At 37.3% G+C, this 40,448-nt stretch carries 37 protein-coding genes, 1 tRNA gene, 2 rRNA genes, 1 pseudogene and 2 riboswitches; of the genes and pseudogenes, 4 read left to right on the top strand and 37 right to left on the bottom strand.

Annotated features, from left to right (window positions below; genetic code table 11):
* Window positions 1–24 precede the first annotated feature (24 nt).
* The 11 genes and pseudogenes from KHA87_RS21720 to KHA87_RS21670 all read right to left on the bottom strand — a co-directional run bounded on the left by KHA87_RS21720 (window position 25) and on the right by KHA87_RS21670 (window position 13,516).
* Window positions 25–1,577 (bottom strand): 16S ribosomal RNA (locus KHA87_RS21720).
* A 382-nt stretch (window positions 1,578–1,959) separates the two neighbouring features.
* On the bottom strand, window positions 1,960–3,288 hold the full coding sequence (locus KHA87_RS21715; RefSeq protein WP_213096190.1) for an NCS2 family permease: 1,329 nt from the start codon (window positions 3,286–3,288) through the stop codon (window positions 1,960–1,962).
* Between the two features lie 100 nt (window positions 3,289–3,388).
* Window positions 3,389–3,490: riboswitch (purine riboswitch) on the bottom strand.
* Between the two features lie 109 nt (window positions 3,491–3,599).
* Window positions 3,600–5,135 (bottom strand): glutamine-hydrolyzing GMP synthase, encoded by a 1,536-nt coding sequence (guaA, locus tag KHA87_RS21710; RefSeq protein WP_213096193.1) that lies wholly within the window; start codon window positions 5,133–5,135, stop codon window positions 3,600–3,602.
* Between the two features lie 163 nt (window positions 5,136–5,298).
* Window positions 5,299–5,398: riboswitch (purine riboswitch) on the bottom strand.
* Window positions 5,399–5,425: 27 nt separating this feature from the next.
* Window positions 5,426–7,633: a DUF4129 domain-containing transglutaminase family protein gene (locus tag KHA87_RS21705; RefSeq protein ID WP_213096189.1), complete on the bottom strand. Its 2,208-nt coding sequence runs from the start codon at window positions 7,631–7,633 to the stop codon at window positions 5,426–5,428.
* Window positions 7,630–8,826, bottom strand: a complete 1,197-nt coding sequence (locus KHA87_RS21700) for a DUF58 domain-containing protein (protein WP_213096188.1) — start codon at window positions 8,824–8,826, stop codon at window positions 7,630–7,632. The genes KHA87_RS21705 and KHA87_RS21700 overlap by 4 nt, the downstream gene beginning before the upstream one ends.
* Complete coding sequence (locus KHA87_RS21695; RefSeq protein WP_213096187.1) at window positions 8,827–9,783, bottom strand: AAA family ATPase; 957 nt, start codon at window positions 9,781–9,783, stop codon at window positions 8,827–8,829. It abuts the gene before it with no gap.
* Between the two features lie 200 nt (window positions 9,784–9,983).
* Window positions 9,984–10,811 carry an ammonia-dependent NAD(+) synthetase gene (nadE, locus tag KHA87_RS21690; protein ID WP_213096186.1) on the bottom strand — a complete coding sequence of 276 codons (828 nt, stop codon included), beginning with the start codon at window positions 10,809–10,811 and terminating at the stop codon, window positions 9,984–9,986.
* Window positions 10,812–10,829: 18 nt separating this feature from the next.
* The gene (locus KHA87_RS21685; RefSeq protein ID WP_213096185.1) at window positions 10,830–12,308 is read right to left on the bottom strand and encodes a nicotinate phosphoribosyltransferase; all 1,479 of its coding nucleotides are present in this window, start codon (window positions 12,306–12,308) and stop codon (window positions 10,830–10,832) included.
* 48 nt (window positions 12,309–12,356) lie between these two features.
* Window positions 12,357–12,880, bottom strand: a pseudogene (locus KHA87_RS21680) (cysteine hydrolase family protein).
* A gap of 116 nt (window positions 12,881–12,996) precedes the next feature.
* Entirely contained in the window at window positions 12,997–13,227 is a 231-nt protein-coding gene (locus KHA87_RS21675; RefSeq protein ID WP_213096184.1) for a hypothetical protein, read from the bottom strand.
* A gap of 112 nt (window positions 13,228–13,339) precedes the next feature.
* Complete coding sequence (locus KHA87_RS21670) at window positions 13,340–13,516, bottom strand: hypothetical protein (protein ID WP_213096183.1); 177 nt, start codon at window positions 13,514–13,516, stop codon at window positions 13,340–13,342.
* 441 nt (window positions 13,517–13,957) lie between these two features.
* Between KHA87_RS21670 and KHA87_RS21665 the strand changes: the two genes are divergently transcribed.
* Complete coding sequence (locus tag KHA87_RS21665; RefSeq protein WP_213096192.1) at window positions 13,958–15,346, top strand: amino acid permease; 1,389 nt, start codon at window positions 13,958–13,960, stop codon at window positions 15,344–15,346.
* 707 nt (window positions 15,347–16,053) lie between these two features.
* Here the strand turns inward: KHA87_RS21665 and KHA87_RS21660 are convergent.
* From KHA87_RS21660 to groES, 16 genes are all read right to left on the bottom strand, one after another.
* On the bottom strand, window positions 16,054–16,908 hold the full coding sequence (locus KHA87_RS21660; RefSeq protein ID WP_213096182.1) for a hypothetical protein: 855 nt from the start codon (window positions 16,906–16,908) through the stop codon (window positions 16,054–16,056).
* A gap of 517 nt (window positions 16,909–17,425) precedes the next feature.
* The gene (locus tag KHA87_RS21655) at window positions 17,426–17,650 is read right to left on the bottom strand and encodes a hypothetical protein (RefSeq protein ID WP_213096181.1); all 225 of its coding nucleotides are present in this window, start codon (window positions 17,648–17,650) and stop codon (window positions 17,426–17,428) included.
* A 3-nt stretch (window positions 17,651–17,653) separates the two neighbouring features.
* Window positions 17,654–18,382, bottom strand: coding sequence for a pilus assembly protein TadG-related protein (locus tag KHA87_RS21650; RefSeq protein ID WP_213096180.1), 729 nt, complete (start codon window positions 18,380–18,382; stop codon window positions 17,654–17,656).
* Window positions 18,383–18,811 carry a TadE family protein gene (locus tag KHA87_RS21645; protein WP_213096179.1) on the bottom strand — a complete coding sequence of 143 codons (429 nt, stop codon included), beginning with the start codon at window positions 18,809–18,811 and terminating at the stop codon, window positions 18,383–18,385. It abuts the gene before it with no gap.
* A gap of 32 nt (window positions 18,812–18,843) precedes the next feature.
* Window positions 18,844–20,232, bottom strand: coding sequence for a VWA domain-containing protein (locus KHA87_RS21640; protein ID WP_213096178.1), 1,389 nt, complete (start codon window positions 20,230–20,232; stop codon window positions 18,844–18,846).
* 74 nt (window positions 20,233–20,306) lie between these two features.
* Window positions 20,307–20,981: a hypothetical protein gene (locus tag KHA87_RS21635; protein WP_213096177.1), complete on the bottom strand. Its 675-nt coding sequence runs from the start codon at window positions 20,979–20,981 to the stop codon at window positions 20,307–20,309.
* 10 nt (window positions 20,982–20,991) lie between these two features.
* On the bottom strand, window positions 20,992–21,780 hold the full coding sequence (locus KHA87_RS21630; protein ID WP_213096176.1) for a hypothetical protein: 789 nt from the start codon (window positions 21,778–21,780) through the stop codon (window positions 20,992–20,994).
* 13 nt (window positions 21,781–21,793) lie between these two features.
* Window positions 21,794–23,101 carry a hypothetical protein gene (locus KHA87_RS21625; protein WP_213096175.1) on the bottom strand — a complete coding sequence of 436 codons (1,308 nt, stop codon included), beginning with the start codon at window positions 23,099–23,101 and terminating at the stop codon, window positions 21,794–21,796.
* A gap of 32 nt (window positions 23,102–23,133) precedes the next feature.
* On the bottom strand, window positions 23,134–23,388 hold the full coding sequence (locus KHA87_RS21620; protein ID WP_213096174.1) for a hypothetical protein: 255 nt from the start codon (window positions 23,386–23,388) through the stop codon (window positions 23,134–23,136).
* Window positions 23,389–23,423: 35 nt separating this feature from the next.
* Entirely contained in the window at window positions 23,424–24,362 is a 939-nt protein-coding gene (locus tag KHA87_RS21615) for a type II secretion system F family protein (RefSeq protein ID WP_213096173.1), read from the bottom strand.
* 2 nt (window positions 24,363–24,364) lie between these two features.
* The gene (locus KHA87_RS21610; RefSeq protein WP_213096172.1) at window positions 24,365–25,294 is read right to left on the bottom strand and encodes a type II secretion system F family protein; all 930 of its coding nucleotides are present in this window, start codon (window positions 25,292–25,294) and stop codon (window positions 24,365–24,367) included.
* On the bottom strand, window positions 25,266–26,642 hold the full coding sequence (locus KHA87_RS21605; protein WP_213096171.1) for a TadA family conjugal transfer-associated ATPase: 1,377 nt from the start codon (window positions 26,640–26,642) through the stop codon (window positions 25,266–25,268). The genes KHA87_RS21610 and KHA87_RS21605 overlap by 29 nt, the downstream gene beginning before the upstream one ends.
* A gap of 31 nt (window positions 26,643–26,673) precedes the next feature.
* Entirely contained in the window at window positions 26,674–27,819 is a 1,146-nt protein-coding gene (locus tag KHA87_RS21600; RefSeq protein ID WP_213096170.1) for a CpaE/TadZ family protein, read from the bottom strand.
* A 21-nt stretch (window positions 27,820–27,840) separates the two neighbouring features.
* Window positions 27,841–28,614: a flagella basal body P-ring formation protein FlgA gene (locus KHA87_RS21595; protein WP_213096169.1), complete on the bottom strand. Its 774-nt coding sequence runs from the start codon at window positions 28,612–28,614 to the stop codon at window positions 27,841–27,843.
* 469 nt (window positions 28,615–29,083) lie between these two features.
* Window positions 29,084–30,712 (bottom strand): chaperonin GroEL, encoded by a 1,629-nt coding sequence (gene groL, locus KHA87_RS21590; protein WP_213096168.1) that lies wholly within the window; start codon window positions 30,710–30,712, stop codon window positions 29,084–29,086.
* 66 nt (window positions 30,713–30,778) lie between these two features.
* Window positions 30,779–31,063, bottom strand: a complete 285-nt coding sequence (gene groES, locus KHA87_RS21585; protein ID WP_213096191.1) for a co-chaperone GroES — start codon at window positions 31,061–31,063, stop codon at window positions 30,779–30,781.
* A gap of 355 nt (window positions 31,064–31,418) precedes the next feature.
* Here groES and KHA87_RS21580 point away from each other — a divergent pair, with 355 nt between their 5' ends.
* Window positions 31,419–32,162 carry a CPBP family intramembrane glutamic endopeptidase gene (locus KHA87_RS21580; RefSeq protein ID WP_213096167.1) on the top strand — a complete coding sequence of 248 codons (744 nt, stop codon included), beginning with the start codon at window positions 31,419–31,421 and terminating at the stop codon, window positions 32,160–32,162.
* Complete coding sequence (locus KHA87_RS21575) at window positions 32,159–32,353, top strand: YdiK family protein (protein ID WP_213096166.1); 195 nt, start codon at window positions 32,159–32,161, stop codon at window positions 32,351–32,353. The genes KHA87_RS21580 and KHA87_RS21575 overlap by 4 nt, the downstream gene beginning before the upstream one ends.
* Before the next feature lie 23 nt (window positions 32,354–32,376).
* On the opposite strand, the gene tatC is transcribed toward KHA87_RS21575, so the two are convergent.
* The 4 genes from tatC to moaC all read right to left on the bottom strand — a co-directional run bounded on the left by tatC (window position 32,377) and on the right by moaC (window position 34,699).
* Window positions 32,377–33,138 carry a twin-arginine translocase subunit TatC gene (tatC, locus tag KHA87_RS21570; protein WP_213096165.1) on the bottom strand — a complete coding sequence of 254 codons (762 nt, stop codon included), beginning with the start codon at window positions 33,136–33,138 and terminating at the stop codon, window positions 32,377–32,379.
* A gap of 95 nt (window positions 33,139–33,233) precedes the next feature.
* Window positions 33,234–33,452, bottom strand: coding sequence for a twin-arginine translocase TatA/TatE family subunit (locus KHA87_RS21565; RefSeq protein WP_213096164.1), 219 nt, complete (start codon window positions 33,450–33,452; stop codon window positions 33,234–33,236).
* A gap of 52 nt (window positions 33,453–33,504) precedes the next feature.
* On the bottom strand, window positions 33,505–34,176 hold the full coding sequence (locus KHA87_RS21560) for a redox-sensing transcriptional repressor Rex (RefSeq protein WP_213096163.1): 672 nt from the start codon (window positions 34,174–34,176) through the stop codon (window positions 33,505–33,507).
* A 31-nt stretch (window positions 34,177–34,207) separates the two neighbouring features.
* On the bottom strand, window positions 34,208–34,699 hold the full coding sequence (moaC, locus tag KHA87_RS21555) for a cyclic pyranopterin monophosphate synthase MoaC (RefSeq protein ID WP_213096162.1): 492 nt from the start codon (window positions 34,697–34,699) through the stop codon (window positions 34,208–34,210).
* Window positions 34,700–34,858: 159 nt separating this feature from the next.
* On the opposite strand from moaC, the gene KHA87_RS21550 reads away from it, so the two are divergent.
* Window positions 34,859–36,790 carry an ABC-F family ATP-binding cassette domain-containing protein gene (locus KHA87_RS21550; RefSeq protein ID WP_213096161.1) on the top strand — a complete coding sequence of 644 codons (1,932 nt, stop codon included), beginning with the start codon at window positions 34,859–34,861 and terminating at the stop codon, window positions 36,788–36,790.
* A 337-nt stretch (window positions 36,791–37,127) separates the two neighbouring features.
* On the opposite strand, the gene tsaD is transcribed toward KHA87_RS21550, so the two are convergent.
* From tsaD to rrf, 6 genes are all read right to left on the bottom strand, one after another.
* Entirely contained in the window at window positions 37,128–38,147 is a 1,020-nt protein-coding gene (gene tsaD, locus KHA87_RS21545) for a tRNA (adenosine(37)-N6)-threonylcarbamoyltransferase complex transferase subunit TsaD (protein WP_213096160.1), read from the bottom strand.
* Window positions 38,147–38,593: a ribosomal protein S18-alanine N-acetyltransferase gene (gene rimI, locus KHA87_RS21540; protein ID WP_213096159.1), complete on the bottom strand. Its 447-nt coding sequence runs from the start codon at window positions 38,591–38,593 to the stop codon at window positions 38,147–38,149. Before rimI ends, tsaD begins: the two co-directional genes overlap by 1 nt.
* A gap of 7 nt (window positions 38,594–38,600) precedes the next feature.
* A complete protein-coding gene (tsaB, locus tag KHA87_RS21535) occupies window positions 38,601–39,308 on the bottom strand; it encodes a tRNA (adenosine(37)-N6)-threonylcarbamoyltransferase complex dimerization subunit type 1 TsaB (protein WP_213096158.1) in 708 nt (235 codons plus the stop codon).
* Window positions 39,305–39,760 (bottom strand): tRNA (adenosine(37)-N6)-threonylcarbamoyltransferase complex ATPase subunit type 1 TsaE, encoded by a 456-nt coding sequence (tsaE, locus tag KHA87_RS21530; RefSeq protein ID WP_213096157.1) that lies wholly within the window; start codon window positions 39,758–39,760, stop codon window positions 39,305–39,307. The genes tsaB and tsaE overlap by 4 nt, the downstream gene beginning before the upstream one ends.
* Window positions 39,761–40,075: 315 nt before the next feature.
* A tRNA-Met gene (locus KHA87_RS21525) sits at window positions 40,076–40,149 on the bottom strand.
* Between the two features lie 162 nt (window positions 40,150–40,311).
* A 5S ribosomal RNA gene (gene rrf, locus KHA87_RS21520) occupies window positions 40,312–40,428 on the bottom strand.
* Between the last annotated feature and the right edge of the window lie 20 nt (window positions 40,429–40,448).

The following is a 40,448-nucleotide window of genomic DNA, read 5'->3' as shown; positions in this document are numbered from 1 at the left end:
TAAGTGGTCTTCCATTATCCTTAGAAAGGAGGTGATCCAGCCGCACCTTCCGATACGGCTACCTTGTTACGACTTCACCCCAATCATCTGTCCCACCTTCGGCGGCTGGCTCCAAAAGGTTACCTCACCGACTTCGGGTGTTACAAACTCTCGTGGTGTGACGGGCGGTGTGTACAAGGCCCGGGAACGTATTCACCGCGGCATGCTGATCCGCGATTACTAGCGATTCCGGCTTCATGCAGGCGAGTTGCAGCCTGCAATCCGAACTGAGAATGGTTTTATGGGATTGGCTAAACCTCGCGGTCTCGCAGCCCTTTGTACCATCCATTGTAGCACGTGTGTAGCCCAGGTCATAAGGGGCATGATGATTTGACGTCATCCCCACCTTCCTCCGGTTTGTCACCGGCAGTCACCTTAGAGTGCCCAACTGAATGCTGGCAACTAAGGTCAAGGGTTGCGCTCGTTGCGGGACTTAACCCAACATCTCACGACACGAGCTGACGACAACCATGCACCACCTGTCACTCTGTCCCCCGAAGGGGAACGCCCTATCTCTAGGGTTGTCAGAGGATGTCAAGACCTGGTAAGGTTCTTCGCGTTGCTTCGAATTAAACCACATGCTCCACCGCTTGTGCGGGCCCCCGTCAATTCCTTTGAGTTTCAGCCTTGCGGCCGTACTCCCCAGGCGGAGTGCTTAATGCGTTAGCTGCAGCACTAAAGGGCGGAAACCCTCTAACACTTAGCACTCATCGTTTACGGCGTGGACTACCAGGGTATCTAATCCTGTTCGCTCCCCACGCTTTCGCGCCTCAGCGTCAGTTACAGACCAGAGAGTCGCCTTCGCCACTGGTGTTCCTCCACATCTCTACGCATTTCACCGCTACACGTGGAATTCCACTCTCCTCTTCTGCACTCAAGTCTCCCAGTTTCCAATGACCCTCCACGGTTGAGCCGTGGGCTTTCACATCAGACTTAAGAAACCGCCTGCGCGCGCTTTACGCCCAATAATTCCGGACAACGCTTGCCACCTACGTATTACCGCGGCTGCTGGCACGTAGTTAGCCGTGGCTTTCTGGTTAGGTACCGTCAAGGTACCGCCCTATTCGAACGATACTTGTTCTTCCCTAACAACAGAGTTTTACGATCCGAAAACCTTCATCACTCACGCGGCGTTGCTCCGTCAGACTTTCGTCCATTGCGGAAGATTCCCTACTGCTGCCTCCCGTAGGAGTCTGGGCCGTGTCTCAGTCCCAGTGTGGCCGATCACCCTCTCAGGTCGGCTACGCATCGTCGCCTTGGTGAGCCGTTACCTCACCAACTAGCTAATGCGCCGCGGGTCCATCTGTAAGTGATAGCCGAAGCCATCTTTCAATCTTCTCTCATGCGAGAAAAGAAGTTATCCGGTATTAGCTCCGGTTTCCCGAAGTTATCCCAGTCTTACAGGCAGGTTACCCACGTGTTACTCACCCGTCCGCCGCTAATCATCAGGGAGCAAGCTCCCATCTGATTCGCTCGACTTGCATGTATTAGGCACGCCGCCAGCGTTCGTCCTGAGCCAGGATCAAACTCTCCAAAAAAGTGTTTGATTAGCTCATAAAAAATTTAAAACATTGACGTTTTGTTCTGTTTAGTTTTCAAAGATCAATCTCGTTGCTTTTTCAGGAGCAACTTTCATATTATATCATTTTCAATCTTTCGTTGTCAACAACTTTTTTTAGAAGCGACATTTAATATCATATCACCCTAAGTTATTATTGTCAACATTTATTTATCTTTTATCCCGACCTCATTGCTGCCGGTTTTTATATAATAGCACCCATTTCATAGCAGGTCAACAGAATATACAAGGTAATTTATTCCATTCAGTTGAACTGATATTTATCTTCCCAAAAGGAAAATTATTAGTCCTCTTTTTATATAAATAAAAAAGAGCCCTATGAAGCATAGGACTCTGCAAAATTATGTTAAGAAAATAAAGTAGAGCAGGAAGACGATAAAGAAGAAATACATAATAGGATGAATTTCTTTGATTCTTCCTTTTACAATCATCGTAATTGGATAAAAGATAAAGCCAATCGCAATTCCTGTAGCAATACTATAGGATAATGGCATTGCAATCATCGTTAAGAAAGCAGGTACGGCAATTTCGAATTTATCCCACTCAATATGTCTTAAGGAAGATACCATCAAAACCCCGACGATGATAAGTGCAGGTGCTGTTACTGGCGCTGTTATAACAGATAACAACGGAAAGAAGAATAAAGCAAGTATAAAGAATGCCGCAGTAACTAATGATGCAAAACCAGTTCGTGCACCGGCAGCTACACCAGAAGTTGACTCAACAAAAGATGTTGTAGTAGAAGTTCCTAGAACTGCCCCAGCCATTGTTGCTATAGAATCAGATACTAAAGCTTTTCCAGCATTCGGAAGCTTATTATCCTTCATTAAACCAGCTTGATTTGCAACTGCCACAAGTGTTCCTGCATTATCAAAGAAATCAACAAATAAGAATGTAAGAATAACACCAATCATGGTTGTTGACCAAAATGAACTATCTCCAAAAGAGGAGAACACCGCTCCAAACGTAGGGCTGATACTTGGAACCTTATCTACTACTTTATGTGGTACATCGATTAATCCAAAAATCATTCCTACAATCGCAGTAATAATCATTCCATAAAAAACTGCACCCTTTATATTTCTTGTCATAAGAATTACTGTAATAAAAATTCCGAAGATCGCCAGTAATGTGTCACCATTGGTAAGATCCCCTAAGCCAACAAGAGTTGCATCATTATTTACGATAATTTTTGCATTTTGTAATCCTAAGAATGTGATAAACAAACCAATCCCCGCGCCGACCGCATGCTTTAATTGAACAGGAATTGCATTAATAATTTTTTCACGTAACCCTGTAAGAGTTAATAGGAAAAAGAAAACTCCAGAAAGAAGAACTGCACCAAGCGCATGTTGCCAAGGAATATGACTCCCCAACACAACGCTATATGCAAAAAATGCATTTAACCCCATTCCCGGCGCTAAAGCTAGTGGATATTTCGCTAATAGCCCCATTATAATAGAACCTACTGCAGATGCGATGGCAGTTGCCACGAATACGGAACCTTGATCCATTCGCATAGCATCCGGTAAACCTTTTACACTTGCAAGAGATAAGGTAAGTGGATTAATAACCAGAATATATGCCATTGCTAAAAAGGTTGTCAAACCGCCTAAAAACTCCTGACGATAGCTCGTCCCCAGTTCCCTAAACTGAAAATACTTTTGCATGTATACTTCCCCCTATAGTTTTAAATATGAACAAAAAAACGCTCCGGTATCCACCGAAGCGACGACTATTAGGCATATGTATAGCACAGAGAAAATCCTTCCTCTACAACAATCGCCTCGTAGTCAAGCCATTTACGGTAGCTCGGTAGAAACTCTTGGGCCATATCCCCAACATTATACGAAACACAATAATATTTAATTAGTACATTTGTATCATAGCAACGCATATTCATTCTGTCAATAAAAAATACGAACGTTTTTATAAAAAATTATAAATACGTTCGTATTCACTGAGGCATCTCTTTATTTCATTATTCCCACTCAATCGTTGCAGGTGGCTTACTTGTAATATCATACACAACGCGGTTTACATGTGGCACTTCATTTACAATACGAGTCGAAATCACTTCTAGTACATCCCACGGAATCCTTGCCCAGTCAGAAGTCATCCCATCTATGGAGGTTACCGCACGGATACCAATTGTGTAATCATACGTCCGAGCATCTCCCATAACACCGACACTTCTAATGTCCGGAAGCACGGTGAAATATTGCCAGATTTCACGATCGAGCCCGGCTTTTTTAATTTCTTCGCGTAAAATATAGTCTGATTCACGAACAATCTCTAATTTTTCTTCAGAAATCGCACCAAGAACTCGTATCCCTAATCCAGGACCTGGGAATGGCTGTCTCCATACTATTTCATCCGGAATACCAAGTTCCGTTCCTAACGCTCTTACTTCATCTTTAAATAACGTATTCAACGGCTCAATTAAAGTAAATTGCATATCTTCCGGTAAGCCACCGACATTATGATGTGATTTAATCGTCTGAGCAGTAGCTGTACCACTCTCAATAATATCTGTATACAGGGTACCTTGAGCTAGAAAATTAATGCCCGCTAGTTTTTTAGACTCATCATCAAAAACATAAATAAATTCATTTCCGATGATTTTCCGTTTTTTCTCTGGATCAGAAACGCCCTCCAGCTTATTTAAGAATCGTTCTTTAGCATCTACTTTAATAACATTCATATGGAATCCATCTGCGAATGTCTTCATAACACTTTCCGCTTCTCCTTTTCGAAGCAAACCGTGATCTACAAAGATACATGTGAGTTGATCGCCAATTGCTTTATGGATCAACACTGCGACAACTGATGAATCAACACCACCGCTTAAAGCACACAGAACTTTTTTATCCCCTACAGTTTGACGAATTTTTTCGATTTCGACTTCAATGAAATTCTCCATCGACCAGTTCGCTTCACAATCACAAACATGGAACACGAAGTTTTTTAACATTTCATTGCCATATACGGAATGCTGGACTTCCGGGTGAAATTGCACTGCATAAAGGTTTCTGGATGCATCACTCATAGATGCAATTGGACAAGATGGACTTGTTGCGTTTACAGAAAATCCTTGTGGTGTTTCCGTTACTAAATCACCATGGCTCATCCAAACAATTTGCTCATTCGGAAGATTCTCAAAAAGCTTGGAAGAGGATGTTACCTCAATCTTTGCTTTACCATATTCGCGATGCTTTGCAGGCTCCACTTTCCCACCAAAATGCTTCGTCATTAACTGCATACCATAACAAATTCCCAGTACAGGAATGCCCAATTCAAAAATGGAATCGTCACAGTGAAAGGCATTTTTATCATATACACTATTTGGTCCGCCAGAAAAAATAATTCCTTTAGGGTTCATAGCTTTAATCTGTTCTGCTGTCAGCGTATGAGGATGGAGTTCACTATATACCCCGAATTCACGAATCCTTCTTGTGATCAGCTGATTATATTGGCTTCCGAAATCTAACACTACAATCATTTCTTGATTTTGCATGCTCGCATTTTCTGTCATTGGACTTCCTCCATTATTTAGAAAATAAAAAAAACTAGAATTCCCGCCTTAAAGTAAGAAAGAAGGCAGAATTCTAGTTTTTGCTCATTACAAATAAACACTAAGACAGAATGCAGGGTTTGCATTCTTTCCTAATACAAAAACGGTAGAATAAAACTGCCTTCATAGTAAATCATTTACGGTGATTTGTAGAAACTTTCGAACCATATTATCAAAATTATATGAAGTGCAACCTATATTTTGTACCATTGTATACTTGTTTACAAATTGGGTCAACCGCTTGTCTTTTTAATTAAATTTTCCCATAATTCACGCGTCTCATTCCACTTGCCGCTTGGTTCTTGACCCCTATATATGATTTTTTCATAATGCTCAGTCAGCTCTCTCATTACGTTTGTTTCAAAGAAGCTATCTACATATTTAGCAAATTCTCTTAATGTTTGATCCTTTTGTTTTTGAATACCATATCTCTCTAATTGTTTGAGCAGCGACAAATACGCTTTTGAAAAAGTATCTGGATCCTTCTTTTTCCTATAATGATGAACCAAATAAAACGGAAGCCATTTACTTCGTTTCCAATAGATATACCAAATACCTAAAACAATAAGTAGAAGAATGATAATAAAGCGAAGCCAATGCAATTTTATATAATTAATTGCCTTATTCCATTCAGCTTTAAATGAAAACTTTTCTGCTTGTGTTGTTGTGCCTCGATCAAAATCCTGTTGTTTTTGCTTATTTTGAGTTTGCTTCTTTTGCATCTCTTCATCTGATGACGTAGAAGCTGCTGGATTATTTTTTTCATCGTCCTGAAAAATCGCATTATTAGAAAATCCAATTGTTGGTTCGAACGGTACCCATCCTACGTTTGGAAACAATACTTCCACCCATGAATGTGCATTATTGTTCGTCACATTATATATTTTGTATGTTTCATCCACTGTATCCACATAATCTCCGCCGGAATACCCTTTCACCCAACGAGATGGGATTCCGACTGATCGGAGCAAGACAACCATGGATGTTGAAAAGTTATCACAATAGCCTCTCTTCGTATTAAATAAAAACTGATCCACGTAATCTTGAGCCTGGCCAGGGACTGCGACATTTCTTTGGTCATACACAAAGCCATTCGTTTGAAAATACGCTTCGATTGCCTTAGCCTTGTCATATTCATTATCCTTGCCTTTAGTAATTTTTTCCGCCAAATCATGAACACGCTTCGGCAGTAATTTCGGAAGCTTTAAATATTCAGGCGGCGGAATAAATTCTTGCTCAGGACGTGCTTTTAACTCTTTCATGCTATATAACGGCACATTGTATATCACACTATAATCAGATAAAGCCTTATTTGGCTCTACACTAGATAGAGTTATTTTATCTGTTGAACCATTGATAGTGAATTTTTCCATATCGCTCTTTAAGACAATTGATAGCAATCCATATGGGTAAACGGCTGTTTGACTGTTAATCCTCATTGATATATCTGCTTTAGCTCTCTTCGACTTTTCTACTAGATAATCTCCTAGAGAAGTAGAGAATTGGGAGCCAGAAAAGACAGACTCGGAAGGTATATTTCTAGTGGTAATCCAGCCTTTCCCTGTATATGTATCCCTAGTTTCTACTCTCCAATATTGTCTTGATGGCGCTTTTACTTTAAAAACAACCGTGTTATCCCCGCGGAATGGTCCACCCAAACGTGAATCATCCGAACGGTATCCGATTGTATTTATTCCGAAGCCTCTTCCATTTTGCTTATCCTTTCCTACATGTGCCTTGATATAAGGCACGGGATCCGGCCAAATAGCATCAGCCTTTGGAGCAACCAACGCGAATAAATTACATAAAGATATCATAATCGCGAGTGGAATAATCCACTTAAACCAATTGTTTTTCGAGTTTGCAACTCGGTTTTGCTCAGATAGTCTTTTAAAATAAAGGACACCAAGAAGAGTAAATCCAATGACCATGGTTCTGACAATTGGCCATTCTCCATGGTAGGGGGTGAATGTATCCAGGACCGTAATATACATAACTGTCATTATAAAGAAAATAAAAATGTTTCTTCTTACAGTAAGCCAATATTTTAGCAGGTAGGTAATGAGCCACAGAAGAATAAAAAATAATAGACTCCGAAACTCACCTGATAAAAGGTCCCAATTACCGGCAAATAATCTTTTTAAGTTATGGAATAGATTAGAAATGAAAGATTCCACCCAGCTTAAGTGCAATAAGCTTTGATGGAAATATAGATGATGGATCGAAAATAAAATAAAGAAAATCTTAAGTATGATATCGATACCTCTTCTATTATTAAAAATATATAAAGCAAGTGACATGAAAATAAATAGAACAAATAAATAAACATTTCCTGTATCTGTAATTGTTTCTAACGGTCTAATCCACTCCCATAAGAGAAAGAAACTAAAAAGATACAAAAGGATGATAAAACCTTTGCTTTCCCGCCTATATTCTCTCATCTTTGCTTCACCCCCATTAAAGCAGAGCGAAAACTTTCTTCATATAAAAACCGGACATATATTCCATGTTTTAAAGCCTGCTCATATAAAACATTTTCTTCTGTTGAAATTTTGTCTCCTGTCTCTTTAATAACAAACATGACAACAGAACCCATTTTCCTAGTAAATAATTGCACACTATCGATTAATGGTTGGGTAAGTTTGGAGGTAATGATCATGATGGATGCTGTTTGCTGATAAAATACTTTCTCCCCCGTAAGGATAGTATGAACCGGGACTTCGCTATCCGCTTTCACTTTTGCAAGATGGTAAAAAAGCTGGTGCTGATGTTCTTCTCCACCCCTAATTGGAAATATGGAATGATCCTTCCCGATTGAATAAAGACCAATCTGTCCGCCATGTCTAATGATCGTTCTAATGAGTGATGCCGAAAACTTAACCATTGCTTCGAATACTTGGGAAGGTGTGCGGTCTAAAATAATGGAAATATCATGAGATTGACGTTCTTCAAATTCCTTTGTTTGCATTTCATTCTTTCTGGCAGTTGCCTTCCAATCAATCCATGTAAAGCGGTCCCCTGGCTGATATTGGCGTATGCCTGTTACCAATGTGGAATCATTTTGAAGTCTTATCTGGGATGCAGTAGCACCTTGTTCGTAACGACTTTCGATAGATCTGTAGATTATATCTATATAGGAAGGGTATACAAGGATGGTTTTTGGATCAGATATAACCTGGCTTTTTAAAATAAGACCAAGAAAATCCCCACACTTCATGGTAATATCTCCAAAAAAATGCTCACCCCTTTGTAAATCCGTGACAGTATACAATACTTTCATTCTTCTTCTAAACCAAGGATACAGAATCAATTCCTCCCCCTGGTCATCAAAACTAGTTTCATTTCGAATGATAAGGAAAAACAGCGGAAATGGTAACTTTCTTTCCAATTCAATGGTTACCTTTAATTCATCGCCAACACTATAGCTGTCTCCATTAAAGGTTCTCGCAACCTTAAAATCTCCCATTGGGTAGAATGCAATGAGCAGCGCATATAAAGCAAATGGGGTAAAACTATAGAATAAAAACCAGCTTACAAAGCCTCCTTGAAACATAGCGTAGGAAAAGACAATACCTAACGTTATGAAAAGAAGAACTATTTTCATCCATGTTTTTATTTTCCACTTCTTTTTCATCTACTTCACTACCTTTTGCACGGGCACACGGATATATCTGATAACTTCGTATACAATATCCTCTGGTGATTGACCTCCATATTTCACTTCAGATTTCAAGATAATTCGGTGGGAGAATACATATGGAGCTAAGTATTGAACATCGTCAGGAATGACGAAATCTCTTCCATGTAAAAAAGCATAGGCTTGTGCCGCTTTCATCAATGCAATAGAACCGCGTGGACTTACCCCAAGATATACATTCCCGTGAATTCTCGTTTGATGTGCAATACTCACAATATATTGCTTAATACTATGGTCTACATACACTTGCTTTACCTCATTTTGCAATTCTCTTAATTCATGAAGAGAAATAACTGCCTCCAAGCTATCAATCGGCGCTTGCTTTTCAGCTCTATCTAATATTTCAATCTCCTCACTGACCTCAGGATAACCCATTTTCATTTTTAGGAGAAAGCGATCAAGTTGAGCTTCCGGTAGTGGATATGTACCCTCATACTCAATTGGATTTTGCGTAGCCATAACAAAGAAAGGTTTGTCAAGGAGACGAGTAACGCCATCTACTGTAACACTGCTTTCTTCCATCCCTTCTAGAAGGGCAGACTGTGTTTTTGGAGAGGTTCGATTAATTTCATCCGCAAGAATAATATTGCCCATAATTGGTCCAGGTCTAAATTGAAATTCCAAATCTTTTGGATTAAAAATCGAAACACCAATCACATCGGAAGGTAATAAATCAGGTGTAAATTGAATCCTCTTAAAGGACGCATTCACTGATTTTGCAAGAGCACGAACCATCATCGTCTTTCCTACCCCAGGAACATCTTCGAGAAGAACATGACCTTCTGCAAGTAGAGCAACAAGGCTAAGCTCCGCTACGCTCGTTTTACCGATCATTACTTTTTCAATATTATTTAACACTTGCTTTAACTTTGGATGCATAGGATTTACTGTCATTATATACCTCCAGGTCTTAGAAATGTGAAATGCTTTGGAAAATTCCTAATATTTAGGACTCAATTATAGCATACTATGAAATGCCTAGGAGAAAAAGCAGAAAATATAAGGTTCCTTATTTTATAGTAAGTTTGGGGGAAGTTGTATTTTAAAAAACCTAAATAAATAAAAAGAAGGAAGCCGCTTATGCTTCCTTCTCTCTACTTCCAAAAATCATCAAATACCGTTACAGGCAAATGTCGTTTATGTGCTGACTTTTTATAAAGTGCCTCTATTGTTTCTTCCGCTTGTTTAGAAACTTCTTTTCCTTCCAGAAAATCATCTATTTCATCATAAGAAATGCCAAGGGCACTTTCATCCGGCAATTGCGGACGTTCATCTTCAAGATCGGCAGTTGGAGTTTTCAAATATAAGTGTTCCGGACAATCCAGTTCTTTTAACAGCATTTTTCCTTGTCGCTTATTAAGGCGGAAAATAGGAACAAGATCTGCACCACCGTCACCATATTTAGTATAAAAACCGGTGATTGCTTCCGCAGAATGATCGGTTCCAAGAACAACGCAGTTTTCCATGGCGGCAATGCTGTATTGTACAACCATACGCTCTCTTGCTTTCACATTGCCTTTTTCAAAATCAGATAGCCTAATTCCTGCTTCTCTCAAAGAAGATTCTATTGCATCTACCGCAGGTTTAATATTCACCGTAACATCCTTGTCCGGTTGAATGAATTGGATGGCGTCCTCCACATCGCTCGCATCCTTTTGAACCCCATATGGAAGACGAACCGCAATAAATTTATATTCTTGCGAGCCGGTTTCTTCCTTTAACTCGTTGATAGCAAGCTGTGCAAGCTTCCCAACCAAAGTGGAATCCTGTCCCCCTGATTGTCCTAACACAAATCCTTTAAAAAAGGTATATTTCTTTAAGTATGCCTTCAAAAAATCGACACTGATGCGGATTTCCTCATTTGGGTTAATAAATGGTTTTACTTTCATGTCCTCTACAATTTGTTTTTGTAAGTTTCCCATCTTGATTTAAATCCTCCTTCAGCTTCGAAGCTTTTCGAATGATCTTTGTACGTGTTGTTTCACTTCTTCAATATTTTTAATTTTATTATCCCAGCATTTTCGACTTAAATCCACCGGGTATTCATGAGGATTGAGGGAGCGCTTATATTCCTCCCAAAGCAATGCCAGGCTTTCCTTTGAATAGCCTTGAATTTCCTGAAGAGTTGGCAATTTGTAGATAAATTCTCCCTCCACAAAAATATCATGAAGTAAATTTCTCGCCTCAAAATTTTTGACTACTTTGCTAATATACGTATGAACAGGATGGAACATTTTCAGTTCCTTTTGGTCCGCAACATCCTCGTCACGTAAGGCAATATAATCGCCTTCAGACTTATAGCTTTCTGTATTAATGATCCTGTATACATTTTTAAGTCCAGGAGTCGTTACTTTTTGAGCGTTGCTGGAAATCTTAATCGTATCCTGCATTACTCCATTACTGTCCTCGATGGAAACCATTTTATATACAGCACCTAGCGCAGGCTGGTCATACGCAGTTATTAATTTCGTGCCAACACCCCAAACATCAATTTTCGCACCTTGAGATTTCAAATGCAGAATCGTATATTCATCCAGATCACTGGAAGCAACGATTTTTGCATTTGGGAATCCAGCTTTATCGAGCATTTTACGAGCAGCTTTTGATAAAAACGCCATGTCGCCGCTATCCAAGCGAATTCCGATAAAATTGATCTTATTTCCCATTTCTTTTGCCACTTTGATTGCACTTGGCACTCCGGATTTTAATGTATCATACGTATCTACCAGGAATACGCAGTCCCGGTGGCTTTCAGCATATTTTCGAAATGCTGTATAATCATCCCGATATGCTTGGACCATCGCATGCGCATGGGTGCCAGACACCGGAATTCCAAAACGTTTCCCTGCTCTTACATTGCTCGTTGCATCAAAGCCACCAATAAATGCTGCCCTTGTTCCCCAAATAGCTGCATCTAGCTCATGAGCACGCCTGGAGCCAAATTCCATTACCGTCTCATTCCCAACGACATTTTTGATTCGGGACGCTTTCGTTGCAATCAATGTTTGGAAATTCACAATGTTAAGCAGAGCTGTTTCAATAATCTGCGCCTGGGCAAGAGGTGCCTCCACTTGAATCATAGGTTCGTTTCCAAATACCAGTTCTCCTTCACGCATGGAACGAACAGTGCCAGTGAAACGAAGCTCACTCAGGTATTGCAGAAATTCCTCCTCATACCCTACCTCATTACGCAAATATTCAATATCCGCTTCCGTAAATCGAAAATCGTTTAAATATTCCACTATTCTCTCTAATCCTGCAAAAATGGCATAGCCATTATCAAATGGAAGCTTTCGAAAAAACAATTCAAACACAGCTTTTTTCTCATGGATTCCATCCTGCCAGTATGTTTTAGCCATATTAATCTGATATAAATCTGTATGAAGGGTTAAGCCATCATCATTATAAAGCCGAACCATCAAACCCCACTCCTTGTATTGCTAATGCACCTTTGTATTCAACCTTTATTAAAGGACTTTAGCTCCTAATGTATTTTTAAAATGCTCCAGCGTCCATTTGTGACCATCCTGATTAAAACTTTCAACCGCATCGGAATGGATCACCATTTGAAACCCTTTATTTTGCATGAAGAACGCAAATATCAGTACATTCACCACATAAATGGAGTTTTTCTATGCAGCGTTCTCTTATTTTTATTTCTAAATCCGTCCCGGCAAAAGCACTATATCGTGTTTTATCCATATAGTGCGCATTATTGTTCTTTTTATGTTGATTATATAAAGATTGCAGGGAACCAAGGAAATTACAGCCAAACATTGCTTCTATAATATGCGACGGGAATAGTTTTGTCTCTGGTTGCCATGTATCGCCTTTTAAATACGACGTACTCGTTATTTTGAATAAATTGATTCGTCAATGCAACTATTTCTTCTTCTATTTCCTGACCTGGCTTTCCACATGTAAGTTTTCCAGCATTTACAACAAAATCGTATGTATTATCAATATTAATCCCACATTTTAACCCAAGGATATGTGCCTTTTGGAAAAACAAACTCTCTTTCTTCGGATGGCTTAATCGTTGACCTATCACAAGTTGTTCCATGAATTTCTGTTGCATTGTTTATACTTGCTCATGTTATCATCTCATTATTTATTCTTGTCTACTTCACTTTGCAGCTTTTCAATTTCATTTTGCAGACTTTTCTTTTTATCTTCTAATTTGCTAATTTCTTTTTTTAATTGTTTAAGTTTGACTGTTTTACCATCAATGTCTGTGGTGGTCGCTCCAACTCCAAAGCCTAGCATTAACGATAATGTGACTGACACCCCTATAACTGTGTTAAATAAGGTTCTGCTTACCGTTTTCTTCTCTGCCATGCTCTTCCCCTCCATTTATGTATTTATCTTCTTCGCCCACACAATCAAATGTCCAAAGACAGTTTCTCCATCATCCCAACCGTAATCAACATATCCATAATCATACTTCCATTTATTTTCTCACTTCCATTACTATTCCTTTTTCATCGTTCTTATAAGTTCCAGTAATTTCCGCACCATTCAAATCATATGTTCTACTGCCAAAGAATCCATTATAGAAAAAGTTTTGAATTGTTTCTCTGAAAATGCCTTTTTCAACATATACTACCAGCCCCCAATTAAATAGCAAGAACTCGCAACTTCATTTTACACTAATTTTTGCAATTTGGTAAAAAACCTTTCTCCAAGTGGTAAGTAAATTACAAAATAGCATTATCTAATACAAAATAGGAAAAGTTATAATAAAAATGTAAGTATTTTCCCCTCTTTTCATTATTTTTTATTCATGATATAAAATTATTACGTTTTTAATTTTTTGAATCTGTTACACAATACTGTTGAATTTCAGCCAAATACGCATAAATTTATTAAGTCATCCATTCAAACTATACTTTTCACATGAACAAGGCATTGATCAACAGTATATTTCTAAAAGTTATACTTGGATGGATACGTCACTTTGCTTCAAACAACTTAGGGGGTGTGGATTGTGAGTAATCATTCCATCTATCAAAATGAAAGCGCTAACCAAAATGAATTAAAGAGAGGTTTAAAAGCAAGACATTTAACAATGATATCACTTGGTGGTTCCATTGGTACCGGGCTTTTTCTAGGAAGTGGAGCTGCTATTCATTCAGCAGGTCCAGGAGGTGCATTGCTTGCTTATCTCATTATTGGGGTAATGGTTTATTTTATCATGACTGGTTTGGCGGAGTTGGCTGCATTTATGCCAACAAGTGGAGCATTTAGTACATATGCTACCAGATTTATTGATCCAGCATTAGGATTTGCATTAGGCTGGAATTACTGGTATAGCTGGGCCATAACACTTGCGGCAGAGCTTTCAGCATCAACACTTGTTATGAAGTTTTGGTTTCCGGACAGTCCATCGTGGGTGTGGAGTGGAATCTTTATTGTTCTAATTTTTGGTCTTAATATTTTATCTGTTAAAGGGTACGGAGAAGGTGAATATTGGTTCTCCTTTATTAAAGTAGCAACTATCATTATCTTTATTGTAGTTGGACTATTAATGATTTTTGGGATTATGAATGGTGGACACTCTATCGGATTCAAGAATTTTACGATAAAAGATGCTCCTTTTCACGGTGGGATTATAGCAGTTTTAGGTGTTTTTCTAACAGCCGGCTTCTCTTTTCAGGGAACTGAAATTATCGGGGTTGCGGCTGGAGAAAGTGAAAATCCTAGAGTAAGTGTTCCAAAGGCGACTCGCAGCATTTTTTGGCGTATCCTATTGTTTTATGTTTTAGCTATCTTAGTTATTGGACTTATAATTCCGTATACAACAGAAAGCTTAAAAAGCGATAGTATTATGGTGAGTCCTTTTACGTTAGTATTCAAAAAAGCTGGTCTTGCTTTTGCAGCATCTTTCATGAATGCGGTTATTTTAACTGCAGTATTATCTGCAGGAAATTCAAGCTTATATGCTTCGACTCGTATTCTATATGCAATGGCTAAAGAGGGACAAGCACCACGCTTCTTTGGTAATTTAAACAAACGCGGAATTCCAGTAGCTGCACTTATTGCTACAACTATTGTAGGAATGCTTGCCTTTCTTGCTTCTGTATTCGGTGACGGTGCAATCTATATGTGGTTACTAAATGCAGCTGGTATCACAGGTTTTATTTTCTGGCTAGGGATTGCAGTAAGCCATTATCGTTTCCGAAAAGCATATGTGGCCCAGGGCTACTCACTTGATAAACTACCATACCGCGCCAAACTATATCCATTTGGACCGATTCTGGCATTTGTGGTTTGTTTGGTCGTCATTCTAGCCCAAGATTATCAAGCATTTATAAGCGACAAGATTGATTGGATGAGCATCATTGCAGCTTATCTCGGCATCCCGCTCTTCTTAGTAATGTGGTTTGGCTATAAGTTCATCAAGAAAACAAAGGTTATTCCATTAGAAGAATGTGTTATTGATGAAGTGGAAAAATAAAATTGCGAAAGAGGAGAGCACTATAGGGTGTTCTCCTTTTTTCAGGTTGGAAGATATTTTTGTACAAGCCCTACGAATAATTTGAATGCCAATTTCAAAAGTTTGTACGTCGATCAACAGGCGTTTTCACTTTTCCTATTTTTGAACATTTTGTTTCTCATGAAATTATCATTTTTCTTTCATGAAAATTTAGTGTTTGGATATTATGATGTATATAGTCTTAACAGACAAGCAGCAGCAAAAATACGACTAGACTCTTCCCCCCATAAAGATGTCTAGTACCTCCTTTATTGTGCCGGCCGTGAGCCGGTTTTTTCTGTTTGGATAAATATTCCATTTAGTCTTTGTCTATATCGGAATGTTCCTTTTTCATGATGGAATTAATCATTCCAAAGTTTGGAGGCCCACAGTTCCGTTATCTGTGACAAAACAGGCTAATTCTTGATTTTCGAGGACACTGGTTCCGTTACATAGTTAAAATGCAGTGATTTCCTATGTTTTTTTGTAAATAACGTACCCTGTGTCCGCTAAACCCTTGTTTTATATCCATTTATTGAAAATACCGGAACCGAGGTCCACTTATTATATGAATCTTACATTCAAGTGGGAAATTCTATGGAACTATAGAAGATATTTTGAAATAAGTTTGCATAATAATGGAGTAGTTTAAAACTTTCTAAAGTATTCTTAAGATGCAAATAGAAATGTTAGTTCCTTAAAAGCGGCAAAATATCGTGCTGGAAACAGTATTCCGTTTCCTTTTGATCCAATTCCTTGAAAGCCTCAATCCCTGCTTCCCCCTTCGGTAGATCAAAAACGCTGCCAACTCTTTTATCAATATAATTATCCAGAGACATTTGTAACCTTTTTATATTTCTAGGGTGGATATAATTAAGTAATTGTTTTCTTAAACTTTTATACTCTTTTTTATTCGAATTACTTTCATTTTCTTCTATAAACTTAAGTACCTTTTTAATGGAGTCAATCGTTTCCCATTGAGTAACCCCCTGCTTATGGATAACTAATGAATATTCCGAAAGAACTTGTTCAGCCTCTTTTACATGTTCCTCTGTTAGAATATGATTTGTAAGACGGACATCTTTATCAGATTTTACCAAGAAATCATTAATTTCTAGTAATTGTTTCTGCCCATTTATAAACGTATCTGCCGAATAATAAATTTGATCAATATCTGGCTTTATTGGATCGATATCGTAATTAACATCATTAAAATAAAGCTCTAACCATCTTTTTGTATGGTACATCACTTCAGTAGGTCGATTTAGTTCGACATATAATTTCCGTGATGCTGATACAATTAAATTATTATAGTTATTGATCATCCGACATATTTTTATTGCCTCGTTTCTTTCTGCTATTGTTCCATCCTTAGTAACGATTAGAATTCCCTTTACACTTTTTTTAGAAGTATAATATGCTACATAATGATAATCATTATTTTTATATCGGAAAATATAGTTAAAACACTGATATTTCTCAAACATTCTTTTGTGCCTTTTTATTTGTGGTTTTACTATTTGAGATAGTATTGTTGTTTGCATTTTTTATCCCCACGAAAAGAAATTTTTTGCTTATATCTTAACTTTTCAATTGCAAATTCATTTTGACCATCATAATATTAAAAATTCCGCAAATTAATAGTTGTCTTTAATTCCTTAATAAATTGTGCAGCTTATAGGAATTTAATTTTACATTTAGTTCTTCCAATCCTTTTTTTCCTGGAGAAAACGTTGTTGGGTTCCCGTTTTCGTCTTTTTCAAAGCCTGCTAGCAATTTATGTAAGACTTTTATGTTATTAGATATCAAAAAACTATTTAATAAATGGATTAATTTTTGGGCAGTACCATCTCTCTCCCCATCAATTTGCCTTCAAGGCTCTGTACAATAATCAACATAATTGTTAATAGCTATTAAGCAGTCTCCTGATTCTCATAGTTGATCAAATACAATACTATTTCGTTCTGCCAACAGTGAATCCCTAGCATCACCTGCTCAACTGTTGCATACTTTCTTATATCATGCACTTGAGTATCTAATTCCTGCATTTCTTTAAGTAATTTATGATTGTGTAAAGTGATTTTCCTTTTCTCTTATCGATTTGATGTGATTTTTGCGCAACATCGGTAATCCGAAACTCACAACAATTGCAGTTAAAGGAAATCTTTCGTCACCAATAAGCCATTCTAGTACGGAAACAGGAACGAATACAGCGTAGATAAATATCAACAGAATTAGGTAGAATCTTCTCCATCTTTTCTCGCGCTTTGACATGGTCATCTCCATACTTTACTCCCATTCCACATCAGTGGTATCTTTTTGATCATCATCTTTTTCTCGCAATAATATTTTCGTGTTATTCCAAATCGACAATTCCCCTAGAAAATCAATTTCAGGGCCAGATGATTCTTGGAATAACTTACGGTGCATCCCTTCAAGCAATTTATCGTAATTTGTTGCTTTATACTCATTTGAAGCTTTTATGTAGATGCGATTATCTTTAAACCGCATTTCCGCATCCTCTAAATTTCCATGGTTCTCTTTTATTACCTCTCTTGCCACACTAATCATACTTGGAACTAAACCTGTTAGATTACTTTCCAAAATCCCTTTCAAAAAAAGTGGATCATAACCTTCACTTAGCTCAGATTTTATGGCAAGATCGATTGCCTCCATATTAATTTCATTTGCACTATAGTCACGATATTTAAAATTATGAGCTAAACTAGACTTATACTCAGATACCTTCATAGAAAGCAGTATCGGCGGTGGTTCTAAAGGCAAGCTCAATAAATGTAGATCATAAAGGTCTATAGCCGTATTAATATGATCATAGATGACTGATGTTGCGGCTAAACTAGCTTGCTGAGCAGTAGTGTTTGCCTGTTCTTTAACTGCGAGGGCCTTTGATAAGTTCAAAATAAACACAAATAGAACGAGCATCCCTCCCATAATTGCAATCATGAGGAGGGATATATTTCCCTTTTCATTGTTTACCATTTTTCTTAGTTTGCGCATTTAATCCATCGTCCTTCCAGAAGCAGAGGAAGTGAAAGAAAATGAGGGTGTGTTCCCATCCTTAAATAATTTTTTTGGAAGAAAAATATATTGGATATTTACTTTGACGGTTGCTTTAAACTTCTTGAGTTTAATATCCTTGGCATTATGATGGTCATCATCTTCTATCTTCGTTTCCTCCATTGACAAATAGTTTTTGCTGGTATCAATAATCTTTTTGGCTGAATCCTCGGCATCATAGGGATCAGTTGTCAATGAGTATACCTTTGCCGCTTCGTTGGCAGCAGACTGAGCAAGTACAGCAGAATGTACTGCAACAATTAACTGCCATGCAACCATAACTATAATGAATACTAAAGGGATCATCCCTATAAACTCTAATGTCGCGGAGCCATCCTCGTTTCCAATATACTTTTTTCGAATTTTCATCTTTTAAGTACCTCTTTAACTATTTATGAAGGTTACTTTGTGTTATCGTTGTATTTTTGTTCGATTTCTTGTTTTACTTTTTCGAGGTTTTCTAAACTAATTTGTTTAAGGTCTGTTTCTAATTCTTGTTTAGCTCTCATTAAGCTATCTTCCATTTGATTACTTCTAGCTTGTAAGTCGTCTTTCTGGAAGACGCTAATAATCTTTTCATCCTGCATAACTTGAAACACATGATTTATGTCTACACTTTGTTGAGTTGTAAGTCGTGACCATTCATTTGTAAACCCTAATATGTCAAAATTATTCCTTACTCTTTGCCAATCTATCTCTTTTAGTGATTTTTGCTTCCATTCCTTCCATCTATTCAATACATCTTCCGCTCTTGCAAACTCATTACTTAGTTCTCGTTCGTTGGAGACGGTTGTATAAACTCCATTAGCCTCTTTTGCCACTTCTTTTAATTGCTTTTGAGCTTCTTTGTCCGCACCAAAGCCTATGACATTGATAATAGGAGAAACATTTGTGTCACTAAAACTCTTTGCAACCTTCACAGGGTCCCCACCACATGTTTCAATTCCATCGCTGACCACATAAATTAAGTTCGTGTTTTTTTTGGCATCATATTTTTCAAAGGCCTTCTTGGATTCTAGTAGTGAATTAGCTAATGGGGTCCAGCCACTCGGTTGGAACTTTTCCAAAGCGCGATTAAATTTTGATTCATTGTACTTGTCAAATCCATAGACTTGTTCAATAGCTGAGCATGATTTGACTTTATCGCTTTCCTTGCTTGTACCTTTATGTCCATAAACTCTCAAAGAAACATTCGCTTCTTGTGGAACTCGGCTAAGAAAGTTTTTAATGGCATCCTTTGCCATTTGCATTCTTGTTTTGGAGCCAACGGCATTTGCCATACTGCCGCTTGAATCGAGAATAATCTCTATATTATAGTTGTTTTTAAATTGATATCTTTTGTCCGGCATATCTGGGCTTCCGAAATTCGCAAATTCCCACTTTTTAATGATGTCTTCTGGATCCGGAAAATCCGCAGAAATTAATTGATAAGCATAATTGTAATAAGCATCTAATTCTTCGCTTGTCGGATTTTCTTTTAAAGGTGGAAGTTTCCTTATTTCAGCTTTTATTTTATCGTTATCATAAAAGTTATTTTCTCCGGCAAATTCTCCAACCTCTTGTTGAATAAAGCCTTTTGAATCTGTTGGAGCTGCGGGAACATTTTTCAAAATATCTGACTCTAAAGGATCTTGACTATTTTCATTTCCAGTATTTTCATTAACCTTTCCCTGTTGAACGACTTTTGTCTCTTTTTCTTTATCATTATGTTTATTGGTTATTTCTTTTGAACCGCATCCGCTTAATAGAACTAACGCACTAATCACTAGTATAATAAGCCTTTTATTCAACTTTTTGCCCTACCCTTCATGGGAAAATAAACTCCCCCATATTACGACTTATTTCCTCTTTTTACAAAGCATTTTTACTTTTCTAACCAAGATAGATAAAACTTAGATAGCCACATGGCAAGAACAGGGAAAATTATCATGTTAATAATCATTTGTACCAACATTTGTGCTGCAGCTAAATCAGTAACTTTATAGACTAGAAACTGTGAAATAAAGTCTATTATTATTTCAAACCCACTTACTAATAAAATCATAACAAGCAATTTAAAAAAGTTTTGCTTTCCAAATATATATGAGGTACGCAACGATTTCCAAATATTCTTATCTTGTATCAATGCTGTAAAAGGTATTCCTATCATTAAGATACAAGCCACAATACCTGGAATAACAAAGAAGAAAACTCCAAAAGCTACAATAATTGAAAATATGATTGAAAATATAAACAGCTGAAAAGCTCGAATAAAAAAGTCAACATAGATTTTTTTGAATCTAATTTCCCCATTATAGTAATCTTCTTTTAACAGAAGAATAAAGGGGGATAAAGAAAAAATAAATGTTTGGAATGAAACAAGAGAGTAGTAGAAATCACCTGCAATTTCCGTAGCACGGTCAACAACTAACAAATAAATAGTATTAACAACAAATGAATGGCAAAGTAAAATCGGTAATAAGATCGTTACCGCCATTAATAATACTGCTTCAAATCGACCTAGATAAAACTTAGTTACAGATTTTAAGTCAGCAAACATAATATTTCTCCTACTTTACGGCTGGATTTCTTACAACACTTTTAAAATGTTTTTCATTGAAAAAATTCTTTACGAAATCGATATTTTTATTTTCCGCAAATTTGACCAAGGAGTCTTCATCCATTTGTTTAAACTTATCGTAATTTATCGTTTTATTAATAGTTCTTTTTATTTCAATTTCTGTTTGGGGTTTTATTACTTCTTTATACATTTCCTGCATTAGTTTACTTTTACTCTGCATATCTAAATTTGCTTTTTTAGATAAATAATGTACCTGCAATTGTTTCTCTTGTTGATAAAGCATGTTTATTTTTGATTTGCCACTTAAGACACTATAATGATAAAGAATAGAATCATCAAAGTACCCTTTCTTTACAATTTCTCTATCATATTTTTCTTTTTCTTGGCCCGCTTGTTTTATATTTCCCATATATTTTTCCCAATCATTTATTGCTGTTATAATTTCAGAAATTAATTCGTAATCAAATTCTTTTAATAATTGGTTTCGATACATCACATAAGCATTTTCTCCAGTTGCAAAATTCAAATAAACTTTATCTACACTAAATAAGACGTTTAAATAATCATCCATTAACATTGTTTTTTGAAACACATCAAATAAAACTTTATATTCTAAATTGTACGGAAAAAAAAGGAAGCCCCAGTTTGATTCAGTCTTGAGTATTTTATATTGAATCATCTCGATTTCTTGGTCACCATTCCTATATTTCAATGGAAATGGTTTTGGGGTTTCAAAAAATTTTTTGTGTTTTTTAATTAGACTTTCTCTATTATCCAATTTTCACTTCTCCTTAATGGCCAAACACCCCTTTAAGTTTCCCCCAAGTTTTTGAAAAGGTATCTTTTACGGTTTTAATAGGGTGTGTAATTGCTTTAATAATCGTTTTTCGGTGTTTAACTAATTTTCCTCCGATCCATAATACTGCTCCTGCTGCTACTACAGCTCCCGCTACAACTTGCCCCCCTGGGATAACGGCTGCTACTGTTCCTGCATCCATTAAAAAACTACCTAGATTTGAAGCAATATCTGCTCCCGCAGAAACTTTATCCTTTGATCCTCCAAAATCTTTGATACTTTTGTAAGTATCATAGCCGGCAAAAACAGCACCGACACCAGCAGTTACTACATTAGCCTTGGATAAAGCACTCATACCTTTGAAGTTTCTATATCCATCAGCAATAGCACTACCTATGTTTGAGTAGTTTGAGGGATTAATGATACCTCTTAGACTAGCAGGGTTTCTTTTAAGCTGATTAAGAAAATGGATACTATCTGTTGAAACTTGTTTCAAGTGCCCATAATTATCCTTAAAATTCTTTATTGCTTCTGGTGCATCCATTCCGTCGTATACTGTTCCATATAAGTCAATATCTTCAGTATACATCTTAAATGTCCCAGTGAGAATTTGTCTCCCTAACTTACCTCTAAAATCTTTAAAGTTAGTATTTTTCCAATCTGAGAACATGGACGGATCAATTTCACCTTTTGCCCATTTCTTATAAATATCGGTGCCAACATCCTTAATTCCTAACTTTGCCCAGTCATAGATACCTGGGTAGCTAAACTCTGATTCCTCACCTTGTGTGCCTTTACCTTTAGTGGTATTGCTTGATGTTCCATTTCCATCTGTTCCTGCACCTTGTGTGGTATCCCCTTGAGTTCCATTACCTTGTGTATTTTCTCCTTGGGCCCCACTTCCATTTGTTCCGTTACCTTTTGTATTATCCCCTTGGGTTCCACTTCCATTTGTTCCGTTTCCCTGTGTGGTATCCCCTTGGGTTCCACTTCTATTTGTTCCATTACCCTGTGTGGTATCCCCTTGAGTTCCATTTCCTTGGGTAGTATTTCCTTTGGTTCCTTGACCTTCCCAGGACTGACCCTCCCAAGAGTTCCCCTTCCAAGGATCACCTTCCCACGTTTTACCTTCCCAATCATTTCCGCTCCAGGAGTTCCCACTCCAACTATTTCCTGACCAACTATTTCCTGACCATGGTTCTACTGTCGATGCTGCTGCGATATACGGGAAAAATGATTGGAAAAGAACAATGAGTATGGATATACTTACCAATATTCTTTTTATTCCTTTACCTGGCCTCATCGTCCTTCCCCTTTTATTATAAATTTAATAGATTAATTACCTGTAGGAGTAGCTCCACCTCCTGAATTACCGCCTCCACCGCCAATCTTATTTAAAAAGTCACTAATCTTTTTTACTACATCTGATCCAAAAGTAGACCCACTAAACGCAGTCGACACCAACCCAACCACAATAATAATTACCGCTGCAATCCCAATCCATTCTAGAGTTTGTGAACCTCTTTCATTATTTATTAGTCGATTAATAGAATGCACCGCTTTGAAATAGTGATAAGTAATTTTTTTCATTAAAAATACCCTCCGATTTTTCAAATTTATATTTTTTAATTAAATAAGCTGAACAATGAATTATTGCCATAAATTAAGTTCAAGATCATAAGTCCTGCCAGCATCAAGATTGATACTGGGGCTACGATGAAGGTTGTCACGAGCGTTACTTTTGGTGAAGCCTTAGCTGCCAATTCCTTCACTTTTTCTTCTCTAATCTGTCTCATATTTTCTGCTTGAACCTTAAAGGTTGTTGCAATCGGTACACCCAGCTTTTCTCCCTGAATCAATGATTTTATTAAACTTTGAAACTCCTGGTTATCATTTCTTTCAAGTAGATTGCGATATGCCGTTTCACGACGAACTCCTAAATCAATTTCATGATTGAAGCGGGAAAACTCTTCTCGCAACGGACCATCAAAGAAACGTATCACCTCCCTAAGTGCTTGATCTAAACTAACACCCGCCTGTAGGCTTGTGCTAATAGTATCCAAAAAGTCTGGCAGGTCTAACCGAAGTTTTTCCTGTCTCTTTTTACCCATCCTTTTTACAGTAAGAATAGGTAAAAAGTATCCAAGGGCTGGAAAAAGTATAAGTGCATATTGTGAAAAGGGAAGACCTATTACTAGAACTAGTGCTCCCGCGAAGAAGCCAACTAGGAGCAAGAAAATCTTCAGTCCTTGAAATCGTTCAATGGTTAATTGATAAGGATTACCAGACTTTTTTAGCCAGTTTGCCACATCATGATTATCACTAAAGAAGTTAATGCGCTTACCGAGATCAGCAAATTCATCTGCGTATTTCGTCATTTTTTGAATAAGAGCTGCACGTCTGTTTCTTTTCTTTTCCTTTTTTTCAAATGCATCGATGAAAGTCACATCAGAAATATGCTGGAGCAACTTACGCTTCTCATTCAAATAAACTGAATAGTGACGAATTGTTAACAGAAACATTAACAGAAAAAATATAACGAATATGATTATTAGTGCATCCATAATTACACCCTTATATTTGTAATTTTTCGGATAAGGACAAAGGACAAAATGATACCCAGGATAAAAATAACCAATATCACCATGCCAGGAACGGTCCAAAGCGATTTCGTAAAGCCCTCGACAATGTTATTCATAACAAGCAAAATGAATACCGGGAGTACAGGAACAATCAGTGAGATATACCTTTGCTCAGAAGTCATTGTCTTAATGGTCTGGTTTAAAACCTTGCGATCTTCCAATGTATTTGCCATTGACTCTAAAGTGGCCGCTAAATTTCCGCCAGTTCTGGTTTGGATAAGAATAGTGGCTATAAATAATTGCAGCTCACGTGATTTATTTCGCTTTTGAACGGATTTTAAGGCGGTTTCCAATGAAACACCCAGTTTCAGCTCATTATTGAGTCTTTTAAACTCTTTCCCAGCAGGTGCTGGTACTTCTCTCGCCACCATATCAATTCCTTGGATGACGGTTAATCCGGACCTGGCGGCATTCCCCAATAATCTGCAAATATCGGATAGTTGTTCATTGAGTCTTTCTTCATATTTGTTCTTTCGCATGTAAAACAGCAAAAAATGAGACGCTACTAAAATAATCACGGAAATGATTAAGGTAAAAAAAGCCGGAATGTGAAAAAAATTATATAGAAAGACGAAGAAGACCAAGAAACCAAGTCCATGAATACCTATATATTCCGATGGAAGAAGAGGAATGTTAGCGTTTTGCAGTTTATTTGCTAAAGGTTCAGCCCTCGTTGAGTTATCAAAGCGGTCACCTAAAACACTTATAAAGCTTTTCCTTTTCTCTTCGGGATACCATTGACTTAGCTTTTGCCGCCATTCACGCTTTTTCGATCGATATCCTAAAAATAAATATGAACCGATTAAAAGCGAGAAGACAGCCAAACTATACAGTATAGACACGGCTATAGTCATGATTAACTTCAATCCTTTTTTCAAAAATGTGAGAACCTAAATCAATTCCAAACAGCTTCATTCGATCTAGACATTTTGGCGTGATTCCTGTTGGAGTGAAGACACCCTCAATTTTTCCGTTAGATTGAATAGAAGTTCTTTGGAATTTAAATATTTCTTGGACCTGAATTTTATTTTGGGCATTTACAAAGACCTCAGAAATATTCATTATCCGCCTTGTTCCATCACTTAAGCGCTCTGCTTGAATAATATAATCAAGTGCACCGACAATATATTCCCGTATGATATGTGACGGCAAATCCATTCCGGCCATGACAACCATCCCTTCAATTCTGCTGATGGCATCGGACGGGGAGTTGGCATGCACAGTCGTTAAGGACCCTTCATGCCCTGTATTCATCGCCTGTAGCATATCAAATGCCTCTGCACCGCGCACCTCACCAACGATAATGCGGTCGGGCCTCATCCTCAGGGCATTCTTCACCAATTGGCGAATGGTAACTTCACCCTTCCCCTCTACATTAGGCGGTCGGGCTTCTAGTCCTACAACACTTGCCCGGTTTAACCGCAATTCAGCTGAATCTTCAATCGTAATAACACGTTCATATGAGGGAATTGATTTCGCCACTGCATTCAGAAGCGTAGTCTTTCCACTTCCAGTACCGCCAGAAATTAGAATATTCATTTTCATTTGAACTAGAGCTTGTAAAAAAGAAGCCATATCGTCTGTAAGAGAGTCATTCTTAATCAAGTCATCTATTTCAAAAGGAACCTTTCGAAATTTCCGTATTGAAACAAGCGTTCCATTTAAACTCACAGGGGGGATTACAGCATTCACACGGCTTCCATCTGGTAGGCGTGCATCTACCATCGGTGAGCTCTCGTCAATACGACGTCCTAAAGGAGCAACAACTCGGTCAACGATGTGTCGGACATGTGTTTCATCTCTAAATGATATATTTGTGCGTTCTAGTCTTCCGTTTTTTTCAATAAACACTTCATTTGGACCGTTTACCAATATTTCTGTTATAGAGTCATCATTTAATAACGGTTCTAATGGGCCGAAACCGACACTTTCATCGATTAACCTTATTAGCAGTAATTCTTTGTCATATCGAGGGATGACGACTTTTTCCTCAATCATGAATTGGTTAATCAGTCGCTCTATGGACAGTCGCTTTTCTCCATCTGATAAACTTGTCAAATGATCTAGATTTGATTCTGTTAATAATCTTGTTTTGTAGTGTTCAACAAGCTCATCAATATATGGGTTCTGTACGCGATTTGATGAATCAAGTATTGTTTCATTCTTCTCAGTGCGCTCCATTTTCCGTTGAAATAATGGCATTAAGAAAACCTCCCTTCACTGCAACCATTTACTATTTCAACATCGTTAAAACCCATTTATGTATATCTTTCGCCGCTGGAATTTGCTTCTTTTCTTTTGTTTCTTTCCTAATTGGATTACCTTGATTGATTGCCGAAAGGACTCCTTTTAAATCCCTTCTGATCTCCACCGCAATCGGATGCTTCACGAATCTTTCAAGATCTTTCTTCGATAATTCGTTATCACGCCCTGCCAAATTTACGATCAGCTGTAAACGATCTTCTGTAGATACCCCTAATCGCGTAAATAATTCTTCTACACTTTTTAAGACTCTTATGGATGGGGTATCAAGTGTCATAACATAGTAGATTTGATCTGTTTCATTTAAAACGGAATACCCAATTTCGTCCATTTCTGTAGGAATATCTACAATAATAAAGTCATAGCTTCTTCTGCACGCTCTTAATAGCCTCGTAATAAATTCACTATTAATATTTTCAGCCAGCTCCGCATCTCTAGGACTTAATAAAACCTCTAGCTTGGAATGCGTTTCTTTTTCCGTAACATTTTTGATATGGTGTTCATTTAATTCATTGATTACTGGTTTCAAATCATATAATGATCGGTTGCTTTCTATGCCTAGAAACGTTTCAGAGCCTCCGAATTGCAGATTTAAGTCAATGTAAAGTACTTGTGCTGTAGATTCTAGTTTCATCGTTTGGGCAAAAGTAGTACTAAGAAATGTCTTTCCGCTTCCACCTTTTCCACTGTAAAACGTAAAGATTCGTCCACCACCTCTTTTATACGTGCCTGAACCAGCTGCTAATTCTACATTGGCGTCTGCTTTTTCCAACAATGATTCAATTTTATTGGTTAGTACCTCCATTTCATCCGGCATCACGATATAGTCCAGAGCACCAACTCTGATTATTTCTCTTAATAACTCAAAATCCGGTTGTTCATCAATGTAGATGACACATAATTCCGGCCTTTCTCTAATGAGCATTTGTATTAGATCAACTGCTGATTCTTTCTTATTTTTGATGACTAAAGCAAGCCTGGAGCTATGACTTTTTAATTCAGCCCTAATATGATGAGGCTCCATCAAAATCAGATGATAGGCATCAGAGATATTATTATTGATCATTTCAAATAGTCCGTTTTGTTCTCCAACAACTAAAATCTGTCGGTTACTCATGTTTTATCCCCCATTTACTTCTTATCTGTTAGAATCTTTCTTGGAATTTCCTTTATCCTTTTCAATCTTGGAAACCTTATTGGATTCCTTCTGTTCATTTTCTTTTACATTACTTTTTTCATCCTGATTGGAATCGATTGGGGAATTCACTACCTCGGACGCTGCTGCTTCCGTACTATTATGTTCCTTTCCTACATTGGCTTTAACAATGCGAATACTATCAGCGTAATTTTGATAATGAATTAATTTAGGCACTTGAGTAATTGGTATTTCTAACTGAACACCCTTAAAGCTATTTTTTTCTTTTGCAACCCTTACTACTTTTACATCAGACATAAAAATATAGGTTTGCTTTTTACCGGAAAATTGATCTGAAACAACTATATCCACTCGATCCTGAGCCTCTAATGGTTCGTCAAAGTAAACTTTATCCGACTGCATCAAAGTTAATAAGCGATCATTTTCATTCAGGACCGCTGTTGCCTGTTTCAATATATTTTTTGTGATGATATCACCAGCAGATAATGGCACAACTGACACTTTATTTACTAGATCTTCTGTATTCGTAATATGGTAATCACGAAGATATTTTTTGGGGATTTCATCTGTTCGTACATCACTAGGCTTGATGAGGGTTCTTGATGGAATATTTGTATTGGCAACGTACACTTTCACAAGCGTCCCCAAGTTAGCATTAATATCCTGAACCTTTTTCAATACTAAGAAACCTGCTATGGCTGCTAACAATAATGACAGGATAAGAAATATCATCGCTCTTCTTTTCGACTCTAACATTCTATTACTACCTCTTTTCCACGACTAAGACTAAAGTGACAATTATATTTATATACTCAAAATCCCAGTTTATGAAATTCATGACCTAAATTTATAGAAAAAAATACCTATATCGAATAATTACCATCTGTTAACAATTTGGTCAATATTGTGTAAAAACTGTCGAATTATGTCTGGTAATATTGTCCTGGAATTATTTCGAAACTGAGATTTTTTTATGGGAGAATAGTAGGATGGCGGGGATTTTTTATTAGTAGAAACAAGGGTGGATTTTGTCGTATTTTGCAAAACATTAAGTTGTGTATTACAATTATTACATTTTATAGGACTTTTGATTCGTTTTTATTAGACCTATGCTTTCATGACATAGATGGATATCATTCGACATGATCACGGACTAGAATTTTGTCGACAAAAAAATCCTCTTAGACTTTTCGTCTAAGAGGATTTTCGATCCGTATGCTCGGAATTACATCATACCCATGCCGCCCATGCCACTCATATCTGGCATTCCGGCACCTTTATTTTCTTCCGGCTTGTCAGCAACAACCGCTTCTGTAGTTAATAGCATAGCGGCAACGCTTGCTGCATTTTGAAGAGCGGAACGTGTAACTTTAGTAGGGTCAACGATTCCAGCTTCAAACATATTCACCCATTCGCCTGTAGCTGCATTGAAGCCAATGCCGATTTGTTCTTTCTTTAAGCGATCTACTACAACGGATCCTTCAAGACCAGCATTGTGAGCAATTTGGCGTACTGGCTCTTCTAGAGCACGAAGAACGATGTTAATACCTGTAGCTACATCTCCTTCAGCAGAGATTCCAGCTACTTTATTGTATACATTAACAAGTGCTGTACCACCACCGGATACAAGACCTTCTTCTACAGCTGCACGAGTAGAGTTCAATGCGTCTTCAATACGAAGCTTGCGTTCTTTTAATTCAGTTTCTGTAGCCGCACCAACTTTGATAACAGCAACTCCGCCTGCAAGCTTAGCAAGACGCTCTTGTAATTTTTCACGGTCGAATTCAGAAGTTGTTTCTTCCAATTGAACACGGATTTGATTTACACGAGCTGCGATAGTAGCAGCGTCTCCAGCGCCTTCTACAATTGTTGTATTTTCTTTTGTTACAACAACTTTAGCAGCACGGCCTAAATGTTCAATAGAAGCAGATTTCAAATCAAGACCAAGATCTTCTGTTATTACTTGGCCTCCAGTTAAAGCTGCGATATCTTCTAACATTGCTTTACGACGGTCACCGAAGCCAGGAGCCTTAACTGCAACTGCATTGAATGTTCCACGAAGTTTATTTAATACTAATGTTGGAAGAACTTCCCCTTCAACATCTTCAGAAATTAATAATAATGGCTTGCCTTGTTGTACCACTTGCTCAAGAACAGGTAAGATTTCTTGAATACTAGAAACTTTCTTATCTGTAATTAAGATGTATGGATTATCAAGAACTGCTTCCATTTTATCTGAATCAGTTACCATGTAAGGAGATGCATATCCACGATCAAATTGCATACCTTCTACTACGTCTAATTCAGTAGAGAAACCTTTTGATTCTTCAATTGTGATAACACCATCGTTACCAACACGTTCCATTGCTTCTGCAATCAACTTACCCACTTCTTCATCAGCAGATGAAATAGCGGCAACTTGTGCAATGGATTCTTTTCCTTCAATTGGCTTAGAAATTGCATTAAGCTCTTCAATTGCAACTTGAACTGCTTTTTCCATTCCTTTGCGGATACCAACAGGGTTTGCACCAGCTGTTACGTTTTTCAAGCCTTCGCGAATCATCGCTTGAGCAAGGACAGTAGCAGTTGTAGTACCGTCACCGGCAACATCGTTTGTTTTGCTAGCAACTTCAGATACTAGTTTTGCACCCATGTTTTCGAAAGCATCTTCTAATTCGATTTCTTTCGCAATGGTCACACCATCATTTGTAATAAGTGGAGAACCAAATTTCTTTTCAAGAACTACGTTACGGCCTTTAGGTCCTAATGTAACTTTAACAGCATCTGCTAATTTATCTACACCGCGAAGCATTGCACGGCGTGCTTCTTCACTGAATTTAATTTCTTTTGCCATCCTTAATAACCTCCTCGTTATTCTTAAGATTGATGTTAATGGTATACGTAGAAACAGTTTAAAAGATTAACCAATAACTGCTAAAATATCACTTTCACGAAGGATTAAATATTCTTTACCTTGGTATTTCACTTCTGTACCAGCATATTTTGAGAAGATGATACGATCGCCTTCAGATACCTCAAGTGCAACTCGCTCACCGTTATCTAAAACACGTCCAGTACCTACAGCGACAATCTTGCCTTCTTGTGGCTTTTCTTTTGCAGAGTCAGGTAATACAATCCCGCTTGCAGTTTTTTCTTCTGTTTCGACTAGCTCAATTACGACGCGATCACCTAGTGGTTTTAACAAGTGAAACAACCTCCTTGAATTAAATATGTAAATTTTTTTATTTATTAGCACTCGACTCACTTGAGTGCTAACACAATTATTATAATAAATAATTCAATTTCATTTTGCAAGCAATATACATAAATTTTTTCTATAAGTTGAACGCCATGAACCGAACATGCTTTTTTACACACTGTAATAATTATTACCAACCCTGTTCATTGTATTCATATTTCCATAGCTTATACACATAAAATGAATATAATAGGATAAAAAGTTATGCTTAGAAGTTTGATGCAAGGTTCTTTGTTGAATACAAAACACATCAATAGTAGAATGAACATATGTTATTATCAGGCAGGAAGGATCATTTACCTTGAAAAAAGAATATATTTATATTTTAATCACATACATAGTGATGCAACTTTCGGGAATAATAGGGTATCCACTCGTCCTAATCATTGGCGTGAAAGCCTTTCACATATCCCAGAAGCAAATGGAAGGTTTGGCAAACTCCATTTGGATTGTAGTCAGCTTTATTATTGCTTTGATTATTGTGCTATCTATACTTAAAAAATCAGAAAATAATCGAAGTAACGACCGAAATATTCCGCTTCCTATTGGAAAGTCAATAGCTTGGGCTGTCGGGGGAATTTTCCTTGCCTTTTTTGCTCAATATATTGCAGTTATCATTGAGTTGTTACTTGGAGTAAAAGTGGGATCGGAGAATACGCAAAGAATCATTCAATTAATAGAAGACTTTCCTTTAGTAGTAGTGGTTAGTTCGATAGTAGGACCTATCTTGGAGGAAATTGTCTTTAGAAAGATTATTTTCGGAACGCTGAATAAACGTTTTTCCTTTTTCTTCTCAGCAGTAATTAGTTCCGTTATTTTTGGATTAGCTCATCTTGAGCCTGTCCATCTCTTATTGTATTGCGCTATGGGATTCACATTTGCGTTTCTTTATTATAAAACAAAAAGAATCATGGTCTCCATAACTGCTCATGTAATCATGAATACAATTGTTGTTGTTGGACAAATATTAAATCGCGAAGACATTCAACGGATTATGGAAAATTATGAAAAAGTACATAGCTTTATTGGAGGATTTTTTGGATGAGAGCTTTTTTTTCCGGCATTATTTATTGCCTATTAGGAGTAATATTTACATACATGGCAACACAAAGAGTAGCAACTAACGGTTGGGGACCCTTTACTTATATTCTCATCCTTTTAGCTACCTTGGATTTTGGGGCCGGCATTCGTTTAATCCTGCTTTATTTTAAAATTAATAATGGTAAAAATAAGTAAACCTTCCACTTGGGAAGGTTTTTTTATTCTATTCGGTTTTGATTTTCGATTTCAAGCAACGCCTCAGCAGCTTGTACTTTTCGATATCCTATTTTTGCTATCCAAATGCTAATCTCATATAAGATAATAAGAGGAATTCCTACTGCAATTTGAGACATGACATCCGGCGGAGTGATAAATGCCGAAACAATCGTAATCACGAAATAAGCATATTTTCGTATCTTCCCTAAGAACATTGGAGTAATAATGCCTAATCTCGTTAGGAAGAGTACGACTACCGGCAATTCAAATAGAAAACCAAAAGGAAGCGTGATCTGAAATAGAAACTGAAAATATTCATTAATACCAATTACCGCATGGATATCCATTTGGTTTGATAACTTCAGCATAAAATTGATGATAAGTGGGAACAGGACGAAATAAGAAAATGCTAATCCACCAATAAACAATAATAGTGTAATGGGTATATAGCTTAAAGTAACTTTGCGCTCTTTTTCATATAACCCTGGACTAACAAATGCCCATAGCTGGTATAAAATAACGGGGAGAATCATAATTAAGGCTAAGTAAACAGTAACCTCCCAATATACCTTAAAAGGATCCGTCAGACGAAAAGCATTCATCGTTAAATCCTTTGCTATTTCTGCATTTTGCAAATACCTAATAATCGGCTGCGAAATAAACATACTCACAATACAAGCCAGGATAAAGAAAACGACTATCACAAACAGCCGTTTTCTGAGCTCGGATATATGTTCCACTATCGTCATATCTTTTTGACTCATTTAATTTCATCCTAACATCTGCATATATAAAACTTATAAGGCATGTAGAATTATTTCTTAAGAAATCATGGATTCACAAATATTAAGAAAAAATCCTATTGTAAATCCTCTTTTTTAACCTCTTCTTTTTTTATATCAACTTTTGTATCCTTTGCAGTTTCATCTTCCTCGTCATCAGCCAATCCTTTTGTGGCATTCTTAAATTCTCGTAAAGTACTGCCAGCGGCTTTTCCTAATTGAGGCAACTTTTTCGGACCAAAAACTAATAAAGCAACGATGACAATAATGATAAGGCTACCAATACCTGGTCTCATCAGTGCCCACCTCCTTATAATGATATCATAGCAGAAAACACCTATTCTTTAATTATGAATTTGTTTCTGCCTGTGAATTTTCCGTGTCATTTGGATAATGTTTTAAAAAATATACAAGTGATTGCAGCTCGACAGCTAAATCTATATGATGCACCCTTATAGAAGCCGGTACATTTAGTCTAGCCGGAGTAAAATTTAATATACCCTTTACATTTGTCTCTACGATACTGTCTGTAATAGATTGAGCCGCTTCTGCAGGAACCGTTAAAATAGCAATGGAAATATCCTCCTCCATTAATCGCTCCTGCAATTCTTTTAAATCAAATACACGTACTTGTCCAATTTTCTTACCTATCTTATTTTTATCAATATCAAAAGCTATTTCAATCTTTGTGTTATTATTTTTCAAAAAATTATAATTTAGAAAAGCAGTACCTAAATTTCCAACACCAATTAAAGCAACCTTCGTTAATTCGTCCTGATCCAGTGTTTTCCGGAAAAAGCTCAAAAGATAGTTAACATTGTAGCCGTATCCTTTTTTTCCTAGAGCACCAAAATAAGAAAAATCTCTTCGAATAGTTGCAGAGTCTACCTTTACCGCTTCGCTAAGTTCTGCAGATGAAACTCTCTGCTTGCCAGAATTATATAGGTTTTTTAAAAAACGATAGTAAAGTGGTAATCTTTTTGCCGTTGCCTGAGGTATTTTTAGTGTCTCTTCATTCATAGGCTATCCCCCAAATTTCTTGCGCACATATTTACTGCCCATTTCTTTTATAATCCTTGCTCGAAACGCCGCCTATCTTTTCTACCAAATACGTTGGGCCAATAACCATTCCTTTATCAACAGCTTTACACATATCGTACACCGTCAATGCTGTTACAGAAGCTGCCGTCAACGCTTCCATTTCAACTCCGGTATTTCCTTTTGTTTTTACCGTAGTTCGAATACGTAAGATAAAGTCATCGTCATTCTTTTTCCAATCAAATTCAATGTTAATTCCATTTAAAGGAATTGGATGGCACATAGGAATAATATCCCATGTTTTTTTCGCGGCCATAATCCCTGCGACCTGCGCAACTGCAAGGACATCACCTTTTTTTATTTTATGCTCACTGATATATTCATACACCAGTGCATTTAATTTAATACTAGATTCAGCAATGGCCATACGAATAGTGTCTGGTTTAGCACTTACATCTACCATCCTTGCTCTTCCTTGTTCATTAAAATGAGTGAAACCTGACAATGTATCCACCTCTTTTTTCCATCATACACTTTTTTATTGTTCATGTCATCGACTTCGAATAGAAAGAAATAATTTGGTAAATGGTATGACAACCTCACGAATATTGCCGAAATATGCATCTTTACGTTACACTAACAGTAATAACCTGAGGTGATAGAAATGATATTATTGCAAGTTCAACAATTATCGAAATATTTTGGTGCTGAACTTATTTTATCGAATATAAAATTAGAAATTCAAACTAGAAACAGAATTGCCCTTGTTGGTCGCAACGGAGCTGGAAAATCTACTTTATTAAAAATTATATCTGGTCAAATGTCCCATGATTCGGGAGAAATTTTCAAACCAAAGGATGTTACTATTGGTTATTTGGCTCAAAATACTGGACTGGAATCTGAGCTATCCATCTGGGATGAAATGTTGACTGTATTTCAGCATTTAAAGGAAATGGAAAAAAGACTGCGGGTACTGGAGCAGCAAATGTCTGATCCAGTAATATATGAACAGGCCAGTCATTATGAGAAACTTCTAAAAGAATACGATGTACTACAGATACGGTTTAAAGATTCTGGGGGCTATCAGTATGAAGCCGATATTCGTTCCGTCCTTCATGGACTGCGATTTAGTGATTTTGATTACAGCACCCTTATCAAAACATTAAGCGGCGGTCAAAAAACAAGACTTGCACTTGCAAAGCTCTTACTCACCCGCCCTGATATTTTAATTTTAGACGAGCCTACCAACCATTTAGATATTGAGACTTTATCTTGGCTCGAACAATATTTACAAGGCTATGAGGGCGCTATTCTGATTGTTTCCCATGATCGATATTTTCTAGATAAGGTGGTTAATCAGGTCTATGAAATTTCGCGGAACAAAATCCAAAGATATGTCGGAAACTATAGCTCCTATTTAGACAAAAAAGCCGAGCAATATGAGCTTGATATGAAACAATATGAAAAGCAGCAAGAGGAAGTGGCGAAGCTCCAGGATTTTATACAGCGCAATTTGGCTAGGGCATCCACTACAAAAAGAGCACAAAGCCGTAGAAAGAAGCTTGAGAAAATGACCTTAATGGATAGGCCAAATGGGGATGAAAAATCGGCTAACTTTTCCTTTGAAATCGAGCGGCAAAGCGGCAATGATGTGATGAATATAAGAGATGCCGCTATTGGTTATGGTGAGGAAATAATATCCAATTCCATTGATATATCTATCAAAAAGGGAGAAAGTATTGCACTTGTCGGTCCTAACGGAATAGGAAAATCTACTTTGTTAAAAACAATTATAAAAAATCTTCCATTATATAATGGAACGATTGAATATGGTTCCAATGTAACAATCGGATACTACGACCAAGAACAGGCAGAACTATCTTCTAATAAAACAGTATTACAAGAATTATGGGATGACTATCCTTTAAAAAGTGAAAAGGAGATTCGTACAGTTCTCGGTAATTTTCTATTTTCCGGTGATGATGTGTTGAAAATTGTATCAACGCTAAGCGGCGGCGAAAAAGCCAGACTCGCCCTTTCAAAGCTCATGCTACAAAAAGCAAATTTCCTAATTCTCGACGAACCTACCAATCACTTAGATATTGATAGTAAGGAAGTACTCGAAAATGCTTTAATTGATTATCCTGGCACTATATTATTTGTTTCCCATGACCGCTATTTTATCAACAGAATTGCAACGAAGGTCGTGGAGCTTTCAGAACGGGGGACAAAGGAGTTCCTTGGTGATTATGACTACTATGTGGATAAGCAGCAGGAGCTAATAGAATTGCAAAAATTAGAGGAACAAAAAAATACCACTAACCCTATTCCTGATGCAAATTCAAAACAATCATATCAAATAGATAAAGAAGCTAAGAAGCTAGAGCGCCAACGAAAAAGGCGCATTCAAGAAATTGAAGAAACAGTAGAAACGCTCGAAAAAGAGGTCCAAGAGAGAGAATCATTATTAAGTAACCCTGAAATTTTCCAGGATCATGTACGATTGACTCAGTTACACGAAGAGATTGAGGAGAAAAAGGCTTTAATAGATGAATTAATGGAAGAATGGGCAGAAATTGCAGAACAGCTATCATAGTCAGGGATGAATTCCCTGACTTTTTTACAACTTATTTTCCCACAAACTTATCAACAATTAGATTGCTTTTATTTTGAGCTCCTTTTCAGTTTTCCACATTATACACAATTATCAACAAAGTTATCCACTTCATCCACAGAATTTCAATGTGTATCACACGTATTTATTCACATTTTATTAAAGTTATCAACATTTTATCCACATTATGTGCACAACAACATTTGTTCGATTTCCTAATTTATTCTCTTTCAGAATATATGTGGACTATTTTTTTAAGTAAAACAGTTATCCACAGATGAAAAAAGCATTCGGTCATTATACACCGAATGCTTCCATATTAGAAGTTTTCAATATCTAAACCAGGATTTGCATTTAGAGCTAAGCTGCTTCTTTTTCCCTTTTCAAACAACACACTGCCTGCAGCAGCAATCATAGCAGCATTATCTGTACATAAGTTTAGTGGAGGAATGACAAGCTCAACAGATGGCAAATGTTCAAAAGCATCTTCTAGTGCTTTTCGCAGTCCTCTATTTGCTGCAACTCCACCCGATAATAGTACTTGTTTTACTTTATACTCCTTTGCAGCTCGAATTGTTTTCGTAACAAGGACATCAATTACACTTTCCTGAAAACTTGCTGCTAAATCTTTAGGATCTATCGTCATGCCTTTTTGGTCAGCGTTATGAAGAGTGTTAATAACTGCAGACTTTAATCCGCTGAAACTAAAATCATAGGAGTCCTCTTCTAACCATGCGCGCGGCAAATCAATAGACGGATTTCCCTCATGGGCAAGACGATCAATATGAGGACCACCAGGATAAGGTAAATTCAGTGTTCTTGCCACTTTGTCATATGCTTCACCTGCTGCATCATCTCTAGTTTCGCCAATTACTTTAAAGTCCCCATGCTCCTTCATATACACTAATTCTGTATGCCCTCCAGAAACTACTAATGATAATAGCGGAAAGGACATTTCTTTCATAAGTCTATTGGCATATATATGTCCAGAAATATGGTGAACATTCACTAATGGAATATTATTTGCGAAAGCAATTGCTTTTGCCGCATTTACTCCTACTAATAATGCCCCAACCAAACCAGGTCCTTCTGTTACTGCAATTGCATCTAAGTCTTGTAGGGTAACCTCCGCTTGCTTTAATGCCTCTTCGATTACAATGGTAATTTGCTCGACATGATGCCTTGATGCCAGTTCCGGCACAACACCGCCAAAGCGCTTATGACTCTCTATTTGTGAAGCCACTACATTTGATAAAATACTAGTGCCATTTTTAATAACCGCTGCAGCTGTTTCATCACAGCTTGTTTCTATTCCAAGTACAATCAAATCTTTTTCCATTATAATTTCACCCACATTACTAACGCATCTTCATAATTATCCGTATAGTATCCCTTCCGAATTCCTCCATTTTGGAAGCCGAGCTTTCTGTATAAGGATTGTGCTACATAATTGCTTACACGAACCTCTAAAGTCATGGAATGAGCACGATGCAGCCTTGCAAACTCCATGATCTTTTTCATTAAAGTTGTTCCTAACTTTAAACCGCGATATTTCGGTGAAATAGCAATATTCGTGATATGCGCTTCATCTATTACTATCCAAACGCCACAATATCCAATAATACTTTCATTATGTTCTAAAACAAAATAATGAGCAAATTGATTATTTACAAACTCATTATAAAAGGCTTCGCGTGACCATGGCAGTGTAAAGGAATCTAATTCGACCTTTATAATACCGTCTAAATCATCCAGGGTTGCTTTGCGAAATGTTATATCTGACATATTTATCTCAATTCCTAACATTATCGTTTTTCCTTGCCTCTAACCATTTTGCTTCAGCTTCCACAAGTCTAATATAATTTGGCACGAAGGAATGAATATCTTCACCAGGAAGATCCATTCCAAGCAGAGCTAATTCACTAGGGCGGGGGTTGTTTTCTGTTATTTTCGCAAAAACTGCCTGTTCTCCTAATATTTCTTGCAATGTTGCTTTATGGATACTAGTATCATTTCCAATAAACAATATTTTCTTTTTGTATTCCTTTAAGGACTCCGCCCAATCCACCGCTAAAATATTGGTATCATTTTTTACCGTTTCCAATTTTTCATTTTGATAGCGATATAGTCCTGTATAAAGCTGGCCACGTCTAGCGTCAAATAATGGAGATAAGTATCCATCAAAATATCGCCCGACTAACGCCATGAGAGCTAAACTGGAAACCCCAACAAGTGGTATCTGTAAACTCCAAGCCATTGATTTGGCAATTGTTACACCGATCCTTACCCCAGTGTAAGAACCTGGCCCTTTCGCCACTACAATTTTCCCTAGGTCGCTCGGAACAGTATCACATTCATGTAACAATTGTTGTATTGCTGGCATTACTCTAATACTATGATTTTTTTTCAAATTTGTTATATATTCTCCAATAACCTTACCCTCTTCCAAAAGGGCAATACCAAGTACTTCATTCGATGTATCAATTGCTAATACCTTCATTCAAATAGCTCCTTACATAAGGATTCATATCTATAACCTTTAGGTCTGAATTCAAATTTCCTTTGTTGATCTCCTTGATGTCGAATGGTAATTTCCAAATATTCAGGTGGCAATTGTTCCTGAATTAATTTTGACCATTCCACAATTGTTACTCCACCGCCCTCAAAATATTCATCAAAACCAAGATCCTCATAAGAATCTTGTATCCGATAAACATCCATATGATACAAAGGCAGCCTTCCATGGTATTCTTTAATTATCGTGAAAGTAGGGCTGCTGACCGTTCTTCGTATACCAAGACCTGCTGCAATTCCTTTCGTAAACGTCGTTTTTCCTGCTCCCAAATCGCCTTCTAACAATATTAAATCATTCTCATGAAGTAACGTTGCTAGCCTTTCGGCAAATGTTATAGTTTCATGTGGTGCATTAGAAGTCCATTCATAAACGTGCATACTAATCTCCTCTATAGATAATCACATTGACATTAATGATTTAAAAAACCTTAGGATGATATCCTAAGGGAGTTATGTATAATGTTAGTTTACCTCATTATGAATTAATGAGTAAAGTCGACGAAGGATATTTGAAAATTGGGGTTTGGATTCATTCTATTCCAATAGAGGACCCTATGAGGTATTTTGGGGATCGGGGCCCTTATTTTTATCTCATAACTCGGTTCTTTAAGAGATAATGCAAATTAGAATTATCCTTTTTATGAGCATAAAAAAACAAAAAGCGAAACTAAAGTTTCGCTTTTCAACAATTGATTGCGGGGGCAGGATTTGAACCTGCGACCTTCGGGTTATGAGCCCGACGAGCTACCGGACTGCTCCACCCCGCGACGGTAATAATAACTTCATTTACTTATGCACTATTTTTGTATTCGCCGTCCCAATCTCAGAAAGCTTATTCAAGTAGCAGCTCGATTGGTACGCTGGATGCTATGCTTCGAAGATTACTCATCGTGCTCCACCCCGCGACGATAATAAATATAAAATAAACGGCCTGGCAACGTCCTACTCTTGCAGGGGGAGAGCCCCCAACTACCATCGGCGCTGAGAAGCTTAACTTCCGTGTTCGGGATGGGAACGGGTGTGACCTTCTCGCCATTATTACCAGACCTCAGTTTTTTGCTGAACG

The organism is Bacillus sp. FJAT-49736, assembly GCF_018343615.1.
Taxonomy (GTDB): domain Bacteria; phylum Bacillota; class Bacilli; order Bacillales; family Bacillaceae_C; genus Margalitia.
This window is presented reverse-complemented; position numbering and strand designations above follow the sequence as displayed.

What these genes read in the sequence shown, in the direction of transcription:
- KHA87_RS21715 (WP_213096190.1), bottom strand. Translation starts at nt 3,288, where the DNA reads ATGCAAAAGTATTTTCAGTTTAGGGAACTGGGGACGAGCTATCGTCAG.
- guaA (WP_213096193.1), bottom strand. Translation starts at nt 5,135, where the DNA reads ATGCAAAATCAAGAAATGATTGTAGTGTTAGATTTCGGAAGCCAATAT.
- KHA87_RS21705 (WP_213096189.1), bottom strand. Translation starts at nt 7,633, where the DNA reads ATGAGAGAATATAGGCGGGAAAGCAAAGGTTTTATCATCCTTTTGTAT.
- KHA87_RS21700 (WP_213096188.1), bottom strand. Translation starts at nt 8,826, where the DNA reads ATGAAAAAGAAGTGGAAAATAAAAACATGGATGAAAATAGTTCTTCTT.
- KHA87_RS21695 (WP_213096187.1), bottom strand. Translation starts at nt 9,783, where the DNA reads ATGACAGTAAATCCTATGCATCCAAAGTTAAAGCAAGTGTTAAATAAT.
- nadE (WP_213096186.1), bottom strand. Translation starts at nt 10,811, where the DNA reads ATGGGAAACTTACAAAAACAAATTGTAGAGGACATGAAAGTAAAACCA.
- KHA87_RS21685 (WP_213096185.1), bottom strand. Translation starts at nt 12,308, where the DNA reads ATGGTTCGGCTTTATAATGATGATGGCTTAACCCTTCATACAGATTTA.
- KHA87_RS21675 (WP_213096184.1), bottom strand. Translation starts at nt 13,227, where the DNA reads ATGGCAGAGAAGAAAACGGTAAGCAGAACCTTATTTAACACAGTTATA.
- KHA87_RS21665 (WP_213096192.1), top strand. Translation starts at nt 13,958, where the DNA reads ATGATATCACTTGGTGGTTCCATTGGTACCGGGCTTTTTCTAGGAAGT.
- KHA87_RS21660 (WP_213096182.1), bottom strand. Translation starts at nt 16,908, where the DNA reads ATGCAAACAACAATACTATCTCAAATAGTAAAACCACAAATAAAAAGG.
- KHA87_RS21655 (WP_213096181.1), bottom strand. Translation starts at nt 17,650, where the DNA reads ATGGAGATGACCATGTCAAAGCGCGAGAAAAGATGGAGAAGATTCTAC.
- KHA87_RS21650 (WP_213096180.1), bottom strand. Translation starts at nt 18,382, where the DNA reads ATGCGCAAACTAAGAAAAATGGTAAACAATGAAAAGGGAAATATATCC.
- KHA87_RS21645 (WP_213096179.1), bottom strand. Translation starts at nt 18,811, where the DNA reads ATGAAAATTCGAAAAAAGTATATTGGAAACGAGGATGGCTCCGCGACA.
- KHA87_RS21635 (WP_213096177.1), bottom strand. Translation starts at nt 20,981, where the DNA reads ATGTTTGCTGACTTAAAATCTGTAACTAAGTTTTATCTAGGTCGATTT.
- KHA87_RS21625 (WP_213096175.1), bottom strand. Translation starts at nt 23,101, where the DNA reads ATGAGGCCAGGTAAAGGAATAAAAAGAATATTGGTAAGTATATCCATA.
- KHA87_RS21620 (WP_213096174.1), bottom strand. Translation starts at nt 23,388, where the DNA reads ATGAAAAAAATTACTTATCACTATTTCAAAGCGGTGCATTCTATTAAT.
- KHA87_RS21615 (WP_213096173.1), bottom strand. Translation starts at nt 24,362, where the DNA reads ATGGATGCACTAATAATCATATTCGTTATATTTTTTCTGTTAATGTTT.
- KHA87_RS21610 (WP_213096172.1), bottom strand. Translation starts at nt 25,294, where the DNA reads ATGACTATAGCCGTGTCTATACTGTATAGTTTGGCTGTCTTCTCGCTT.
- KHA87_RS21605 (WP_213096171.1), bottom strand. Translation starts at nt 26,642, where the DNA reads ATGCCATTATTTCAACGGAAAATGGAGCGCACTGAGAAGAATGAAACA.
- KHA87_RS21600 (WP_213096170.1), bottom strand. Translation starts at nt 27,819, where the DNA reads ATGAGTAACCGACAGATTTTAGTTGTTGGAGAACAAAACGGACTATTT.
- KHA87_RS21595 (WP_213096169.1), bottom strand. Translation starts at nt 28,614, where the DNA reads ATGTTAGAGTCGAAAAGAAGAGCGATGATATTTCTTATCCTGTCATTA.
- groL (WP_213096168.1), bottom strand. Translation starts at nt 30,712, where the DNA reads ATGGCAAAAGAAATTAAATTCAGTGAAGAAGCACGCCGTGCAATGCTT.
- KHA87_RS21575 (WP_213096166.1), top strand. Translation starts at nt 32,159, where the DNA reads ATGAGAGCTTTTTTTTCCGGCATTATTTATTGCCTATTAGGAGTAATA.
- tatC (WP_213096165.1), bottom strand. Translation starts at nt 33,138, where the DNA reads ATGAGTCAAAAAGATATGACGATAGTGGAACATATATCCGAGCTCAGA.
- KHA87_RS21565 (WP_213096164.1), bottom strand. Translation starts at nt 33,452, where the DNA reads ATGAGACCAGGTATTGGTAGCCTTATCATTATTGTCATCGTTGCTTTA.
- KHA87_RS21560 (WP_213096163.1), bottom strand. Translation starts at nt 34,176, where the DNA reads ATGAATGAAGAGACACTAAAAATACCTCAGGCAACGGCAAAAAGATTA.
- KHA87_RS21550 (WP_213096161.1), top strand. Translation starts at nt 34,859, where the DNA reads ATGATATTATTGCAAGTTCAACAATTATCGAAATATTTTGGTGCTGAA.
- tsaD (WP_213096160.1), bottom strand. Translation starts at nt 38,147, where the DNA reads ATGGAAAAAGATTTGATTGTACTTGGAATAGAAACAAGCTGTGATGAA.
- rimI (WP_213096159.1), bottom strand. Translation starts at nt 38,593, where the DNA reads ATGTCAGATATAACATTTCGCAAAGCAACCCTGGATGATTTAGACGGT.
- tsaB (WP_213096158.1), bottom strand. Translation starts at nt 39,308, where the DNA reads ATGAAGGTATTAGCAATTGATACATCGAATGAAGTACTTGGTATTGCC.
- tsaE (WP_213096157.1), bottom strand. Translation starts at nt 39,760, where the DNA reads ATGCACGTTTATGAATGGACTTCTAATGCACCACATGAAACTATAACA.